Raw genomic sequence first — 57671 nt, forward strand, 5'->3', positions numbered from 1 at the left:
TATCACGGCAGGTGTGATGGCGGTGTTCAAGTTCGGCTTTTTGTTCATCGGTAATGAATATTTTCATGACGGATACCATGAACCTCATTTGGGCGAAAATCAAGCAGTTTCAATGAGCACGGGTATATATAAATAATCGTCGTTTTATTTTATAATGACTATTACTATCCTTAAGTAATAGTCATTATAAATGAAATTTTTGCGATATGGAGAAAATATTACTTTTTATTATTGTTTCTCCTTTCTGGCAGAATCAATGCCAGGATAATTCCAATTAGGCTGATACAGGGAGAATACATTATTATTTTGTCGGGAAAATAGTTTGGTAACACACTGAAAATATAGATGAAAATAGAGATTAACCAGCCATACAGCCCCACATCATTAAATCTGTAAGCTGTTTTCATGATTAAATAGTAAACCGTAGCGAAGGAGCACATTGCCCATAGGCCAATAGAGATCATATACAACCACACTGATAACTCATATTTCATGTGCGCTGCGTAATTGTTTTCTGCCAGATAACTTGAGAGAAAGATCAATATTCCTAAAATAACGGCTATTTTAGTAAAGCTAATAATATAATCTTTTCTACTCAATTTTTGGTTGAAATAGCTTTTTATTGAACTAACTAGAGAATCGTTCATAAATAATGGTCAGGTAAATAACAATGGGACAGATAATAGCTGATCTAACGATAGTATGAACAGAAAAATGTAAATCAGATATTAGATGAGAATATTTTAAAAGTAATTTTATGATTAAATATGTGGAAATAAGGTGATGATTGTTAAATTATATGATAGTTTTTATCCTTTATGATCTTTTTGGTGTTTAAACCGTTGTGTGAGGACTTGACAAATGATTATTCGCTTATCTAAAACTTTGATGATTTTTGCAGTAGCTTTGTTTACGACATTAGCTGCTTTTGGCAATATCACAGACTATGCTACTAATTTCGCATTTGTACAGCATGTATTAATGATGGATACCATTTTTCCAGATACAACTATTACCTATCGTGCAATTCATTCACCGACGCTACACCACATTGGTTATATTGCCATTATTTTTTTAGAAACTTTAACGGCAGTGTTATGTTGGATTGGCGGTATTTATTTACTGGCGAATTTAAAATCTAATGCTGCTGTCTTTAATAAAAAGAAGACTATTGCGATAGCTGGTCTGACCTTGGGATTCTTGACTTGGCAGGTGTTGTTTATGTCAATTGGTGGTGAATGGTTTGGGATGTGGATGTCCACACAGTGGAACGGTGTATCTAGTGCTTTCCGTTTTTTTGTCACTATCATTCTGGTACTGATTTATTTGATTCAGTATGACAGAGAACTAGAATAAGAATAAATATGGGAATAGGTGTGAAAACAAATATCGAACAACACAAAGCAACTCTGTACGGAATATTGGCGATTGTGTTGTGGAGTACAATCGTTGGATTGATAAGAAGTGTAAGTGAAGATTTTGGGCCTGTAGGCGGCGCAGCGCTGATATATACTGTTGGATCAATTTTTCTGATTCTGCTAATCGGCTTCCCAAAAGTCAGCGCTTTCCCCAGAGTCTATTTGTGGCTTGGCAGCCTATTATTTGTCAGTTATGAAATCTGTTTGTCACTTGCATTAGGTTTTGCTAATAATCGTGCTCAAGCAATTGAATTGGGTATGGTTAACTATCTATGGCCAGGTTTTACCGTTTTACTCACAGTGATTATTAATAAGCAGAAAGTGAACTGGTGGTTATATCCGGGTTTATTATTATCTATTCTGGGGATCGGTTGGGTGATGAGTGGTGATAATGGCTGGTCACTCAGACAGATGGTAGGAAATATCCAGAGCAATCCGTTAAGCTATGGGTTGGCTTTTGCGGGAGCAATTATTTGGGCGGTGTATTGTAATATTACAAAAATAATGGCGGCAGGTAAGAATGGCATGTCGTTATTTTTTATCCTGACGGCTTTCGCATTATGGATTCAATATTTCTTTACATCTCCTCCTGAAATGGTGGTAAATCTGCACAGTGTCAGCATATTATTGTTTACTGGAGCGGTTATGGGGGTGGCGAATGCAGCTTGGACCGTTGCGATCATCAGAGGACATGTTGCATTGTTGGCTACACTGTCTTATTTCACGCCGATCATATCTACGGCTTTTTCATCATTGCTTCTTAGTACTGCACTCTCTTTTTCATTTTGGCAAGGAGTGCTAATGGTTACTGTAGGATCGATTGTCTGTTGGTTAGCGACTAAAGCCAGATGATAACCGTTAGATGAAGATATCAGGGATTAAATATCAAAGGTACTGGCATCAGGTTTATCCGTTTTTCAAATTCATGTTAACGGAAACTAAGTGCCGTTAGCAGAGCTCTCTGTCCATCTAACCATGAAACCCAGAGAGCCTTGTTAAGGGAAGTATTGTGTCTGGCATCAAATAAAAAATCAGAACACAAAGGTTGAAGCTCTTTGTCTTTCACCGGAAAGCACGACTGCATTTATTGGATAATTGCCTGTTTCAATGTTCTCTGATTATCGTGTCACGAACAGTTGGTAGCGAAATGCAGAGGTAGCTTAACTTCGAGCTCAATATCTGGATTCTGCCGGAAATCATAGGGCGTTATGCCATACTCTTTGCGGAACATGTAAGTGAAATGAGACTGAGAGCCGAAGCCGAAATCTAAAGCGATATCAAAAATAGGCAAGGTGCTGTTTCTTAAAAGATGAACAGCCCCGGCCAGGCGTCGCTGGCGGATATATTTACCAAGAGAAATTCCGGTGACTTCCTTGAATATTTTTTGCATGTGCCAAAGCGAGTAACCGGAGTAGGTTGCCAGTTCTTCCAGGTGGATTACCCGGCCAAGGTGATTCTCAATCCATTTGCTGAGAGCGCATACAAGTGCTAAGTGATTATCCTGTGGCATTAACAATTTTGTTCTGGTTGAAAATGAAAGGAAGTATACACAACTTTTTCTAAAGATGACAAAGCCTTGACATCACGATTTAGATTGTAACTGAATGTGACAATTGATTTTTTTGTTATAGTGAATAGAATCCACATGGTTAGTATTTGTTTAAACGTGTTCTGATATGTTGTTAGCATACATACTGTTGCCGGTACGATTTTTTCGCAATGAAAGCACAGGATGAATATTTTTCTTGTTTCATTGTTGTAAAATATCATTTTCCAACTTTATTCTTAACGTATTGCGTTCTGACCGAACTTAAAGGAAATAGAATTGGACATAAAAAAAACCATTGCAATCTTAGTATTACTTGGAATATGTCTGTTCTTGTACCTGTTAGCTTTGGATAGCTATTGTGATCAGGGGGGAAAGTTTGATTCAGGTATTTGTTCTGTGACTCGATATCTGCCTTTCTGATTAGTTGCTGATACTCATCAGCCATTTTCCCGTCATATATCTGTGCTAACATATATCTTCAATATCCACTCTTTAAAGCTGGTGTTTTGTCTGCTTTGAATAAAGCAGATAATGGGAAGCGGTTGTTTTCCCACTCATAACAAGATAGAAGTTGCATCAAGAGGACAAGATGGCAGGACAATCGCAGCGATCAACACTTAAACGCGGTTTAAAAAACCGGCATATTCAACTTATTGCTTTGGGGGGGGCTGTCGGGACTGGGTTATTTCTCGGTATTGCACAAACCATAAAAATGGCGGGTCCCTCCGTAATTTTAGGATACGCTATCGCAGGTTTTATTGCATTTCTGATTATGCGTCAGCTAGGAGAGATGGTGGTCGAGGAACCTGTAGCGGGGTCGTTTAGTCATTTTGCGTATAAATATTGGGGGGATTTTCCCGGATTTTTATCAGGTTGGAATTACTGGGCGATGTTTACTCTGGTCGGCATGGCTGAATTAACGGCTGTGGGAATGTATATCCACTACTGGTGGCCTGATATTCCAACCTGGGTTTCTGCAACCGTTTTCTTTGTCTTAATCAATACAGTAAATTTAATTAATGTCCGATTATATGGTGAAACAGAATTTTGGTTTTCCATCATTAAAGTGGCTGCCATTATCTGTATGATTGTGTTTGGCGCTTACTTGTTAGTTAGCGGAAATGGCGGGCCTCAGGCCAGTATTACTAACCTTTGGCAACATGGCGGCTTTATGCCTAATGGCATTACCAGCCTAATCATGGCAATGGCTGTGATCATGTTCTCTTTTGGTGGATTGGAACTGGTGGGTATTACCGCAGCAGAAGCGGAAAATCCGCGTATCAGCATTCCTAAGGCCACCAATCAAGTGGTATACAGAATATTGATTTTCTATATCGGTTCTCTGACTGTGTTGTTGTCGCTTTATCCGTGGGGTAATGTCGTTGAAGGTGAAAGCCCATTTGTTATGATTTTTCATAACCTGGATAGTTTCTGGGTGGCTAACGTTCTGAATATTGTTGTCCTAACTGCCGCATTATCTGTTTATAACAGCGGTGTGTATTGTAACAGTCGGATGCTGTACGGTTTAGCAAAACAAGGCAATGCTCCTGGGATGCTGAAAAAAGTTAATGAGAGTGGCGTCCCTATCAGAGCCATTGTCATGTCTGCTTTGGCAACGTCCATTGGTGTATTGATTAATTATGTGATGCCGGGTAAAGCATTTGAATTATTGATGGCGCTGGTGGTAACAACGTTAGTGATTAATTGGGTTATGATCTGTACGGCGCATTTAAAATTCCGGGCAGAAAAAGTTAAACAGGGAATAGAGCCATCGTTTAAGGCATTCTGGTATCCATTTGGTAATTATCTGTGTCTGGCTTTCCTTGCCTTTATACTTGTCATTATTTTGATGATGGATAGCATCCGTATTTCAGTCATCCTGATGCCATTCTGGGTGGGAGTGTTATGGATCGGGTTTTTAATGTCTCGTTCCCGCCGTGATAAAATGAGAGCACAGGAGCAGGGATAACATATATCTGGGTTATCGCTATAAAAATGCCAGGCTGATATTACACAGCCTGGTATTTTTTTATCCCGTTACCACTGCCAACGTAGCCAGGCGAAGAGGACGTTACCATTATTGTATGTGCCGGGAATATATGTCCCTTGCAGCGATAACCGATCATATTCTATGGAGAATAACGGTAATGGGAGTGGAATAGGGACATAATAATAATCATGACGAGCTGTAACGCTTAAAGTGAAACCAATTCCCATTCGAAAACCATCTAACTCATCGGGTATCCACATTTTCTGGAATCCATAGCCAACGATGGGTTCTAAACGGTTATGAGAATCCATAAAAGCCATTGCATAAACGGAATGCCAATCATTGTCTTCGTCGTAACGATATTTACCATAGCCAAAACCCCAGGGCCGCTCATTATATCTATCGATCTTCTCTTGATCGTAGGTATGTCTGTTATGCCAAGTAATTACCGGCAGATAAAGTTCATTGTCGGGTGCATCCCAAGTGAGGGTGATATTATTGTTGAGTTTTTCCCATAGACTACCTGAATTGTTGCCATAACCGATCGGTGTGTGAGATTCAGTCGTTGCTAATGACTTATTAGTGGTATCTGCCGTTGCTGCAAACGCTGTCCCAGATGAGACTAAAAGAGCGGCTGATAGGGTACAGGCTGCGGTTAAATCAAACTTCATTATTTATTGCTCCAATTTCCCGACGACATAAATTGGGAAGATCCTGTGCATCACGTAAAATATGACAAACATCTAAATTCAGGAATTCTACTCTTGCTATTTTCAATAAAAGTTAAACGAAAAATTAATATTAAGATGTGATAGGTATTAACTGGGTATATTTAATACTGATATTTTAGTCAACTAATATTGGGAATGAGTTGACTTTTTCTTTCACTTAAACAGTAGAGATTGGTCCTGCGAACATACAATAGATATAAAAAATCTAATAATAAGATAGGCAAAATAAATTAGAGTTATTTATGTTATCTGGGGTTTTGTTGAGTGGATAAACTGTAAGCGAATTAGGATAACCTTGGATTTTCAAATTTTTGCAGTTATGTTAAACAATAATTGTTGTTAAGAATTTTAAATATGTGCGTTAGCTCCATAGCTGATAAAAAATGGCTTGCCATCATATTAAGAATATGTGATAAATCGTTCGGGTAAACGAGGTACGGTTCTGTTATATGGTTCTGTTAATAGCAGCAACTCGCTCTAGTTTTTATGTTGCGCCGAAACGGCGAATTAGAATTAAGTGATCCAAAGGAAATTCTTAAAATGGCAAAAATCACTGGTACTGTAAAGTGGTTCAACGAATCAAAAGGTTTTGGTTTTATTACTCCTGCTGATGGCAGCAAAGATGTGTTTGTACATTTTAGCGCTATCCAGAGCGAAGGTTTTAAAACTCTGGCGGAAGGCCAAAAAGTTGAGTTTGAAATTCAGGACGGTCAGAAAGGTCCTTCTGCGGCAAACGTCACCACAGCATAACTTCTTTTTGTCGATCATTTTTGATTGACGAAGTAAATTTGTTGTCTGATTGATTTTTTACTGGCAACAATGACATACCGATATCACCCTGTTGGTTTTCTGATAGGGTGTTTTTGTTTTGACTCGGGGCGCTCTTTGCTGAGCTGAGATGAACCCGTAATACCTGATCTGGATAATGCCAGCGTAGGGAAGTCATGGTGTCTTTTCCTGATACTTGCTCTTCTTTTGCTGGTTGGAAGGGGTACTATGATAAGAATTAATTCACTGACAATTGCCGGTACTGATCCTAGTGGCGGTGCTGGCATTCAGGCCGACCTAAAAACTTTCTCTGCTCTTGGTGCTTATGGCACAACAGTAATGACAGCGCTTGTTGCGCAAAATACCCGCGGTGTGCAATCTATTTATGATATCGATCCTACTTTTGTTGCGGCACAGCTTGAATCTGTATTGTCAGATATCAGAATTGATAGCGCTAAGATAGGCATGTTATCTAATGCAGCCAACGTTGCCGTTGTTGCCGACGCAATAAGTCGTTATTCCGTTCCTTATGTTGTATTGGATACGGTAATGATTGCGAAAAGTGGCGATCCGTTGCTAGTGCCGGAAGCAGTTTCCGAGGTTGTTGAACGATTATTACCGAAGGTCTCGTTGATTACCCCAAATTTGCCGGAAGCCGCAGTGATATTGAAATGCTCTGTAGCAAAAACTGAAACGGACATGCAAAAACAAGGGCGTGAATTATTATCGCTAGGATGCGAAGCCGTTTTACTGAAAGGCGGGCACCTTACAGAACATGAAAGCCCCGATTGGCTATTTACTGTTGAGGGAGAATGGCGCTTTACTGCGCCCAGAATCAATACTCGCCATACACATGGTACAGGGTGTACGCTCTCTGCTGCATTGGCTGCTTTGCGTCCACGTTACCCGAATTGGCAAGCAACCCTGCCTGTTGCCAAATCGTACCTCCAGGCGGCGTTAGAACAAGCGGATTCGTTAGATGTAGGAAAAGGCATTGGGCCTGTGCACCATTTTCATCAGTGGTGGTGAGAATAGCTGATTGGCGTTTTCGGGATTTGGAAAGAAGGTGATAATGAACTAAGAAGAATAAAGTGTTTGCGCTATGAAAGTAGTGGTTCAGACTTTTTTCGCGGACTTTACAATCTATTCATTATCACCGATGACAAGCTTTGTTTAAGATTTAGGCTGTGGTTTGAGATTTAAGCTATAGTCACTTGCTTATCCAGATAGACATCTTGAACCGCATTAATCAGTTCAATACCCTCTTTCATGGATTTTTTGAACGCCTTACGACCAAGGATTAGCCCCATACCGCCTGCGCGTTTATTAATGACGGCGGTGCGAACTGAATCACTCAAATCATTATTACCGGATGCACCACCTGAGTTAATCATACCTGCGCGTCCCATGTAGCAGTTAGCTATCTGATAACGGACTTGATCGATAGGATGATCGCTAGTCAAATTAGTGTAAACACGTTTATCGGTATGACCAAAACCAATTGCAGTATAGCCGCCATTATTTTCGGCCATTTTCTGTTTAACGATATCGGCGCCGATAGTGACGGCCAAATGGTTAGCCTGACCGGTTAGGTCCGCACTGGAGTGATAATCCACTCCCTCTTTTTTGAAAGCAGAATTACGTAGGTAGGCCCACAATACCGTTACCATGCCTAATTCATGCGCCCGTTTAAAAGCGGCTGAAATTTCCTCAATTTGACGACGTGATTCAATAGAGCCAAAGTAAATCGTTGCGCCAACGGCAACGGCGCCCATCTCAAATGCTTGTTCAACACTGGCGTATAAAGTTTGATCATATTGAGCGGGATAGCTCAGGGTTTCATTGTGGTTCAATTTAACCAGAAATGGGATCTTATGGGCATAACGACGAGAAACAGCAGATAACACGCCATAAGTAGAGGCAACACAGTTACAGCCAGCTTCAATAGCCAGTTCAACGATATTTTTGGGATCGAAATAGAGAGGGTTTGCTGCAAAAGAAGCGGCAGCAGAATGCTCTACGCCTTGATCCACCGGCAAAATAGATAAATAACCAGTACCTCTAAGACGACCATGATTTAACAACGTTTGCATGGAGCGCAGAACCGTATTAGGTCGGTTATTGTCGATCATTACGCGGTCAACAAAGTCGGAGCCTGGCAGATAGAGATTTTCACTCGGAATGGTACTACAACGATGTTGCAATAAACTGTCCGCATCTTTGCCCAACAACTTAGCGATATCAGTCATGTTTTACTCCAGTTATGAAAAGATGCTATTGATTGTCATTTATCCTTTTTAGGATAACAAGTTGTATTGGGAGGGAAGTGGTAGTGGATCGCTTCAGGTGGGAGGTTAAAGAGAATTTTATTACCTGAAAAGTGGCTATTTAGCGAAAAAGTGATATTACCATTCCTTTAAGGAGTATAGAGGCGAAAGTGTAAGATCTTTATGTGCTGGATTAAATGTACTCGTAATCCTTATCGTTTGCTAATAAACAATTTTCCAGGATAAGATAAATAGGTGTATGAGATTTAATACTGATAAAGAATAAATTATTCACTGTATTTATAATGTCGATATTAATTTGGTATTGATGAATTGAAATATTAATATAGTTAAACTATTTGTCTTTATTAGACCCTGTTAATATTCTCTTGGTTTTTATTACTAAGTAATTAAATGTTTTTATTATAGATTGGATATATGTTATTGTTTTTATGAAGTTTTGAAAAAAACTTATGTTTTATTTATTTGAGAGTTTTTGTCTCTATAGATTTAATTATTTGTCTTTGTTAATGTCAAAAAATTAAATGAATTTATTATTGTAAATTTTCATCTATATTGGCGTATTCTTATTTATGCAAGAATGAATTTTCTCATTGTTTTTTATTGATTTATAATATTCCAATGTTATTGGATGAAATTAATAAGATTGTTGGGTGGTTTTAGAGCTAAAATTAATATGGATTTATTGTTTTTAATAAATAACTCATTGATTAATATTGGGTTGTTATGTTGTCTTCCTAATTTGATTAACTTAAAGACAAAATGATTATTTATATTTTCCTCTTTTTATATATAATCTGAACATTTTATTATATAAATTTTTCACAAAGATATAATATGTTTTTATATTATTTTTGTGAGTTTTATAAGGTTTTTTTTGTATTTCTTCTCTCTATTGATATAAATTTAATTGATTTTAATTATTCATGTGAATGATTTTTTTATTTTGTCAATTTATTTATAACCAAGTTGCGGTATTATATATGATAAATAACCATTTTTGGCATCAATGTTTTTTAATCTACATAATCCTGTAAGCGACAGTCAATATAGTTATTTATTCTTTCTTAGAAGTGATAATAATATAAAATAATAATTATGCTAAATTTTTAGTTTTGCCTTGTATTCATCAGTTAATTAACTGATTAGAAAACATATCAATATAATTTGATGTTATCACAGATGGAAAATTTCTCATGTTTTTATTGTCAATAGTGACATCTTGGTTTCTTCCATTTACCAAGAATAATTTCTTATTACATTTCTTCTTTAGTAACTTGTGTGCAAGATGATGTTTTATAAAGTTATTGGCTCTATTGATACTGGTTGAGAACTTGATAGATAAAGGCTGAATGTCTATTGCTGTTACTCGCTAAGCTAATTTTTCCTGATGTTATTGTTAGGTGATATTTTTCATGCTGATCTGGTGTAAAAATGCGTTTCTATAGTTTTTTGGTTTACTGAGTAGCTTCTGTTGCGGCATTAAATTTCATCTTTATGGGAGGGCAACATATACTGCGCTGTTGTTTATCAGCTCTGGAGTGATTTGGCTATTTTTTCCTTGCTCATATTGTGGGTATATAAATCATAATCCATTTTGAGTTGTTAAGTTGGTATAGTCAGCTAAATGTTTGAACTAATAGTTTTAACAATAAGTAAATTGTAATTATCTGTTCTCATAATTTTCACCTGATTAATTCTATCAAATTGTATAATATTTGGTCTAAATATGATGAATTTCCTGAATCATTGAACAGTGGAAAATTTTAATTACATTTCTTTAGATAGTGTGATATTTCAATAAGTAGAAATATTCTCTTATTAAGATGCAGGTATAAGAAACACATTAATATAAATATTCATTGCTTTAATAGTTAAATTTCTCTATTTAATTAATCATGTAAATGAATTTTGTAACTTGTTGATTTTATTTCTCGAAGGAAAAAAGAAAAGGCCAGCTCAAGGGAGATTGAGCCGGCCAAGGAGGTGGTTCCTAGTCTTACTGTAAAACTTTTTTAATTTTTTATTTTTCGCCAACAATACTACGGTAAATAAAATAGTATTGATGTGATCTGTTTCTAAAAAAAGAAATATATCCTCATAAAGAGGGGATATTGATGATTATTTGTCTGAGTTTCAGTTCGTTTGAGCAGATTGAGAATTAATACCATTTAGATTACGTATTAATAAGGCATAATTAATATCGATTTGTTTAGGAATTGGCAAGTAGACAATATACCCATCTCCAGGAGCAACTTCCATTGGTTGGCCTTTTTTATCCTGCATTGCTTCCAATGTAAACTGGATATTGCCTGATGGCGTCATTAATTCGAGACGGTCTCCGATCATGAATTTATTTTTGACAGCAACTTCAGCTAATCCGTTGATTCGTTCACCCGTAAATTCACCAACAAATTGTTGTGTATCGGATATCGAGTAGCCATATTCATAAGTCTGATAGGCATCATGGGTATGACGGCGCAAAAATCCTTCGGTATAGCCACGATGAGCGAGCCCTTCTAACGTTGTTAGCAGCGTTGGATCAAAAGGTTTCCCTGCAACGGCATCATCAATGGCTCGACGGTAAACTTGTGCTGTGCGAGCGCAGTAGTAGAAGGATTTTGTCCGCCCTTCGATTTTTAAAGAGTGGACGCCCATTTTGGTTAATCGCTCAACATGCTCAACTGCACGTAAATCTTTAGAATTCATGATGTAAGTACCATGTTCATCTTCGAAAGCTGACATATATTCACCAGGGCGTTTTGCTTCTTCGAACGTAAATACTTTATCTGTTGGTGTGCCTGTTCCCAATGTTGGTTCGATGTTTTTTGTCGGTATAGGTTCATGCATATGCACAATATTACCGATATCATCTTCTTTGCCTTCTTGGACATGATATTCCCAACGGCAGGCATTAGTGCAGGTTCCTTGGTTGGGATCTCGTTTATTAATGTAGCCGGACAACAGGCAACGACCGGAATAGGCCATACACAATGCACCATGTACGAAAACTTCCAGTTCCATATCGGGAACCTGCTGGCGAATCTCGTTAATTTCATCCAGAGAAAGCTCACGGGAAAGAATGACCCGCGTCAGCCCCATTTGTTGCCAGAACTTTACTGTTGCCCAGTTAACTGCGTTAGCTTGAACGGAGAGATGAATTTCTATTTCAGGAAAAGCTTCACGAACCATCATGATTAGTCCGGGATCGGACATAATGAGAGCATCTGGCCCCATATCAATGACAGGTTTTAGATCACGGATAAAAGTTTTCAGTTTGGCGTTGTGAGGCGCAATATTGACCACAACGTAAAAGCGTTTACCAAGCTCATGAGCTTCTTTAATGCCGAGTGCCAGATTTTCGTGATTAAATTCATTATTGCGAACGCGCAGGCTGTAACGTGGTTGACCAGCATATACGGCATCTGCGCCATAGGCAAAAGCATAGCGCATATTTTTCAGCGAACCGGCAGGGGAAAGTAATTCTGGAGTAAACATGGTTAAAAAATTCTCGATTTGAGTTGAGATTAGTTTTCACTATAAAAAGTAAGGATAAGGAGAGGGATTCTAACGCTTAATTTGTTGGGGGTACAAATTTATTAGCATGAAATGTTCGGTTCTATTGATCAACTAAGAACGTGATCGATGAAGCGCACCTTATCAATTGACAGTAACTTTCAACTGATAAGGTACGGTTTACCATGAAAAAATATCATTCTGACTTTGTTAAATCTCGGACATTGATGCTAGGGCCATGCTTAATCGCAGATTGAATGCCTTTTTTGGCCGCGACTTCATTATCGTAAGATTCGCTGATGCCGATAACTTGATAATTTCTCGCTTTTAGCACGAAATAGGACTTGCCAGATTTGTTTTCTCTGATTTCGAAGTTTTTTTCTGCCGGTGAATTTGCCTGGACAGAACGAATTCCTTTATTCGCTGCTGCCTTGGTGGTGTACATTTCACTGGTAAGGATAACTTCACCGTTCGATGCTTTTAAATTGAAGTAATACTGCTTGTTTTTTGTTCTCTTAAGATCATAATGACCTATAGCCATAAGAAATTCCTCCAATTAAAGGTAAGTATTTTTAATATAGCTGAATTTCTGACCGGTGAAAGGTTGAGAGAAATTTAATTCAGTTAAAGTGTGACAGTTATAACAAACGGCATATATCTGCTTCCCATCGGTACCCAAGTCCATAAATAGAACGAATGAATGTTTTACTGTTGTCCAGTTGTTCCAATTTACGGCGTAAATTTTTAATGTGGCTATCAATAGTACGGTCTGTCACGATTCGGTGATCGTCATACAGATTATTCAGTAACTTATCGCGGGAAAATACTTGCCCTGGGCGACTTGCCATCGTTTTTAATAACCGGAATTCAACTGGGGTCAAATCCAATATTTTATCGCGGTAACGCGCTTGGAAGCAGCCCTCGTCAATTTGCAGATCGCTTTGCTTGACAATATCTTGCGGTCGGTAACAGCGACGAAGAATCGTTTTAACTCGCGCGACAATTTCACGTGGACTGTAAGGTTTACAAATATAATCATCTGCCCCAATTTCCAATCCAAGTAAACGGTCAATTTCTTCCGTTTTGGCAGTGACCATAATGATCGGTACGTCAGAAAAGCGGCGAATTTCCCGACAGATAGATATGCCATCGCAGCCTGGAAGCATCAGATCCAGCAAAATAATATCTGGATTGTGTTGCTGTACATGGGAGACAGCTTCATCACCCCGCAATAGCCACTGGGTTTCGTAATCAGCCGCTCGTAGGTAATCAACTAGCAATTGGCCAAGTTTTGGCTCATCTTCAACAATCAAAACAGTATAATGTTCAAATTCTGTACTCATAGCGTTTCGCCGTCGAGGGATTTAGTTAGCGGCAATTCTACGATAATTCTCAGACCACCTAAAGGTGAGGGTTCAGCATGGATTGTGCCGCTATGTGCTTCAACAATGTTATAGCAAATAGCTAACCCAAGCCCTGATCCACCACTGGCGCGGTTTCGTGAGGATTCACTACGGTAGAATCGTTCAAAAACCCGTTGGCATTGTTCTGTTGACAGGCCGGGCTTACTGTCCTCCCAATTCAGAATGAAGTGGTTATCGTTAGAACAACCTTTAATGATTAATTTTCCATTATCAGCGGTATAGCGAAGACTGTTTTCCAGTAAATTATGAAATAACTGAGTCAATCTGCTTGGGTCGGCAAATACCATCATAGTTTCAGGAAGTTTAATATCTATCTGGATTTGCTTATCAAGGAAACGTCCACGATAAGATGCGATAGCAGCCTGAATTAACTCACTGATATTGATAAGTTCTTTCCGGTATGCCAGTGCCCCGCGATCGGATAAAGATAGTTGGTGTAGATCATCAACCAGTTTGGTCAATGTAGTAATTTCAGTTAATAACGAATTGAGCGTTTCTGGGGTGGGTTTGTGAACACCATCCTGTAGCGCTTCCAATTCACCGCGCAATATAGAAAGAGGAGTACGCAGTTCATGGGAAATGTCTGCCATGTAATCGCGACGCATCTGTTCGTTTTTTTCCAGGGTACTGGCGAGCTGGTTAAAATTGTGGGCAAGCTGACCAATTTCGTCTTTACTTGATGGTGTGACTCGGGCACTGAAATCGCCTGCTGCTAGTTTATGGGTTCCTTCAACCAAACGTTTAACGGGTTTTAACATACCACGGGATAATAATAGTGTGGCTATGATTGCCAGCAAGGTAGATAAACCGGCAATGATCCAGCTTGTCAGTTGTTGTTGGCGATCAAAACTGATATCAGCTTGACGGGTAATTTTATCTGATGTGCTGACAATGACCCAGCCAACAACTTGATGATGATAGAGGATCGGTTTGCGATAGGTCTCTGACGGAATTTTACCTTCATGACCAACCAGTAGTTTCATGTCACTGTCCACTACCCAAAATTGGGTTCGCCAACCGCGAGGTGGCGGACCTTGATAGCTTTCACTGGTTTGTTCAATGGAACGAATGATTTGAAAAATTACCCGGTCATTCCTCTTTAAGAATTTCCAGCTACCATATTGTTGATATTGTTCAGCCAGTGCTTCGGCTAACATGGCGGTACGTAACTGGATATTTTGTTTTATATAACCAATAAAACCATGCTGGAAGCTGCTCCTTACCCCCCAGTGCATGGTGACGAGTACCAGCATACAAGTAGCGAAGATGGCCATAAACAGTTTACCACTGATGCCTAGTTTCATAATGGCTCCATAACTTGTCTGGCGGTACGCCGTTGTTGCCACTTTTCCCTTAGTCGATCAAAACAGAGATAGACCACCGGTGTGGTATATAGTGTTAAAAGCTGACTCATGACCAAACCACCTACAATAGTTATTCCTAAAGGTTGGCGTAATTCCGCACCGTCGCCACTACTCAAAACCAGTGGCAGAGCGCCAAATAAGGCGGCTAGTGTGGTCATCAGAATTGGGCGGAAACGTAGCAGGCTGGCTTGGAATATGGCATCACGGGCACGGATATTACCGTTACGTTGAGCTTCAATAGCAAAATCCACCATAATAATGGCGTTCTTTTTCACGATACCAATCAATAACATGATGCCTATTAATGCTATCAGGCTGAATGGTGTGTCAAACAGTTCCAATGCCAGTAGGGCGCCAATGCCGGCAGAAGGCAGGGTAGAGAGAATAGTCAATGGATGGATATAACTTTCGTACAATATCCCTAGCACCAGATAGACGGTAATAATGGCGGCCAGAATCAAGAATAATTGGGACTTCTGGGTTTCCTGGAAAATCTGGGCGGTACCAGCAAAAGTGGCGCGAACCGTGGAGGGTACACTAAGTTCAGTCATGGTTCTTTCAATCGCATTGACAGCATCCGAGAGGGTATAGCCTTCCGATACATTGAAAGCAATGGTTGAAGCCGCAGAAAGCCCCTGATGATTCACACTGAGTGGCGCGTTAGCCGGTTGCCAGTGAGCAAAATAGGAGAGTGGAATGGTTTTTCCTTGATTATTAATCACAAACATTTTTTCCAGCGCACTGACATCTTGCGTATATTCTGGCGCCACTTCCATCACAACCTTGTACTGATTGAGTGGTTGATAAATAGTGGATATTTGTCGCTGACCAAAAGCATTATTCAGCAGGCTATTGGCTTCACTAACATTAATGCCCAGACGAGACATAGTATCGCGGTCATAGATTATTGCCATTTCAGCCCCTTTATCCTCTTTATCCGAATTCACGTCAGTTAGTTGGGGCAATTGCCCTAATGCCTTACGGATAACAGGTTCCCATTTGCGAAGATCATTTAGATCATCTGCCAGCAATGTAAATTGATAGCTAGCATTAGCCTGGCGACCGCCTGCCCTAATATCTTGTACCGGAATGAGAAACAGATTTGCCCCCGGTTCATTGGCAAGTTTAACTCTCAGGCGTGAAATAATCTGTTCAGCGCTTTCTGATCGCTCTTTTAATGGTTTCAGAGAGATAAACATAAAGCCATTATTTACCCGCCCACCACCGGTAAAACCGATAACACTGTCTACCGTAGGATCTGCATTGATCGTCTGCATGAAATTTTTCATTTTTTCACGCATAGATTGGAAGGAGATACTTTGGTCTGCCCGAACAAACCCTAGCAACCGACCGGTATCCTGCTCTGGGAAGAAAGTTTTGGGGATATTAATATAGAGCCAAATATTTAGAGCAATGATGCCAGCCAAAATTAGCAATACCCAACGGCTATGATTAAGAACCCACATCAGAGAGCGTCCGTAAATTTGCTGAATTTTCAGCAGAACTTTACCAAATCCCCGTATTTTCTTTTGTGCTTTGGGAGGTTGAGATTTTAGTAAATGAGCGCACATCATTGGCGTTAGTGTTAAAGAAACCAATAATGAGATGCCGATTGAGGTGGTTAAAGTAATAGCAAATTCACGGAACAGCCGACCAACCAAACCATCCATGAGCAGAAGCGGGATAAAAACTGCTACCAACGAAATACTCATCGAGAGGACTGTAAAGCCTACCTCCCGAACACCTTGTAGTGCCGCTTGTATGGGTTTTATACCTGCTTCAAGGTGGCGGGAAATATTCTCCAGTACCACAATCGCATCATCCACCACAAATCCTGTGGCAACTGTTAGCGCCATCAAGGAAAGATTGTTCAAACTGAAACCGCACAGATACATGGCAGTAAAGGTGCCAATGAGTGAAACCGGTACCGCGATGGCAGGGATTAATGTTGCGCGACCGGAACGCAAAAACAGGAACACCACCAGAATGACTAGCCCGATAGCAATCACCAATGCACGTTCTACTTCTGCTAATGAAGCACGAATAGTTGGTGTGCGATCTTGAGAAACTTTAAGCTGAATACTGGCAGGAATAGATTCACGTAATGCCGGTAATTGTTCACGGATACGATTTACTGTGGCAATAATATTCGCGCCAGCCTCACGGCGAATGATCAACAAAATAGCCGGTTCACCGCCAGACATTCCGGCAGCTCTGACATTCTGAACGGAATCTTTTACATTTGCTACATCCTGCAATCGTACCGGTGAATTGTTGTTGTAGTGAACGATGATCGGACGATAGCTTTCGGCGGTTTTTAACTCATCATTAGTTTGGACTTGCCAGTGTTGCTGATCGGAATCCACATATCCTTGTGGACGACGAACATTGGCATTACTGATAGCTTTGCGTACCGCATCTAGCGAAACTCCCTGATGAAACAGGGCGCCAGGATTCAATTCAACTCTGACTGCGGGTAATGAACTGCCGCCAACAGAGACTTCACTAACGCCTTCAACCTGGGCGATTTTCTGAGCCAGTTGAGTAGAGGCAAAATCATAAAGTTGCCCTTGATTATAGGTATCAGAAGTCAATGTGAGGATCATAATCGGGGCGTCAGTCGGGTTGACTTTGTAATAACGCGGCCTGCCAGGCATACCAGAAGGTAGCAGACTTTGAGCGGCATTCAGTGCTGCCTGTACATCCCGTGCTGCGCTGTTAATATCACGATTGAGGTCAAATTCAAGTGTGATATCGGTATTGCCAAGGGAGCTACTGGAGGTCATTTCGTTGACTCCGGCAATTCGACCTAGGGCGTGCTCCAGTGGCGTAGCGACAGATGAGGCCATTGTCTCCGGTGAAGCGCCCGGTAATGAGGCGTAAACGGAGATCACCGGAAAATCCACTTGCGGTAAAGGAGAAACCGGCAACAAGGTAAATCCTAATACCCCGCATAGGGTTATGGCTAAACTCAATAGCGTGGTGGCAACAGGACGTTGGATAAATAAGGCAAAAAATTTCACCGCGGCTCCTGATGATCAATGGATGAAGTGTCTGGGAGTGAGAACCGACGATTGCGGCGATAATGTGCCAACCGGTCAAACAGTAAATAGATCACCGGCGTAGTAAACAACGTCAGGATCTGGCTCATAATCAATCCACCGACCATACAGATACCCAGAGGCCGACGTAATTCAGCGCCTACACCGGTGCTGAGCATCAAGGGAAGCGCCCCAAGTAATGCGGCCATTGTGGTCATCAGGATCGGGCGGAAACGCAATAAACACGCTTGATAAATGGCTTCGTAAGGCGGTAATCCCTGTTCACGTTCTGCCGCTAACGCGAAATCTATCATCATGATGGCATTTTTCTTCACAATACCTATCAACAGGATAATGCCAATGATCGCAATGACATCGAGTTCGTGTCCTGCCATCATCAGCGCCAGTAGCGCACCCACTCCTGCTGTCGGCAACGTAGAGAGGATTGTCACTGGATGGATGAAGCTTTCATACAGTATGCCTAGCACGATATACATCGCGATAATGGCAGCCGCGATTAGCCACAATGTATTGCCCAATGCGCTTTCAAATGCCAGCGTTGCTCCCTGGAATTGGGTGGAAATGTCTTTGGGCATTTTGATCAATTGTGCCGCATCACTAACAGCATTGACCGCCTGTTCGAGAGAAGCATCCTCGGCAACGTTAAAAGAAAATGTTGCTGAGGGAAATTGAGCGAGATGATTGATTGCCAGTGGGCCAAATCGTTGTTCAATAGTCGCAATAGCCCTGAGAGGTACGACATGGCCGTCAGTTCCGTTAAGGCGGATGTTATCAAATGCCGCCAGCCCTGGAGTCGATGTCACATCATGTTCCAAGATGATCCGATACTGATTAGCCTGGGTATAAATGGTTGAAATTAGCCGTTGGCCGAATGCGTTGTAGAGCGCGTTATCTATAGCGGCCATTGAGATACCTAGTCGGCTGGCAGTGTCTCGATCTACTTTAACGTAAGCGATCAGCCCCTGATCTTGCCAATCACTGCTGATATCGACTAGCTCTGTTTTCTGTTTTAGTTCAGCCAACAATTTTGGCACCCAGATACTCAATTCATCCAGAGAAGTTGCCTGCAAAGTGAATTGGTATTGGGTACGAGTAACCTGAGTATCAATCGTCAAATCCTGAATCGGTTGCAGGTAGAGTTTTACACCGGGTATAGCGGCAATTTTTTCCTGCAAACGCGGAATAATGTCAACGATTCTGTCATCACGCTGATTCAATGGTTTTAGTGTGATTTGCAGTCGCCCGTTATTCAATGTTGGGTTACTGCCATCAACACCGACAAAGGTGGTGATATTTTCTACTGCCGGGTCTTGCAGTAATAAAGATGAAACTTGTTGTTGTTTATCCACCATTGCAGCAAAGGAAATGGATTGCGGCGCTTCTAGTGTTCCTTGGATCAGCCCATTATCTTGCGATGGAAAAAATCCTTTTGGAATCATCAGGTAGAGCAGGGCAGTGAGCGCCAATGTGCTTAGGGCGATGCCAAGGGTGATCCACGGGTGGTTCAGTGCTCTTTTCAGCCATACGGCATAACCGGCAATCATTTGTTCAAAAAAGCCTTCACTGGCTTGTTCAAAACGATTGTGTTTTATCTGTGATTCCGGTTTCAGTATTCGAGCGCACATCATGGGGGTTAATGTCAGCGAGACAATGGCTGAAATCAAAATTGCCACAGCCAGGGTAATCGCAAACTCGCGAAACAGGCGGCCAACGATATCGCCCATAAAAAACAGCGGGATTAGCACAGCAATCAAAGAGAAAGTCAGGGAGATAATGGTAAAACCGATTTCACCCGCACCTTTGAGTGCTGCGGTCATCGGTTTCTCGCCTTGTTCTATATAACGGGAGATATTTTCAATAACCACAATGGCATCATCTACGACAAAACCGGTGGCAATGGTGAGCGCCATTAGCGTCAGGTTATTGACGGAGAAGCCGCAGAAATACATCACTGCGAATGTACCAATCAGTGAAAGAGGAACGGCGATACTGGGGATGAGTGTTGCAATACCGTTACGTAAAAACAGGTAAATCACCATAACAACCAGTGCAATTGCCAGTAACAGCTCAAACTGAACATCTTTCACAGAAGCACGAATGGTTGTCGTGCGGTCAGTCAGGATTTTCATATCGACGAACTTCGGCAAGCTGCTGATGAGTTCCGGCAACATCTGACGAATCTTATCTGTGGTTTCAATGACGTTGGCGCCGGGCTGGCGCTGAACATTAATCACAATGGCTTGCTTGTTATTTGACCATGCGCCTAGTTTGGTATTTTCAGCTCCTTGCTCAATGGTTGCGACATCTTGTAACCGTACCGGTGAGCCATTTTTATAGGCAATGATCAGTTTGCGGTAATCGTTGACTGACTTCATTTGATCGTTGGCCGAAAGCGTGACGGAGCGAGTCGGACCATCAAGGCTGCCTTTGGCGGAATTAACGTTAGCATTGTTGATTGCAGTACGTATCGTTTCGCTATCCAATCCCTGTGCAGCGACCGCTTGAGCGTTTAACTTCACTCTGACGGCTGGTCGTTGGCCGCCGGCGAGCGTCACCAATCCTACACCGTTGACCTGTGAAATTTTTTGTGCGATACGGGTTGCTGCCATATCTTGAATCTGTGTCATTGGCATTGCATCGGAGGTGATTGCCAGCGTTAAAATAGGCGGATCAGCGGGATTAACCTTGCTGTAAATGGGAGGGTAAGGCAGGTCATTTGGCAGTAAATTACTGGCCGCATTAATGGCCGCTTGTACTTCCTGTTCGGCGACATCTAACGGCAAAGTCAGTTGGAATTGCAATGTGATAACGGAAGCCCCGCCGGAACTTTGGGATGCCATCTGTTTAAGACCGGACATCTGTCCGAGTTGGCGTTCCAGTGGCGCAGTGACTGCCGAAGTCATCACATCGGGGCTTGCGCCGGGGTAGAGCGTGACAACCTGAATGGTGGGGTAGTCCACTTCCGGTAGCGCAGACACGGGCAACATGCGATAGCCAATAATGCCCGCCAGCAAGATTGCTGCCATAAACAGCGTGGTGGCGACTGGTCGCAAGATGAACAGGCGTGATGGCCCGCCGCCTGGGATTGGGGAGCCTGCCTGCATCAGGAATTCTCCGTTTTGTCGTGTTTTTGTGGCTGAGGCTTATTTACCATCGGTGTGACAATATCCACCTTAGCGCCATCCGTCAGGCGATCGATGCCATCAGTGACTACTTTATCACCTGCTGCCAAGCCGGTACTGATAACAACACGCTTTGTATCCTGCAATTTGACCGTGACCAGATGTTTGCTGACTTTATTCTCTTTGCCTAACATCCAGACAAAATTCCCTTCATTACCCATTTGCAAAGCCGCATTTGGGATCACCACTGCGTTTTCCAGTGTATCGACTTTAATATGGACATTAACGAACTGATTTGGGAATAAGATGCTATCTTGATTGGAAAAACGGGCTTTCAGCTTAATTGTGCCGGTAGCGGCATCAATTTGATTATCAATGCTCAACAGTTTCCCTTCAGCAAGTTGTTGCTGATTATTGCGATCCCAGGCGCTAACAACGACGTCATGATTTACTTTCTGAGCTTGCAAAACTGCATTGATATCGTTTTCAGGGAGTGAAAATAGTACATCTACTGGATCGGTTTGGGTAATAACCACAATAGGAGAGTTATTGCCGCTGGAGATAAAATTCCCTACATCGATCTGTTTCAAACCCACTTTACCGGAAATGGGGGCGGTAATACGGCTGTAAGTGAGTTGAAGTTTGGCGCTATCAATTGCTGCTTGATCAACTTTCAGACTGGCCTCGTGTTGGCGGACAAGTGCGCGTTGATTATCCATTTCTTGTTGGGAAATCAGGTGAGTGCTTGCCAATTTCTGGTAGCGATTGAGATCCTGACGAGCATTCGCCAATATTGCTTCATCTTTAGCAAGTTGGCCTTTGGCTTGCGCTAGCTGAACCTGAAAAGGACGCGGATCGATTTCTGCCAGTAAATCCCCTTGTTTAATTTGTTGGCCTTCCTGAAAGTGCAAAGCGATAAGCTGACCTTCAACCCGGCTGGTTACTGTAGCGGTATTGGCGGCCTGAATGGTGCCAAGCCCAGTTAGAAAGCGAGGGACTGCCTGCTCTTTTGCTGTGGCAACCTGTACCGGGGGTAACGGGGGATGCTTTAAACCAGAGGGTTGATCCGATGAGCTGGATTGTTGAGGGATTTTAAGTTGGTGCCAGAAAAATATAGCGGCAGCGATGGCAATGGCGACCAGTGCTGCACGGAAAAGGAGGGTACGGCGTTTATTATTTTGATTCATTTCTTCGACATTCTCTCAAACACAAGGCTAGGGTATTGCTTGATTATGTCCGACTGAAATATCGGTTTAATCACATGTTATTAGTTTAGACAGTGAGGATAGGCTAAAAAATGGAGAAAATGTGGAAAATATGTCAAGGAAGCGCTTTTTAAGGTAAATTAAGGTGTTTTTTGTCAATTTTTTCGAGACGGCTCCAGAAATTATGCAAATGATGCTGCCTCTGTTGCCTTCATTTCCTTTACGGTTGTTGGATTGTATCTCCTAATTTTTGAGAGAATTTAGGTTGGTTATAAAATGCGGGATAAATATAATCAATATAAATATATTTCTCTACTCATATTTAAATGTGGCTTGAAAGAGGTAAATCTAATAAATAACTGTGATTGTTTATCTAGGCTGTTTTTTTATGTTTTATATGTAAATACTATTTAGCCTCTGTTTTAGGTGTTTCAGTCAGGCAATTAAATAGAGTTATTAAGAGTTTGAATGAAAAAGGAGTAATTGTATCAAAGAATAAGAGAGTGGAAATTATTGATTATGATTTTTTAAAGAAAGATATTGAGTTTCAATTTGATGACAAGTAATGAAAAAAATCCTATTTTTTATCTCAGAATCGCTGCATTGTTTATTCTACTAACAATGCAGCAATCAACATAATGGTTAAATTATGATATGAAATTAAAATAACCAGATTCTGAGAAATCTTTGCCAGATTCTTTGAAACGTTCCTTTGGCAGTGGGTAGCCTAAAGAGAGATATTTTTCAGCAAAATAGAGAGCGCTTTGGTTGGTTAACCCGATAGCATTAAGTCTGTCAACAACGCTCTTTGGTAGATTGCATTTAATATCTTTAACGTAATCAATAATAGTATTTTTTACCCCGCTGCCATCTGGCATTCTTATTTTTGGTCTGTCAATGATATATTCGGGTATTTTTCCTCTGAATGCTTCACGTAAAATATGTTTTTCTACTCCGTTATTCAGTTTGTAAGAAAAATCCAGACTTAAAACATAAGGAACCAATACTGAATCCATAAAGGGAACTCTTGCTTCAACCGTATTTCTCATGCTTGCCCGATCAACTCTTTGTAAATCAGTTCTGTGAAGATTATTTAATCGATATAGGGAGAGATGATGGGGATCGGGATACGTCTTAAATAAATCGTAGCCAGCAAAAATTTCATCACTACCTTCTCCACATAAAGCAATTTTAAAGCCGAGGCGGTTAGCAATATAATAGCCAAAGTGAGCAATATTCGAATCGATTGCATCGATTTGTTCGAAAAATTCACCATAATAGATGGCATCTTGGATGTTATTAATTAATTCTTCCTGAGTAAATGTATATATAATATGCTTTATGTTGTTTTCAGAACAATATCTTTGGGCAATTTCAATATCTTTTGAACCCGGTAATCCAAATGAAATCGCCGTAATATCGTGGTGATATTTTTTTGCAAGATAAAGTACAATGGTACTGTCGATACCGCCGCTAAACATAATGGATATGGGCAGGTCTGTATCAACCCTCTTTCTGACAGCATTATCTAACAGTGAATAGACTTTTTCTTTTGCCTGTTCGAAATTATCGTGGCTTGTGGAAATATTTGTGTCGTAGCTAATATATTTTTCACTGGTAAATCCGTCGAAAATTGAACCGGGTTCAACGGGTTTAATTTCTGAGTTAAACTCGATCAATGATTTTATTTCTGACGCCACATACCAGTTACCTTCTTTTTGGGTGTAATAGAGAGGCTTTATTCCGATGTGATCTCTGCCTAATAAGAATTTATTATTCTTATTGTCAAATAGAATAAAGCTAAACATTCCATCTAGTTTTCTAACAAATGAGTTGCCATAGCAAATATAGGCAATTAGGGCGACTTCAGCATCACCACCATTGTTAAATTGATAACCTTGTTTAATTAATTCATTTCGAAGAGACTTATAATTATAAATTTGACCATTCAAAACAAGATGAAGGTCATGTTCTTGATTCGATATGGGCTGATAGGCTGAATCGCGTTCGACAATAGCAAGTCTGTTGGTTGCGATTGCAAAATTATTTCTAACAACTTTCTCATTAAACCGAGATGAATCACCTCGGTGCGCTATTTTTGACATTATAGTATGTAGCTTATTGTCAATATCATCAATAAGCCTGTTTTCGGTATTAAAAACACCACCAATTCCACACATAGTGAGTTCCTTTGGTTAAGAGTTATCAATGATATTTAAACGTCTTCTGGTATAGGTCCAGAATATTTTAATTCATTCACATTGGCGCCTAATGTGGATATTTCAGCGAAATATTCTGGATAGGTTTGACCAACATGATATGGCTCACTAATAATGAGTGGTTCATCACAATGTAAACCTATTGTTGTCAGCGCCATGATTAATCCATGATCGTAATGACCATCAACAATAACACCGCCTTTATATCCATATGGATTGCCATAAATAATTAATTGGTCTAGCTTCTCTTCTGATCTAATGCCTATTTTGTCCAATTCCCGTCGAAAATCAGAAATTCTGTCTGATTCTTTATAGCGGATATGTTCAATGTTATAGAAAACGCTTTTACCATCGGCAAACGCAGCTAATGCAGCAAGTGCAGGTACGGCATCTGGCGCCAGTGAACCATCGAAATCCTGCGCTTTCAGGGCGCCGCCAGATCGAATATTGAGACAATCTTCTTTGGTAAAGCTGATTTTCGTTCCGCTGTTAATTAAATAATCCACCACCGCGCCATTACCTAATTCTTCCTCAAAGAAGCCGTTTAGGGTGACGTCAGAATTCAGTGAGGCGCAAAGCGCAAGGATCGCTGCTGTACTGGCTGGATCAGCGCCGACGCTAAATTCTGATGGGATAAATCGACTCTTTCCTGTCGTAAAGAAATTGCGGAATTTATCGTCATATTCAATATTAATTCCGGCTTTGCGTAAATTATTAATTGTCGTGTGAACCATCGATGGTGAGGTAATTGTATCGGTGACTTTTATTTGCAGATCTCGTTCACTAATAGCACCTAAGTAAAGTAGCCCACTCAGGAATTGGGAGCTCTTTCTGCATGAAATTTCAGTGTAACTGCCGATGTTTCTATTTGATTTCATGCTTATTGGTAAAAGTGAATCAGGCCCCACTGCGGTGCACTGAATATTGAGTAATTTTAGTGCATTGACCATTTCTGATTGTGATCGCGTCCCCAGAGAGTGACTGTATTCTGTAATAAATTCAGTATCAGGCAAATAACCAGATACGCCCATTAATAGCCGTAATACAACACCAGAATTACCAGGGTTAAAGATGATTTTTTTATCGATTTTTCTGACATCGATGCCTTCTACGATTGTCCCTGTAATATCACTATTAAATGATGCGCCTAAATGGGAACAGTTTAATTTCATTGCTGTTGTATTGTTCCCTGATGCCATGTTATTTATTTTACTTGTACCTTCCGTTAATGATGCAGTCAGAATGGCACGAGTTGAAGAGCTTTTTGAGGCAGGTAAAGTTATTGAACCATTGAGTAATTTGGTCTTGTTTATTTCGATAAATGGCGGATGATTATTACCATAATACTTCATATTTTTATCTCGTTTATTATACTGTTAATTAACTTATTTTAGCCCCGAGAGAACTTAAGGATTGGATAAATCCAGGAAAACCATCATCTAATTTATGTATATGATTGATGGTTGTTTGTTCTCTTGCCCCTAGTGATGCAATAATATTGGATGCGCAAATTCGATGATCATAGTAGCTGAATATTTCAACGCCTCCTTTTAATGGCCCATTACCGTTAATCCTTATTTTGTTGAAAGCTCCAGTATCATTAAAAATTAAATAACTTTTTCCTCCCATCATGCGTATATTTTCGTTGATAATAAATGCGCGTTGACATTTATGATTGTTTATAGCATTTAGACCGGAAAATGTGATGTCTCCATTACCATTAATCGCTGCTGCGATAATATTAGTGGCAACGGAAGGGAGCTCGTTTAAATAGATTTCATCTGTAATGGTGTTATTTTCCTTCTCCAAGATGATATTAAAATCTTTCTTAATTGGATTATAGATTAAATCCATACCAAATTTTTTATATATGTCAAATAATACTCTTTCGTTAATGGTATTCCCCAGATAATAATTTTTTATGGTGACTTTACTTGGTCTATTAATACTTAACATTGATGAGGCGATATAGCTTAGTGATGTAAAGTCCGAAGGGATGTTAATAGTAATATCTTTTGATTGATATTCAGTTGAAATAAATGTGCTGCCTATTCGGGTGATTTTACTTCCCAGTAATGCCATCATTTTAATTGTTATATCGATATATCCACTCTTAGTTTCGCTGTCATTGTTAATGATAATACTTTTCCCTTTAATAAATGGCGAAACAAGCAGAGAGAATGATAGGAATTGAGTGCTCTTATTGAAGTTTAATGGTGACTGTGACGGATATATTCTCCTGGAAACCATGACGATATTTTCTTTTTGCTTTTCTGCAAATACATTTAGATATGAAAAAAATGATTCATCATACAGGCTTTCTCTGTTAAACAGTGAATCATTGCATTTTATATAAACTTCTTTTTCTGTCAGTGAGGCCAAGGCGACACTGATTCTAAATAACATACCAGAGCCATTAGCGTTAATAATCTCATTACAATGATATATTGGATGTGCTCCTTTCAATATGATGTGATGTTCACCTCTGTCCAGAATTTGCAACCCAAACTGTTGTAAAGCGATAAGGAGATCTTCTGTTTCGGTACACCACGATATATTATTTACGGTTGTTGTTTCCTCATTCAATAGTGCTAATAGCAGCGCTCTCTGGATATGAGGCTTAGATGATGGTATGACTATTTCCCCATTAAGAGTAGAACCGGGGAGCACGCTAATTTTATTCATGCCAAGCCTCCAGGTAGATTAATTACCATTGGTATCATTTTTTAATTTAACTATTTGCTGTCGATGGCAATAGTTGTAATTTCAACGTAATGTTCTGGCTTCACCATTGATTTAACGGCAATGGTGGTATTGACGGGTCGTATATCGCCAAATTTCTCATTAAATGCTCGACAATAATCATCAAAATGTTGGAAATCTGCTAAATGTGTTACTGTGCTGACAACATCAGTCAGTTCTGCACCAAGCTCTTTTAAATATTTCTCAATTTTTTCTATGATAAATAGAGTTTGCTCGTAAGCATTTTCCCCCATAACATTTCCATCACCATCTGAAGCAACGCATCCTGCAATAAAAATTTGATTACCCACTCTTTTCCCTCTTGAGTATCCCATTTTATTTTCCCACGGAGAGGGGCTGAATACTGTTTTTCTAATTTCATGAGATGACATAAGCACTCCTATAAATAAAGATATATAAGAAAAAGATTTTGGAATAATAAATTAATTTAAACAATTTATTCCGTTAACTAAAAAATATTCGTAAATCAATGTAGTATTAATAAAAGTATATAAGTTCTGATATGTCAAATAAAATTAATTATTAAAATAGAATAATTATTTATTTTTTTATTTTAAAAATGAATAAATATTTTCTCTTGACGGTGAAATTATTTTTTTATGGAGAAATTTCTATTATTATTGAATTGGTTATGTATTAAAGAGTTGAGTCTGGTTGTATTTTGACTGTTTTTGTATTTGAAAGTCACCTTAGTTGGAACTATACATGATGATTAGGTCATCTTAATTTTGCCGGAAATTTTATTTATTAATAAAAATAGATGATTTAAAGAGTAAATAAAATAAGTATAGAGTAGTAATTGTTAACTGATGATGGGGGAAATATGGGCGTTTTTATTTTTATTGAAGCAAGGCCGGTTGAGTGCTCAGCAATTGATTATATTAGAAATTTAGGATTTTCTCCGGTATTGTTTACTTCGATGGCATCAATGAATAAAGGATTATATGATGATTTGAGAAAGGAATTATTTGATAATGTTTATTATTTAGATACGAGAAGCAGTACAGATATCATTAATTTAATTAAAGATAATGGCATTCCTATTGCAGCGATTTTGGGCTGCTATGATGATTTTATGATTGTGGCGTCTGAAGTGGCGTTAGAATTTGGTTTACCTCACCCGGATATAAATGGTTTGAGGAACGCATTTAGTAAGAAGAATGTTAGGGATATCCTGGCACAACATGGTTATGAACAACCGGCCTACGAGGTTTTTTCTTATAATAATATTCCAGAAAATCCTAAAGTTCCTTTTCCGTTTGTTATTAAGCCACTTCGTGATGCGGGGGCTTATGGAGTATCACTTTGTAAATCTCTAGATGATTACCGCCATGTAATTTCAGGAATTTCATCTAATGGCACAATGTCAATGCTCGGTAAAGTCAATGAGGAGTTCTTGATAGAGGAATTTCTGCAAGGAAATTTTTATGGGGCGGAATTAATTTATAGTCATGATGAATGGCATGTAATTGGTATCAATAGAATTTTTGTTTCTCCTGATGATGACCTGTGTATGATAGGTTTATCTCATCCTGCTGAACTGTCTGGATTTGAATTTGCAATGGCTTGTAAACTTGTTAAAGAGTGGGTAGCCGTTTTGGAATTACGGGGTGGAGCAATAAATGTAGAATTTATTTATACCTCTCGTGGGCCTGTATTAGTTGAGATCAATTTGCGCATAGCGGGAGCCAGAGCCACTCAACAGATTTTCATGACCTCTGGGATTGATATGGTCAAATACTTGGTGGACTTTGTTTGTGGTATCGAAAGTTCTATATCACTAGAATCGGAAAGAGTTTATCCATTTGTCGCTGATGCATTTGTTTTTTATCGTGGTGATGGGATGGTAAATGATATCAGGATAGATGCTGATATTCCTTATTTCATCTCCGCAGGGTTTAAAAAAACACCTTTTACTATTTCATTTAAAAGTGAAAGTTCATCTAAAAGTAAAAATTCATCAAAAAATAAAAATTTTGGTTCTATTGTCGGTTATGTTCTGGCTTATGGTAATAGTTGTGAGGAAGCGATGGAAAATGCGACACGTATTGCTAACCGCGTACAGTTAATAACAAATTAATAAGAGATTATCACTATGGCGATTCTGATGGGGTTGATTTCAGCATTGTGTTGGGGAAGTACTGATTTTTTGGCAGGGCAAGTGGCAAGAAAAGTTGGTGTGGCTAAATCTTTATTCTACAGTCAGCTATTTGGTTTTTTTGTTTTATCGTTATTGTTGTTCTTTTATTTTAAGATGTCGTTTGTTAATGCAAGCTTCTTTCAACTGACTGTATGTGTTGTTGCTTCGGTTTGCAATTTAATGGCAATGGTGTTTCTGCTTAAAGCGTTATCGATCGGCAAGGCTTCTATTGTCGCGCCGATTGTTTCGCTTTATGGCGCTGTTACCACGATTCTGTCACTGATAAATGGGAAACCAATAACCGCTTTGGTTTTGTTTAGTCTATTTATTTGTGTTGTTGGCGCCTGTCTAACCAGTATACCGAAATCAAAAGATGGACAACGAGAATCATCCGGTTCAATTTTCTTTGCGCTTTTATCTTCACTGATGTTTGGTTTAGGTTTCTGGTTGCAAGGGGAATTTGCTGTTAGAGATCTGGGTGTTATCAATGCGTTATGGGTTTATTATTTAACCGCTGTGGTTCTTTTGTTCCTCACATTGTTAAAAAAAGGGAATTTATCATTACCGCCGATTTCAATTATCGCTCTGGTTTTTTCAATTAGTTTCTTTAGTTTGATAGGGTTTGCTTCATTAGCTTACGGTTCTGCAACGGGACATGTTGCAGTCGTTACCGTTCTGAGTTCATTGGCTAGTGGAGTCACCGCCTTATTAGGCTTTTTTATTCGCGGAGAACGGTTGAGCCGAATTCAGTGGATTGGCATTGTGGTAATAATAGCGGGGGTTATTCTTTTGAAATTATGACATTTATAACAGTTTGTTTCCCCGAATTTTTCGGGGAAACAGTGAAGTAATGACATTGACTTAGGCACTAGGTTGATTATTTCATTTGATGATTTTCACTTTTCTCTATTATGACCTCTTTATTTTGCTGATGATGTTCTAATGCCGCTATGGATGAGTAAATGAAACGGCCAAATAAAATGAGAAAGCTAATAAGTAAAATCAGTTTAGTTATTTGAGATCGCTTCTTTTTTTTCATGGTCTGAAATCGTTATATTGATTCCTCGGCTATTTCTAATTGCCAACCCGTAACGTTGTGCCAGTAACCTTGCTCTTTTTCCAGATCAAGCTGCATCAGGGTGTTTTCTGATAAATAATTGTAAGGCAGGTAGAGCGCCCAATGACTATCATCAGTCACCAGTCTGAGTGATTCAGGGATGGTTGTGGATTGGCGTTGATTATTGAGTAACGTCGCCAGACGTAGGATTTGAATTAGTGGCAGATACTGTTTTTTCTTGAATAAATTGAATCTTGGCAAATCATCCAGTTTTATTGTTTTGCGATGACAGCGAACCAAGGTTGCCAGTAGTAATTGTTGTTCCTGATTAAAGCCGGGTAAATTGGTGTTTTGCAGAATATAGGCAGAGTGTCGTTGTAATCCGCTTAAGTTAATACTTAATCCAACTTCATGTAGCATTGCTGCCCAGTGTAAAATCGCTTCGAGTTGAGGTTGCACCAGTTTGGGATTCTGCATTGCCCATTGTTGGTAAAGTGTTTCAGTCGTATTAAGTACGCGCTTGGCCTGTTCTCTGTCGATATTATAGTGTTCAGCTAAGCTCTTGGCGGTTCTCTGGCGAATATCTTGATGACGGAAGCGGCCTTCCATTTCATACAAAACACCTTCACGTAGCGCACCGTCTGAGAGTTGTAGTGTTTTTATGTGTAAGGCATCGAATATACCGCATAAGATAGCCAAGCCAGGGATAAAAAAATGTTTACGATCGTCTGATAATCCAGGTAGGTCAAAGGCTTTTAACTTTTTGAATTTGAGTATTTCTTTGACTAATATCTCCAATCGTTCAGGGGTAATTAATCCGTCTTTTTCTCCCATTGCGACTAGCACTTCATACACTGCTTTAATTGTTCCTGATGCGCCAAGTGCTGAGTTCCAGCCGGTGATGCGGTACTGCCATGAGAGATTTTCCAGTTTTTGCGCGGCTTGAAGCCGTGCTCTGCGGAATTTTTCTGCGCTAATTTCGTCATCGGGAAAAAATTGGTGGGCGAAACTAATGCATCCCATTCGGCGGCTTTCTACTAATAATGGTTCAAAATTTTCACCAATTACCAGTTCAGTGGAGCCGCCGCCAATATCAATTACCAGTTTACGGTCTTTTTCTGGTTGCGTATGTTCTACCCCCATATAGATTAAACGGGCTTCTTCGTGGCCGGAAATAATTTCAATTGGGTAGGGGATAACGCCTTTGGCACGTTCGATAAATTCTTTTGCATTACTGGCTTCACGCAGGCTGTGAGTGCCCACCAGACAAACATTATCAGCAGAGAAGCCTTGTAATCGTTCAGCAAATAGCGCCAGGCAGGCCAAACCGCGTGCCATTGCTTCTTCGCTTAATTGATTGTTGTGGTCAAGGCCGTCGGCAAGATGGACACGTTGTTTTAAGCGGCCCAGGATCTGAAATGCACCGTTAACAATTCGTGCAATAATCATATGAAAACTGTTTGAACCCAGATCAATAGCCGCAATTTCTATTGGTCTGGGTGTTGGCTTGTCGTGTGTTAGCGGCATAGATTAAGCTCTTGGTTCAGGTTGTTCGAGGGCTTTTATATAGTCATAAATAGCCAGTTGCGCCCGGATTTTCCGCTTGTTACCTCGTGGCACATAACTATTGCTCAGCTCTTTATCAACGTAGCGGGCTTTTACCGTATCATTGAATTGTAATTCGAGAATATCCAGTACCCGTTGTTTTAATTGTGGATCGAGTAGGCAAACCGCAACTTCAATTCGATAGTCGATATTACGGGTCATCCAATCGGCAGATGAAAGAAAAACTTTTTCATCTCCGTCATTAGTGAATACGTAAACCCGATCATGTTCGAGGAAACGGTCAACGATACTGATGATCTGAATATTTTCGCTAAACCCTGGCTGATTGGGCACCAATGAACACATACCGCGTATCAGCAGCCGTATTTTTACCCCCGCTTCTGAAGCGTCGTATAAGCGGTCTACCAGCTCTTTATCAACCAGATTATTAATCTTTAACGTAATGCCTGCGGGTTTATTTGCTTGGGCATTGGCGATTTCCTGTGAAATAAGCTGGTTGAGCATCGCGCGGGAATTTTGTGGCGAAACCATCAGGTTTTCAAATTTAACCGGACGGTAGGGATTTTCAATGAAGTTGAATACCCGGCGCACTTCGTTAGTAATTTGCGGATTGGCTGTTAGCAAAGAATAGTCGGTGTAGAGGCGAGCGGTTTTTTCATTGAAATTACCCGTACCAATATGAGCATAGCGAACAATTTCTTCACCTTCCAGACGGGAAATAAGGAACAGCTTTGCGTGAATTTTTAGTCCCGGTGCTGAGAAAATAACATGTACACCCGCTTCGGTTAACCGTTTGGCCCAATGAATATTGGCTTCTTCATCAAATCGGGCCTGTAGTTCAACCACAACAGTCACTTTTTTACCGTTATGGGCAGCATGGATCATGGAATCAATAATACGGGAGTCTTTTGCTACCCGATAAATATTGATTTTGATGGAAAGTACACTTGGATCGAAAGATGCCTGGCGTAGTAATTCTAGTACATGTTCAAAGGTGTGATAGGGATAATAGAGCAGCACATCTTGTTCACGAATCGCATTAAAACCGTTGCGGAAATTATCAAACCAGGTATGTCGTAATCTCGGCAAAGGTTTATTGAGTAGATTTTTCTTCCCCTCATTGGGGAATTTAATGAAATCTTTAAAATTGTGATAGCGTCCGCCAGCAATCACCGAGTCATCGTTTGACAGACCAAGTTTGCTACGCAGTAATTCCACCATTTCATCTGGCATTTCTCGCTGGTAAACGAATCTTACCGGTTCCGCTGTCAGCCGTTGTTTCAGCGTGGATGACATCAGTTCGAGCAAGCTTGATTCCATCTCTGTTGCTAAATCATATTCAGAATCACGGGTCATTTTCATTGAATAGGCGTTCAGTGAATCATAATCGAAAAAGCCTTTAAAAATTTCATCAAGACAATAACGCATAATATTGTCTAGCAGGATCATTGACTTGCGGCGGTGTGGCATTTCAGGCGGCAAGTTAACAAAACGTGGCACCTTATCTGACGGAATTTCCAATAGTGCATATTGAATATTCTGGCCGTGGACAATTTCAACTGCCAGATAAGTGTAGTCATCTTTCAGAAATTCAACCAGGTTGGTTTCTGGATTGATTAAGATTGGTGTAGTGTGTGGACGCAGATGTTGACGAAAATATTGACGTAACCAAATTTGTTGATTGGGTGAAATTTGTCGTTCATTGATTAGAAAAATTTGATTACGAGCTATTTCTAGTAGCAATTCATTATAGAGCACATCAAATTCTTGATCGGTTTTAGCCACTTTTGCCTGAATTTTTTTCAGTACATTCCGAGCGCTGGCGGCCGATCCTCGTTCTTCATTAATTAATATCCGCCGTTTTACATCAGCAAAACGGACTTTGTAAAATTCGTCCAGATTATTAGAGTAAATACCAAGGAACCGCATCCGTTCTATTAATGGATTGCTCTTATCCGCTGCTTCTTGAAGCACACGTTCGTTGAATGATAACCAACTGAGTTCTTTTTCGGTATAGAGCCTGTCTTGGGACATTGTTACTCCAGGTGTTAAGGTAAAAGTATTAAAACTTTGAATATGACAGGGCGTCGCTTGTCGCTATATTTTTGTCTGTAATGGCTGACGCATTTTTATCTTCCTTGGATGCAAAATATTGATGTTGGAAAACGCACATACGAATAGCGGTGCGGTAACTGCCATTAATAAAGAATTCGTCTATTAATTCGCCCTCAGTGTAGAAACCTAGCTTACTATAGATATGAATGGCTTTGGCGTTCTCTTTATCAACAATCAGGTAGAGTTTATACAGATTAAGTACGGAAAATGCATATTCCATTGCCAGTTTTGCTGCTTTGGTTGCATGACCTTGGCCCTGATATGCGGGATCGATAATAATCTGAAATTCTGACCGGCGGTGGATATAGTCGATTTCGACTAATTCAACTAAACCCGCTTTAGCGTCAGAACCTTCGATAATAAACCGGCGTTCGCTCTGGTCGTGAATATGTTTGTCATAGAGATCGCATAGCTCAACGAAAGCTTCATAAGGTTCTTCAAACCAGTAACGCATGACGCTGGCATTGTTATCTAATTGATGGACAAAAGGGAGATCTTCCCGTTCAAGGGGACGTAACCTAACAGGTGGAGTATGAGGGCCTCCAGGCATTTGACACCTCAGTGTTTTTAGTAAAAAAAGGACATAATTAAATAGTTCGCAGTGCCGGGTATATTACCACAGCACTGTAATTAGTCGTTAATATACCCGCTATCTTTCAAGTTGCCTCTTTGTTGGCTGCGCTCACTCACCCCGGTAACATAGTTCTCTATGCTCCCGGGGATTCGCTTCCTTGCCGTCGCGATCCATCTTGAAATCCATAGGGTATAAATAAATTATTCTGCGGCATAGCCTTCTGGAGGAAGGAGATTTCCATCCAGATACGCTTTGCCACTAACCATATTTAAGCGCCCTTCGATAAACCAGTTGATAACTAATGGATAGATGCTGTGTTCCTGAGTCTGAACCCGTTTGACAACCTCATTTTCCTGATCACCGGCAAAAATAGGAACTTTAGCTTGCAAGATCACCGGGCCGCCATCCAACTCTTCTGTTACAAAATGGACGGAAGTGCCGTGTTCTGTATCCCCATTTTCTATCGCTTTGCGGTGAGTATGCAGGCCAGGATATTTGGGCAACAGAGAAGGATGAATGTTTAACAGGCGGCCAAGATAGTGTTGCACGAAATCTGGCGTCAGAATACGCATATAACCTGCGAGGACCACCAAATCTGGCTGATATTGATCAATGGCGTGCTTCAGCGCTTCATCATAAGCCTGACGATCTGCATAGTTTTTCGGGCTAATGACATGAGCGGGAATATCCGCCTGTTTAGCGCGTAACAGACCGTAAGCATTTGCTGTATTACTAAATACTGCGCAAACTTGCCCATTGATTCGGTTCTGCTGGCAGGCGTCAATCACCGCTTGGAGATTGCTGCCGCTGCCAGAGATGAGTACAACGATATTTTTCATTGAATGACAACCTGTTGTTCACCCTCTTTTAGTGCCGCGATAGTACCGATTTGCCAGGCTTTCTCACCGGCGGCAGTGAGCAATTCAATAGCCTGTTCAACGGCTGTTGGTGGTAATGCTATCACCATTCCGACACCACAGTTGAATGTACGGTACATTTCATGACGGCTAACGTTACCGGTCTGTTGCAACCAATTAAATATGGCCGGCCATTGCCAACTGGATTCGTTAATCTGTGCCTGGGTGTTTTCAGGCAGGACACGCGGAATATTTTCCCAGAAGCCGCCACCGGTTAGATGAGCAATAGCGTGAACATCAACGTGTTCAATCAAGGATAAAAGGGATTTCACATAAATTTTTGTCGGCGCGAGTAGGTGATCTGCCAGCGATTTACCTTCAAGCTCGGTTGTTTCTGGATCTGTGTTGCTGACGGACAGAATTTTGCGTATCAGAGAGTAGCCGTTTGAGTGAGGGCCGCTGGCGGCAAGGGCAATCAAGGCATCACCTGCCTGAACTTTACTGCCATCGATGATTTCTGATTTTTCAACCACGCCGACGCAGAAACCGGCAACATCATAATCTTCGCCGTGGTACATTCCCGGCATTTCTGCGGTTTCTCCGCCAACCAGAGCACAGCCGGATAATTGACAGCCTTCCGCGATACCGGTGATAACGCTGGCGGCAGTATCAACATCCAGTTTCCCAGTGGCATAGTAATCGAGGAAAAACAGGGGTTCTGCGCCTTGAACAACCAGGTCATTAACGCACATTGCAACTAAGTCAATACCGATAGTGTCGTGGCGTTTGAGATCCATTGCCAGACGTAATTTGGTGCCGACGCCATCAGTACCAGAAACCAGAATGGGTTCGCGGTATTTTTGTGGTAATGCACATAAAGCGCCAAACCCGCCTAAACCACCCATAACTTCTGGGCGACGGGTCTGTTTTACAACACCTTTAATACGGTTGACTAAGGCATTACCGGCGTCAATGTCGACACCGGCATCTTTATAACTGAGAGAGGTTTTGTTGGTCACTCGAAGCCCCCAAGGCGGTTGCGTTTGATAAATTAAGACAGAATAGTAACAATTCTAACAGTCTAAGCAAACGTTTGCGAGACTCTTGTTTAGGATCGGAATTCTCGCAAGTAGGGTTATGTTTGATGAAAATCAACGGATTGGTAGTGGTGTTATGGTTAAAAGAGGGTATAATCTCGCGGTTTTTTTGTCTGCTGGCGACATGACATACAGTAGGAGAGGTCCATGAAGATCGTTGAGGTGAATCACCCACTTGTTAAACATAAACTCGGCCTGATGCGAGCGCATGATATCAGCACCAAACGCTTTCGTGAACTGGCCGCAGAAGTTGGAAGCCTTCTGACTTATGAAGCAACTGCTGATTTAGAAACTGAAAAAGTCACTATTGATGGCTGGTGTGGTCCAGTGGCAGTTGAGCAGATTAAAGGTAAAAAAATAACTGTCGTACCCATTCTGCGTGCGGGGTTGGGGATGATGGATGGTGTATTGGAGAATGTTCCCAGTGCCCGGATCAGCGTCGTAGGGGTTTATCGTAATGAAGAAACCTTAGAACCTGTCCCTTATTTCCAGAAATTGGCTTCCAATATTGATGAACGTATGGCGCTGGTGGTTGACCCTATGTTGGCAACCGGCGGCTCCATGATTGCAACTATCGATTTACTGAAAAAAGCAGGTTGCCAGTCAATTAAGGTTCTGGTTTTGGTGGCTGCTCCTGAAGGTATTGCCGCGTTGGAAAAAGCCCATCCTGATGTGGAACTGTATACAGCTTCTATTGATGAGAGACTCAATGAACAGGGATACATTGTGCCTGGCCTGGGGGATGCAGGCGATAAGATATTTGGTACGAAATAAGTAAGTTAGCCGACTTTTGAGTCGGCTTTTTTTTGGTTCTAACGCAAGAATATTAAGAGGATAAATTAAGATGACCCGTCGTACGATTGGAGTAGATGAGCGGCCTCCTTTTTTACAGACCATTCCACTCAGCTTCCAACATCTTTTTGCTATGTTTGGTGCGACGGTATTGGTGCCGATTTTGTTTAAAGTCAATCCTGCGACAATTCTGTTGTTTAACGGTATTGGTACATTGTTGTATCTGGTGATTTGTAAGGGAAAGGTTCCGGCATATTTGGGATCGAGTTTTGCTTTTATTTCACCGGTCTTATTGCTGTTGCCACTGGGATATGAGTTGGCTCTGGGTGGGTTTATTCTGTGCGGTGTGCTGTTTTGTTTGGTTTCACTGATTGTCAAGGTGGCAGGGCGAAGTTGGATTAATGTGTTGTTCCCGCCTGCGGCAATGGGAGCGATTGTGGCGGTTATCGGTCTGGAACTTGCTGGTGTTGCGGCTGATATGGCAGGTTTGCGTCCGGCGGAAGGTGCCGAAATTGATCCAACAACATTGACAATTTCTCTGGTAACGCTGGCGGTAACTGTCCTTGGTTCAGTTATGTTCCGTGGATTCTTGGCTATTATCCCAATTCTAATTGGCGTATTGGTAGGTTATGCGTTGGCGTTTCTAATGGGGGTAGTTGACCTGACACCGGTACGTGAAGCGCCGTGGTTTGCATGGCCAACTTTTTATACGCCACGTTTTGAATGGTTCGCTATTATGACGATCTTGCCCGCGGCGTTGGTTGTTATCGCTGAGCATGTTGGTCATTTAGTGGTAACGGCGAATATTGTGAAGAAAGATTTGTTAAAAGAGCCGGGTTTGCATCGTTCTATGTTCGCCAATGGGTTATCAACTGTGATTTCCGGTTTCTTTGGTTCAACACCGAATACGACTTATGGTGAAAATATTGGCGTCATGGCAATTACCAAGGTTTACAGTACCTGGGTTATTGGCGGCGCTGCGATACTGGCGATTTTGCTCTCCTGCGTCGGTAAACTGGCGGCAGCAATTCAGGCCGTGCCGGTTCCGGTCATGGGCGGTGTCTCGCTGTTGCTTTATGGAGTTATTGGCGCATCAGGTATCCGGGTGTTGATTGATTCCAAGGTGGATTACAACAAAGCACAAAATCTTATCCTGACTTCCGTGATTCTTATCATCGGCGTCAGTGGGGCAAAAATTAATATCGGTGTTGCTGAACTTAAAGGCATGGCGCTGGCAACGATTGTTGGTATCGGTATGAGTTTGATTTTCCGTCTGATTGCTGTCTTTCGTCCCGAAGAACGGTATATTGAATCTTCCGTTGAGTCTGTTAAGCACGGTAAATAACAGAGCAATAAACTTGGGCTGATTTCCCCGCTTTGGGTAGTTTTCATTATTAAGAGGCGGGGATGATGGTCATTATTTTATTCGTAAGGGAGGCAGGAAAGCAAATGTTCGCCACCAATGAGAGGAATGAGTTTTAACAGAACTTCATCGTGGAGTCCAGGTTCTGACGCAGTGATGAATTTTACTTTGCATTGCCGCCAATCTAGAGTTTGGATCAAAGTTGTTGCTACTATGCAAGGTTGTTCCAGATTAGTAACAGGTACTTCTGTAGGTGCTCCTCTGATACTGGTGCTAATAGGACAACAGATAACTAATCCAGTTAGTCGGTTATAGGTTTCATGCGATAATATGAGTGTTGGGCGATATTTGCCAATTTCTTTGCCTTTTGTTGGTTCGAAATCAAGCCAGCAAATATCTCCACGTTTAGGAACAAACATCAGTAATTGAGTTCCTTGTGATTCGGAGCTGCCAGTTCATCAGCATGCGCAGTGTAAGCGGATAAGCCATTTAATAAATCAGACTCGGTTAACCGTTTCTTGACGGCTTTTCGAATAACTAATCCTTCTTCACTGATGTTAATGTTTACGATATCACCCGCTTCAAGATTAGGTATCGTTTTCAGATTTCCCGATAATCGTAGAGCAATACTGTTTCCCCATTTTTGCAAAACTGCTTGAGTGCGCATATCTATGCCTCCATAAATGTTTCTTCATGTCTAGTAAGTATACATTATAACCGTATGAGTATCTACTAAGTAGATACAAAAGAAAGCCATTATCTAGGGTGTTAGATTTGTTTATGTGGAGTAAAAAAGGAGCGAAAAGCTCCCTTTAAATGTTTATCGGACTACGTACCAGTTTCTTTTTCCATTGAGATACTGAACAGTACCTTCTCTTTCGGATTTTTTTAGGGCGCTGTAAGCAGCTCTCATACGTTCAGCTTTTTTAGCTACCGCTTTTTCGAGTTCAAGCTTTTCTTTTTCAGCTTGTTCGTGATGTGTGTATGACATAACCCCTCCCATTTGGATCTAACTTATCTATCATGGTAAAGCCGTTTTGTGTTACAAATCGATTAATATACCGCTTATAGACTCTGTTTAGTCGCTCATCTGCGGCTAGTAAAATGTATCCACTAGAGCTGGCAGCATTATAGTGCTCATTAATCAGCCTTTCAACTGCGTACATAATTTCTATCATCTGATAATGGTTATTTGTAGGATACCTCTCAAATAGCGTGTTATTGTGTAAATTGTGTTTTGCATCAAATGAAACTTCAAAAAAATTGTTTAGATCGAAGCTGTAATTTTCAGGCAAAATGACAGAAGAATCTCCCTTTGAAATAATCTCCATTATAATCAAGGTATATTCCACGCCAGATACCTCAAAATCTGAGATATGCGCTTCGCCATATCCGAGATTCTCTATTTTAAATGGCATAGATTTTCCTAAAATTTCAACGTATTGAAACTTTATATTCCAGTATTCTTCAATCAATTGATTTCAGCGCAGTATAATACAGAATCTCTTGTTCAAACTTAATGTGAAAGATAAATGCGTACGGCGCCGCAAAAAAAGAGGTTATAAAGTCAGTTAGCGATATTTGTTAGTCAGAAGTAACAGATATCGCTTTAATTTTATGATGGTTCTGATTTCAAATTAACTAATCAGGTACTGCTTGTTCATTGAAATTGCGGTAGATAATCACGGTTTATCGTTAATATGTCATTCAACAGCGGTGAAGCAATGTCTACATCGCCAACCAGTGGGTTGGTGATCAGTGCCAACAGCGCGGCGTCGCGGTCGCCATGAACTGCTGCTTTGATCGTTAAGCGTTCATAGGTTTTTATCTGTTGTGTCAGAGCATACATACTGTCAGGCAGGCGGCCGAATGTCAGCGGGTGAGCGCCTTCTGCATTAATAATACAATTGGTTTCGATGACGGCATCGTCCGGTAAACCCCGAATAGCGCCGTGGTTTGTAGTATTGACCACCAATTGGCTATCGAGATTGTTATGAATGGCGCAAATCAGATCCAGTGCAACCTCAGAATAGAATGCACCACCGCGGAAACTGAGCTGTTCTGGCTTGTGATCGAGTTCTGGATCAGCATACAGTTCAAATAGTTCCTGTTCCACTTTCATGACCTGTTCTGCCCGAGTGCCTTGTTCGACTGCGGCTTTGTGCTCTTCCTGTAACATATTGCGGGTTTGGTAGAAATAGCGGTGATAAGGGCAGGGGATTGCGCCTAGAGCCTTGAGTAGTGGCGGAGGCCAGGGGGCTTCTTGAATATTATTCATGGTTAAGATTTCACCATTGCATAGCATATCGAGTACCTGCTGGGTTTTATCCTGACCTGCAACCAGTACTTGATGTATCCAGACCATATGATTCAGCCCGGCAAAGTGTAACTGCACATCCCGATAAGGGCGTTGTAGCATATTAGCTATCATGTGATGCATTGTGACTGGGACGTTACATAAGCCGATAATTTTTGCTTTGCTATAGCGGGAAATTGCTTCGGTGACAATCCCGGCTGGATTGGTGAAGTTAATAATCCATGCGTCTGGGGCAAATTGTTCAACTTTGTGGGCAATATCAAGCAAAACGGGGATAGTGCGTAATGCTTTGGCAAAGCCGCCTGCTCCGGTAGTTTCCTGACCGATCAAGCCATATTTTAGCCCCAGATGTTCATCCGCAGCGCGAGCCGGAAGTTGACCGACACGTAATTGAGTTAAAATAAAACTGGCGCCGCGAATGGCGTTATCTGGTGTGAAATGGACGCTGACAATAACGTGTTCCATGCCATGATGAGCTAACATACGGCGAGTAAGCGAGGCGATAATTTCTACTTTCTGTTTTCCACTGTCAATGTCAACTAATGCTAGTTCAGATAGTGGAATGTTTTTTTGGTGTTGAATAAGCCCTTCGACTAATTCAGGTGTGTAGCTGCTACCGCCACCAATAACGGCTATTTTGATTCGTTTCATACCTTTTCCTCTTGTGACGGTATTCGGCGATAGAGTTCAATCATATCGCTGGCAAGATCTTGAATAACCATTGCGTTCATTAAATGATCTTGCGCATGGACAGTGATGAGATTGACAGGTAATTTACCGCAGCCTTCATCCAATCCGATGAGGGTAGTTTGAATCGTGTGTGCTTCTTTGATTGCCTGTTGGGATTCTGTCATTAGTGTTTGTGTTGTTTGAAAGTCACCGTTTCTGGCATGTTGTAATGCCATTAGTGCATGACTGCGTGCGCTTCCGGCATGAACCAGCAGTTCTACAATAATTTTTTCTAAATCAATAGCTTTTTCTAAATCCATGTGTAAATCCTCCGAAAATTAGGGTTGGGATTGAGTTTCTACACCGGTGGATGTTGTGTTTTCTCGCTGTTTATCTTCTTCGTTGACCAACTGTTTTTCATAAATTTTGAAGAAGGGATACCAGATAAAGAGGTCGATTATCATTAGCATGAGCACTAGCACTGCCGCACGATAATCCCAGGCAGCGGAAATCATTGCGCCGAATGGCGCTGGCGCAGTCCAGGGGGAAAGGGCGACCATTTTATTCACCAGGCCAAGATGCAGAGCGCTGTAGGACAATACTGCATTGACCAATGGCACAACCAGTAGTGGAATGAATAAGGTTGGATTCATCACAATCGGTGAGCCAAACAGTAGTGGTTCGTTAATATTGAATATGGACGGAACCACGCTCAGTTTTCCGATAGTACGCAAATGCATAGAACGGCTGCGCAGATAAAGGAACGCCAGAACCAGTGTGGAACCAGAGCCACCAATACAGATATAAAACGACCAGTAAGGGTCAGTAAGAATTTGTGTTGTAGCAGTACTTTGAGCCATTAATGTTGCATTGGCAGCAATATTTGCCATAAAAATAGGCGCCATCAGGCCAGTGACAATGTTGGCGCCATGAATACCGGCAAACCACAGTAGGTTAGCAATGAGTAGCACCAGTATAATGGCAGGCAGAGTATCGCCGACGGAAATGAGTGGGTGGAACATCTGCATTATGGCTGCGGGAATAAGTAGATTGAATTCACTCTGTAATAGCAAGCTGGCAGGATAAACGGTTAGCAAGATACCTATGACTGGGTATAGAAGTTCAAAAGAACGGGCAATTGCTGGCGGCACTTGTGTTGGCATTCGGATGGTGATGTTATATTTTTTTAGTAAACGTGTTATTTCAACTGACCAGATAGCGCAAATTAATGCGGTAAATACACCGGTGCCACCGAGGAAATCGAGTGCTATTTTGTTTTCTATCTGTGGTGCTGCTGCTAGCAAAAATGCCATGAGTGACAGTAAAGCAGAAGTTAGCCCGTCCAAGCCGTAGGATTTAGCTAAACTGTAGGCGGTGCCGACCGAAACAAAGATACTCATTAAACCCATAGTCATGAAGTAAGGCATAGTAATGGTGTTCCAGTGAGTTTTGGCGAAGGACAACCAAGCTTGGCCGAATGAGGATGCAGTCTGTAAATCGAAGGGTGGGTTTGCCACAATTAACATCATGCTGCCAATGATTAAAAATGGCATGGCTGAGATAAAGCCGTCACGCATTGCAATAATATGCCGCTGATTACCGATTTGCCCGGCAATCGGGATAATATAGCTTTCTAAGACACGTGTAAAAGAGGTATAGAGACTCATGGGGGGACTCCGAGTGGGTGATGAAATTGCTTATTCCAACAGGCTTAATGCTTTATCGAGAACCTTATCACCACGAAGAGTGCCATAATCCGTCCTGTCAATAACGTCTATTGGTTTGCCGTGTGGTTTGGCGATAGCGGAAAGATGTGCCAATTGATACTTCACCTGTGGGCCGAGTAAAACAACGTCAACGTCGGCTATCAGGTGTTCTAATTCAGCTATGGGAGCTGCTTTGATCTCAATGTCCAATGCCCGTTTTATCACTTCTGTTTGCATACGTTGTACCAATATGCTGGTGGACATACCGGCTGCACAACACAATAGGATTTTTTTCATTGCTCAGTCTCCAGTTTGTTATATCGTTTTTTATGGGATAAGTGGTTAATGAGAGTTTTCACTTTTTATTAAGACTAGCAACTTATGCTAAATATGTTGCGATTTTGTTCGCATATTAATCAAGAATAGTTTAAGGAATGGGGATGGAATGTGATCTTCGTTTGTATTGTACCTAGGTAGTGTACATAGCGTGAAAATATCAAATTATATAGGATGTTGCAGCGAGATTTCTCACTTATGGAATAAAAGTGAATGTTTGGATACAGTAAGTATTGGCAACTAGTGATGAAGCAATGCTAAAGTTAATTCCTGAATCAGATTTCGATATCAAACTTAACATGACAGAGAAAAATGTAGAACACACTCAGGCTTTCATTGAACACGGGGTGCAAGACTTTTCTTTGCCTGGATTTGTTACGCCATATGGTTATCGTTTATTGACATCTATTTCTGGCAATCAATATAGATTGGTGACTGATGTAGATATGCCGGAGACGGTTTACGCAGTAAAGCTCGAATTCATGGAGCATATTGTTCCATCGAAGAAAACATGCACACAGATACTTGTGTGGTGTACAGTTCTTCCTCAACATGACGAGGCAGTAAGAGGTTTGCCACAAGAGTTTTTTAGGTTTTTCCTTGAAAGATACTCCATTATTGTGTCTGACAGTGAGCAAACGCTAGATGGACGTAGGTTTTGGGAGCGTATGATTGCTTGGGCTATCAGCATTAATGGCTATCATGTTTATGTTTCTGATGGCGCCAAAGGGGAGCGCCCACTGAACCTGATTACCTCATGGGATGACTTCTATGTAATCTGGGCTAACTATTGCTGGGGCCATGACAAGGATTATCACTATCATTGCCTTTTTGTTATCAGTAAAGAGCTATTACATTGATCTCTGCTAAGAATGAATAAAACTTACTATCTGATGGCTTTTTCTTAAATAATATAGCCTTAAATAACACAGTTCTTGAATAACATAGTTCTTAAATAACATAGAACTAGAACTGAAAACTTAAATTTTTTCTGTTTTCACATGCGGAATTTTTTATAGGCGTTTGCGATCCGTTCTGTGCGATGACGAGATATTATGCGCTTTGAGCCGGAAAAGGATTTAACTTATTGAATCCTAAAAATAGTTTTTTTATTATTTACCTATACAGTTCATTTACAACTATTTTCTGTGATAAACTTGTTGGCGTTTATTACCAGCTCTGTTTGAGGTGCTTCTGAACACACCATCGCAGCTTTCGTTACCTTTGTATCTTCCCGATGATGAAACTTTTGCCAGTTTCTTTCCGGGGGAAAATGCCACCCTGTTAGCTGCAATCAAATTGGCCATTAATCAGCCGCATGGCAGCTATATTTATTTCTGGTCCCGTGATAGTGGAGGCCGAAGTCACTTGCTGCATGCCGCCTGCGCTGAATTGTCCCTAAAAGATGAAGCTGTGGGTTATGTTCCACTGGATAAACGAGCCTATTTTATCCCTGAGGTGCTTGATGGCATGGAACATTTATCACTGGTTTGTATTGATAATATTGAGAGTATTGCTGGTGATGAAGAGTGGGAGATGGCGATTTTCAATCTTTATAATCGCATTCTGGAGATCGGTCGCACTTGTTTGCTTATTAGCGGCGATCGCCCACCTCGCCAGATTAACCTTAAGTTGCCTGATTTGGCTTCTCGTCTGGATTGGGGGCAGATTTATAAATTACAACCGCTTTCCGATGATGAGAAATTACAAGCCTTGCAATTGCGAGCGAAGTTACGCGGCTTTGAATTGCCAGAAGATGTAGGGCGCTTTTTACTGAAAAGATTAGACAGAGAAATGCGGACTTTGTTTATGGCATTGAATCAGCTAGATCACGCTTCGATAGTGGCCCAGCGCAAGCTGACGATTCCATTTGTGAAGGATATTTTGCACCTTTAGAAGATGATGGTGTTGTCACCATCATCGTATCTATTCTTATCAATCAAGAATTTCTTTTACTTTTTCCGGTGGGCGCCCAAGTCTCGCTTTATCACCGCAAACGACGATCGGGCGTTCAATCAGTTTAGGATTGGCAATCATCGCTTTCAGTAAATCATGCTGACTGAGTTTTTCATCAGCCAGATTCAATTCCTTGTATAGTTCTTCTTTCGTTCTCATCAATTGGCGTGCATCATGGAAACCAAGCTGTTCCAGCAGAACGGATAATTGCTCTACAGTGAGAGGAGCCTCCAGATAGAGAATAATCTGTGGTTTAATTCCCCGTTCTTCAATAAGGGCCAAAGTTTCACGGCTTTTGGAGCAGCGGGGATTATGATAAATCGTCACCTGTTGCATGAGAATTCCTTAACGTTTGTATTGACTGTAACGCTGTTGTAGCTGGCGTAATTGATCGATACGCGCATCATAACGTGCTTGATCGTAACTGCCTAATTTTACGAGCGCACTGGCACTACTGAGGTATTTGATGGCATTGTCAAATTGACCACGAAGCGCCATTTCTTCAGCATACGCTGATAATTCTTCATGACGTTTGCCTTGTTTGGCAGCGGCTTCGGCCATTAGGCGCCAACCGTTTGGATCATCTGGGTTATTGAATGTATAGCGATGGAGCAGCTTTAAAGCTTGTTGATATTGTTTTGCGTGAATAAGCGCATTAGCGAGATTAATTTGTAATACCAAATTGTTCTTTTGTTTTTGTAATGCGTTCTGTAACCGGGTGATAGCCTGAGCAATTCGGTTCTGTTCGATGTCGATATCAGTCATTGTGTCAATAAACCAGATATTATCCGGTTGTTTTGCTAACAGTGGTTCCAGAATAGCCTGTGCCTCAGTGTATTTTTTATCTTGAGAAAGCAAGATTGCCCGGCCATAAGCGGCAGCAAGTTGTTCTTTAGCTGTGCCCTTACGGTAATTTTCTAAAATCTGCTCAAGATAGCCGCGTTGCTCGGTGGTATACATGCCCATAACACGGACTCTGGCGAACAGAAAATCTTGAGATTGTGGAATGTTCTGGGCCGGATATTGATTAGCACGGTTACGCGCATCAGCAAGACGGCTGTCAGGTAACGGGTGAGTGAGTAACATTTCTGGCGGCTTAGAACTGTAACGGGTTTGATCTACCATGATCTGCATAAAAGCAGGCATACCTTGAGGATCAAAGCCAGCTTTACGTAATGTCTGCATACCAATGCGATCAGCTTCTTGCTCATTGGATTGAGTAAAACTGATCATGCCTTGTTGTACGCCGGCAATAGTGCCACTGAGGGCTGCCATCCCTGCTTGTGGGTTAGCCATTAGCAAAAGGATAGAACCCAACGTGCCTGCCCAGGCTAACGGTGCTGTACGTTGCTGATCTTCCATCATTCGCGCCAAGTGGCGTTGAGTGACGTGAGAAATTTCGTGAGCTATTACCGAGGCAAGCTCGCTTTCATTACGGCTATAACGAAAAAGTGCGGCATGGAGTACCACATTTCCGCCAAAGAAAGCGTAAGCGTTGATATTCGGATTATCAATCAGATAGAAATGGAAAGGCGTTTTAACTGAATCCGCATGAGCCACTAGCCTTTGTCCAAGGGCATTAATATATTGTGTCAACAATGGGTCATAAATCAGCGGAGCGTTGTCACGCATCTGGCGAGCGTAGAAATCTCCCATTTCCAGTTCCTGATTGATGCTCAGGATTGAACCTGCCGTGGTGCCGATATCCGGCAATGAATCTTCAATAGAGGCGCTGAGAACAGGGGAACTTGTAAGCAATAGTGTACTGATTAATATTGCTGTCAGAGATTGATTAGACATTATTTTCATAAAACAAAAATGCTCTCATTTGGCCATCGTTTTAGATAATGCGTGTATGATAAACAAGGGTACCTTAAAATTAATCAATTAGACAATTTTTAAGAAAAATAGAAATATGAATATTGCTATCAAGGAGCCTGGTTAATGCTGGATATGATTATACAGTGGTATCGCCGTCGGTTTACTGATCCGCAAGTTATTGCGTTATTTGTCATCCTTTTGGCAGGTTTTTGCATTATTTATTTCTTACATGGCATTTTGGCGCCTTTGCTGGTAGCGATTGTTCTTGCCTACTTGCTGGAATGGCCGACAGCTAAACTTGAAAAACTGGGATGTTCACGCACAGTAGCGGTTTGTATTGTGCTGATTATTTTTTCCGGCATCAGTTTGTTAGTCATCCTGATTGTAGCGCCAACTGCATGGCAACAGGGAATTAATCTGTTGTCAGATATACCCAATATGCTTAATCGATTTAATGAATATGCCCATACATTACCGGCTCGTTATCCAGTTTTGGTTGATGCCGGCATCATTGATGTGATGGCTGACAATTTGCGCAGTAAGATTTCAACTGCCGGAGAGTCTGTGGTGAAATATTCAGTGGCTTCATTGATTGGTTTGTTAACGTTGGCTATCTACCTGATTCTTGTGCCACTGATGGCTTTCTTCTTGCTAAAAGATAAGAACCAGATGCTGCAAGCATTGCAACGGGTTCTGCCGCGTAACCGCATTTTAGCCGGGCAGGTATGGCGCGAGGTGAACCAGCAAATCACTAACTATATTCGGGGCAAAGTCACCGAGATGGTGATCGTCGGTATTTGTACCTACGCGGTGTTTGCATTTCTTGGATTGGATTATTCATTACTGCTGTCTGTTTTGGTCGGGCTGTCAGTGTTAATTCCTTATGTAGGTGCGCTAATTGTTACGATTCCTGTTGTATTGGTTGCGCTATTTCAATGGGGAGTCGGGACAGATTTCTGGACCTTGATTATTGCTTATCTGGTCGTTCAGGGGCTGGATGGTAACTTGCTGGTGCCGATTTTATTCTCCGAAGCTGTAAATTTGCACCCTTTGGTAATCATTCTTTCTGTGATTACTTTTGGTGGTTTATGGGGGTTCTGGGGGGTATTCTTTGCTATTCCGCTGGCGACGCTAATTAAAGCGGTAATTCATGCATGGCCGGAAGAAATAGTTATAACAGAAGATGATGAAGTAAAAGAGTGAATCTATTTTTAATGATACTGGTACCCGTCAAGTGTCAAGTAGAAGAAGTACGGGATGGGAATTTCCCTCCCGTACTTGCCTTTAGCATTTTGAGCTGTTAAACGAGCGTGATTAATTTTCTATTTAAGGGTGCTGTTTTAGATAGTTCACCACGATTTGGTGGTGATCGCTGGTCTTAAATTTATCAAAAACGTGCTCAATATTGCCGTTGGTATCGATCAAGAAACTAATACGGTGGATACCATCATAGGTTTTTCCCATAAACTGCTTTTCGCCCCAGACACCAAACTGTTCAGCAACTTGATGATCTTCATCGGACAACAATGTGAAGTTCAGCATTTCTTTCTCCACAAAGCGTGACAATTTACTTGGGATATCTGTGCTAATTCCTAGCACTTCAACACCTGATGCCTTTAATGTATCCATTTCATCGCGCAGACCACAGGCTTGTACAGTGCAACCAGGAGTCATTGCTTTAGGGTAAAAATAGACTAAAACACGCTGGCCTTCGAAATCAGATAAATTGATTGTTTCTCCATCTTGGTCAGGAAGGCTGAACTGAGGGGCCTTATCACCGGCTTTCAATGGGTTCATCCCGTATTCTCCGTTTAATCTTTCAACTAAAGTGGTTCAAGAATACTAATACTGCCTTGTGCGTTTAGATCTGTACATAACTTATTAAACGCCTGCTTAATAATTATGCCGTCATCCTCTAATAGACTATGGGCGGTAATTTGGATCTGCAATCGAGCTGGGATATTGCCTTCTGGCGGCTGTGTTTTTGATACCAGTTCAGCAATATTAAAATCCTGTGTGGTAAACAGATTGGTAAACTGCTCGACAATACCGGGTGAATCATCAACATCAACCTTAACGGAAACCGTGGAAGGAAATGTTGTATGGGTATCGCACTTTGTGCGTTTCATGACGATAAGAAGATCGAGTTCGGCTCCTTTCTGTGGCAATGAGGATTCAATCATGGTGATTGCGTTCCAGCTGCCGGAAAGCAGCATAATGAAGGTGAACTCCTCACCAAACATGGCTAAGCGGCTGTCTTCAATGTTACAACCACACTCACTCACAAGACGAGTAATGGTGTTGACGATACCAGGACGGTCAGCGCCTAGCGCGGTTATAACGAGAAAATGTTGTTCTGATTGTGGCAAAGTCACTTTTCCTTCTCTGCTATGGTTTCGTTAAGGTAAACATAAAAAGGCTATACTGCCAAGGCCAATTGCATCAAAGCTGTTCTATTGTGCTCTCATTCCCAGCGATTGAATTTCAACAAATTACTTTAGTTATCACTTCTTTTTAACAGAGGTTATCTGGTATTAACAAAATTCATTGAAATCCCGTGTTAAATAGTTTCCTTCTGGATGACTAAAAAGTACCATGGAGCTCTTGTTTGTATAGGGGGTTATGTAATGTCTAGCGGGAGATTTGAATTTACAGGTAGCATTGTTGCGCTGGTGACACCAATGGATGCGAATGGTCAGGTTGATAAGGCCAGTTTGAAAAAGTTAATCGATTACCATGTTGCTAGTGGGACATCAGCGATAGTCTCGGTAGGGACAACCGGAGAATCTGCTACATTGAGTCATGATGAGCACGGTGATGTTGTTTTGACAACTGTAGAATTGGCTGATGGGCGTATTCCGGTTATTGCCGGAACAGGTGCAAATGCGACTGCTGAGGCAATATCCCTAACGAAACGTTTTGAAAACAGCGGCGTTGTTGGTTGCCTAACGGTAACGCCTTATTATAATAAGCCGTCGCAAGAAGGTTTATATCAGCATTTTAAAACGATTGCTGAAAATACGGATTTACCACAAATTCTGTATAATGTGCCTTCTCGTACCGGGTGTGATCTGTTGCCGTCAACTGTAGCGCGTTTGGCGAAGATTAAAAATATTGTCGCAATTAAAGAAGCTACAGGGAACTTAAATCGTGTTAGCCAAATCCAAGAATTGGTTAATGATGATAGTTTCATCTTATTGAGCGGTGATGATGCAAGTGGGTTGGATTTTATCCAGCTTGGCGGCAAAGGGGTTATTTCTGTTACTGCAAACATTGCAGCGCCTGATGTTGCTAAGTTTTGTGAATTGGCATTAAACGGCCAGTTTGCAGAGGCACGTAAGGTAAATAATCGCTTGATGGATTTACATCGTCAGCTATTTGTTGAACCTAACCCGATTCCAGTTAAATGGGGATGTTACAAATTGGGTTTGATTGCTGATGACACCGTGCGTCTGCCGATGACGCCATTGACAGATGCAGGCAAAGTCTCAGTTGAAAAAGCCTTGAAAACGGCCGGATTACTGTAAAATTTAGGGAATTTTAATGGCAATATTGTTGCAAAAATCGAAGGTGATAAAGGTTGCTGGCATGTCACTTGTCGTGTTACTGGCAGCCTGTTCTAGCGACCAGAGCTATAAGCGCCAAGTCAATGATGATGACACATATCTTGAAACACCTCCCCTGAAGGCGTTGAAAGTTCCTGCGGGTATGGCATTGCCATTGCAGAATGGTGAATATGATATTCCAGCGATAGCCTCTAAAGGGCAGGTTGGGAAAGCGCTTGATATTCGCCCGCCATCTCAAACATTAGCCCTGTTGAGTGGTTCCCGTACTGAAAGCAGTGCAAAGAGCAGTAAGTTGTTACTTGAAAGCACTCCTGAGAATAGCCATCTGTGGTCACAGATTAACAATGTTCTGTTGAAAAAAAATTACCCAGTTAGTCAACGCGATGATGCTAGCCAGACATTGACAACTGATTGGATCGATTGGCCGCGTGCAGATGAAAATGTTTCATATCAGTCTCGTCATCGTATAAGTGTTGCGCGCCAGAGCTATCAGATTGAATTATCCGTTACTAACGAAGGGCTGAGACAAGGTGATCGACAGGTCACTGATCCTATTGAAATTCAGCGTTATAACTCACTGATGCTCAATGAATTAATGGAAGGTGTAAACCAGCAGCGCGAACGCATTAGCGATGATGCTGTGGCGCGTAGTCAAGGTCCGTTGGATGTACAGAGTGGCGGTGATACTTCTGGATTACCTCAGATAATTGTTCGTGCGCCATATAATATTGTTTGGGATAGATTACCGGCAGCACTAGAAAAAGTAGGCATGAAAGTGGGTAGCCGCAGCCGTTCAACGGGGGCTATCACTGTGACTTATAAAAGCCTCAGTTCATCTAGTTGGAAATCAATGGGTGTTAGTGAACCATCCATTAGTGAAGGCGATTACAAATTACAGGTTGGTGATTTGAATAACCGGAGCAGCTTACAGTTTATTAGTGATAAAGGTAAACCATTGACCCAATCACAAAATGACGAATTAGTTGCCGCGTTGAAGGCCGCTTTCAGCCAGACCACAGGCTTATAAGCTGAATAAAGGGGTGAAAAGTCCCTCAGATTATCTAAAGCGCTGGCTGTTTAGTTAGCGCTTTGATTTTATTGTAAATTTATATAAAAACGAGTTTGAAATGCGATTAAGAAGAGCCTGGTGCAATTCTCACTGATGGTAATGGCAGGATAGGACGTCTCCTCTATGCGCTGACAGAACTGAGAGCGGGTCAATTCACCCCCCTTGCTGTCAAGACAGAAAATGCTTTGCATGGAATCCATTGAAAAAAGGCTTACATATGTATGCAGGCCAGCTTATTGACTTGGCGTTGTGTTAAGAATATTCCCTTCATGTAATTTCTTCCTGGAAGATTAGGAAATTCAAATTAATGTCGCTTACCACCGCTGATTACCATACTGCTAGGGTACTCGCGATATTTTGGCTTTGTAACTGCTTAGAAATGTAGAATCGATTAATTTTTTTATTAACTTTACTTACCGGATGGCCTTTTAGGGTAAGTTTTTCGAAGGTCATCAGCTTGCTTTGGAACTGATTAGGGAAGGGGGAAAGTTTTTTAGCATGATGTTTGGCTGTTTTTTAGGCTAACCAGATAACTATAGAAAAAATCAGCCCTTTGGACAGGATTTTATCGACAATCTGTTTTATTATTTATCTATGGTATTTATACAGTAGTAATATCTCTGGAGTATATAAGATGCAAAAAAAAGCTGAGTTGTATCGTGGAAAGGCAAAAACGGTGTACACCACGGATGATCCTGATTTGTTAGTGCTGGAGTTCCGTAATGATACATCAGCATTGGATGGCGAACGTATTGAACAGTTTGATCGTAAAGGGATGGTGAACAATAAATTTAACCATTTCATTATGAGTAAATTGGCAGAAGCAGGGATTCCGACGCAAATGGAACGCCTGTTATCGGACACTGAGGTATTAGTTAAAAAGCTGGATATGGTGCCGGTTGAATGTGTTATTCGCAATCGGGCTGCGGGTTCATTAGTTAGACGCCTTGGTGTTGAGGAAGGTTTGGTATTGAATCCACCTCTGTTTGATCTGTTTCTGAAAAATGATGCTAAGCACGATCCAATGGTGAATGAATCTTATTGTGAAACTTTTGGTTGGGTTAGCAAAGAACATCTGGCTGAAATGAAAGAGTTGAGCTACAAGGCCAATGAAGTATTGAGCAAATTGTTTGATGACGCTGGTTTGATTTTGGTTGATTTCAAACTGGAATTTGGTTTGTTCAAAGGGCAGATAGTGCTGGGAGATGAATTCTCTCCTGATGGCAGCCGTTTGTGGGACAAAAAGACTTTGAACAAAATGGATAAAGATCGTTTCCGTCAAAGCCTTGGTGGCCTGATTGAAGCGTATGAAGAAGTAGCGCGCCGTATCGGTGTTATTTTGGACTAATTACGCAAACGATTACCTGGGCCGAAAGGCCCTTTTTATTGGCCTCTTATGACCAAATCTCATCCGACTACTAAGTAGTTAATATGAATTAATCCAATTATAGAATAGACTAGCCCTTTGCAAGAGATAATTTGCTTAAACTTAGAACAATTTAAGGCATGTTAATATTGAATAGGAATTCATTTATATAATCGCTATATATTTTAAAATCACTATAATTCATTGTAATTATTGGTATTATTTATTCCATCTACGATTCTTCGTTTGGAGTAAGTTACTTATTATTCATATTGGCGATATATTTTTCAATTAGTGCATTAAATAACCTAACAAAGGTATTGATATTGTAGGATAAGGTATCAATTTTATTTTTCGGCTATTTTCTTGTGATAGCGTTTATAAACATTTCAATCAGATCGTGATAAATGCGGGTATTTTGCGATAATTACATTTTGCTAAATGTGAACCAGATCTTGCTGTTGTGATCGATCTGTTATTAATAACCTTGATGTTGGCTGCATACACTGATGTTGCAAATAGCATCGCTAATTTTGATGAGGTGCCATAACCTAAAGATGAAAAGCGTGATGTCAAAGAATTTAACTGTATGGCGGATATTGCTACAGAGTGCCATACCATTTAAGGGGACAGTTTTATGTGCGTTTTTGGCCTTAGCCGTTACATTATCGTGCGATCTAAGCGGTCCTTATATTATTAGGAATTACGTTGATAAGGCGACATCAGGGACGACTGTTGATCAACTTATCATGTTGGCAATCATTTATGTTTTTATTGCGTCGATTGGTGTTATCGGTAGTCTAGTAACCAGTTACATGAGCACTAAGGCCGGTTGGGGTATTGCTGATACCATTAGATATAAGCTATTCCGCCATGTGATGACAGTTTTACCTGTATTGGAAATAGAACGACGATCACAGGGGGAGTTGCTGGAAAATATCGAAGGTAATGCTGATATTATAGGAAAAACGATTTCTAAAGCAGGCTTCAAAGCCATTGCTAATTTAGCGCTGACATTAGGAACATTGGTAATTATATTCAGCGTCATGCCTCAGGCAGGTATTGCCATATCAATCGTCGTCGTACTGGTGGCGTACGTATTGATTCAGTTAACCAGACTTTCTGTCCGTCGTTGGCTAATTGCGCGAAATGAAAAAGCCCGCATCTTTGGTTTTGTTGGTGATTCATTACATGCAATGGATGATTTACAGCCATTGTCGCAGGCGCATTGGCCAGCCATTGCATTTCGTAAGATGCTGTCAATGTTGCTCAAGTTTGAACGCAGTGCTTATATTGGCGGCAGGGTTTTTTGGCCAATTACCCAGATCTTCTTTGCACTCTGTTTCGGTATAGGTTTTGGTTTTGGGCTCCAGTTACTTGGTGTGGGCAGCTTAAGCATCGGTACATTAACGATGGTTTATCTCTACGTTGATAAACTTCGGGAACCGGTGGAGGATATGTCATCAGAAATAGAGCTGATACAGAAATTATTTGCTGCTTTGTCACTTTCAGCAAAAATGTTAAATGAAGGTACCCCAGATAAATCATCGGATAATTTACTGCCCGATGGTCCTCTTTCTGTCCATTTCGATAATGTTGATTTCAGTTATAACGGAGAAGAAGCGCAGGTTTTGCATGGCGTTAATTTTTACGTCGCTCCGGGGAGTAAAATTGGCATTATTGGTAGAACGGGGGCGGGAAAAAGTACCATTCTTAATTTGATGTGTGGATTTGCGCGGCCCGACTCAGGAAGAGTGACCATTGGTAATGTCGATGTCTCAACGATTAAGCCTGAAGAGTTTGCAAAAAAGATTGCTGTCTTGAGTCAGCGTTCTCATCTGTTTTCCGCAACATTGCGGGAAAATTTAACGCTTTTCAGTAATGAAATATCTGATGATCAAATTTGGGAGGTTCTCCAGGAATTAGATGCGCTTGAATGGGTTAGGGCATTACCTGACGGTCTTGATACACAGGTTGGTACTAATGGTCTGATGCTATCAGCAGGAGAAATTCAAATGATAGCGGGCGCCAGAGTGATGTTGCAGCATTGCTCGTTAGTGATTATTGATGAAGGAACTTCTCAACTTGATCCCCGAACTGAAAAGAGTTGGCTGAAATTACTTGAAAAGTTAAGCCGCAATTGCACCGTAGTAATGGTTGCACATCGTCTTCACACGCTTTCGGTCGTTGATGAAATTATCATTATCGATGATGGGCGGATTCAACAGCGAATCCCTGAAACAGAAATCGCAATGTTAACGAGTAATCATGGGCTCATGGTATGACTATATCCAACGTATCAACTAAACTTAAAATGTTACCGGCTTTGACTGAGCTGATAAAAAAGTTTGCTCCTCTCTATTTCATTACCATGTTTGTGTGGACACTGATGCATGGTTTTCCTCTGTTGATTGGTTATCAAATCAGCAAATTACTCGATAGAGCGATGAATGAGCCAACTAACCCTGTCGTCTGGTGGTTGCTTGCCTCTGCGATTGCGACTATGGTCTTGCGATCGTTATTTCTATTCTTGGGATTAACCTTTGATTTTACGTTGATCTTCAAGGTCAGTGCTTATCTGAAAGAGCGGGTTTTGTGGGGAGTGAGCCATTGTTCCCATAATCAGAGACAGGCTTTTTCTCAAGGCGATATACTGAACCGTATTCGTGATGATAGTGATGAGATTGCGGAATTTCTGAGTTGGACCTCTGATTTTATTTACCGTGCATTACTTTTAATTATCGCATTAGTTGTGCTTATCAACACTGACATAATAACCACACTTGCTCTTATGCCTATGGTTGTGGGCCTCTGGGTCGGGGCGATACTTAAACGCAAGGTAGGGAATTTACAGAAGAGTAAACGTCAATCGCAAGGGGACATTGCCGGCAAGATTACTGATGTTTTAACGGGTATACGCGATCTGCGCCTTGGCAACAAAATGGAGGGGCAGATTGAGCGGTTATCGCAGAAATTTGTCAATCGACGGGCTATTCAAGCCAAACATCAGGTATTTACTGACCTTCTTTCTGGGCTGTTCAAAAATATTGTCATACTTGGGACGTCGGCTGTTTTACTGATAGTAAGTAAACGAATCGTCGATGGCAGTTTTACTGTAGGGAATCTGGCATTATTTTTGACCTATATCGGCTGGATCAGTGAACAGATACTTTTCTTTGGCCGGTCAGTCGCCTATTACAAAAATGCTGATGTGTGTTATGGCCGAATCAGGCAGTTTCTGGCAAATAATAAAGTAGATAAAAAAGAAATCAAAGAACATGGACAAGATGAAATTCTGCATAAGCTAAGTGTTAATCATTTAGCTTACTCAAAAACTCAGCCCCCTGTTTCGTTTGAGGCAACGACTAATCAGGTTATTGGCATTGTTGGTGATATTGGTTCGGGTAAAACCACCTTTTTGCGTTACCTGATTGGCCTGGAGAAATCCAGTTCCGGCAGTGTACTGTGGAATAACCGAGAGGTTCTGGGCAATGAAAACTGGTGGCGGAATCCACGTATCGGATATGCCAGACAGAAAGCGGGTTTTTTTGGTGGAACTGTAAGGCAAAACCTCGCATTGGGTGATAAAGATATCGATGATGATGTCATGATGCGGGCGCTGGAGGCAGTAGGTTTGATGCCCGGCTCATATGAATTGCCGGAAGGACTCGATACCGTTATTAATTCTGGCAATGCCGGACAATTATCTGGCGGCCAGCGTCAACGTTTGGCATTGGCCCGGATGTTATGTCGTCCCGCTGATGTTTATATTGTTGATAACTGCGATTCATCATTAGACACGGATACGGCCCGTCGTTTATGGACTGTTTTACCTGAGCATTGGCCAGGTTTGTGGATTGTTGTCTCGCATAATGCCGATCTTCT

General features: G+C 41.1%; 51 protein-coding genes and 1 riboswitch (1 of these 52 running past the window's edge). Of the genes, 19 read left to right on the forward strand and 32 right to left on the reverse strand.

All coding sequences use genetic code 11. The annotated features are described in order from the left end of the window. Nucleotides 1-218: 218 nt before the first annotated feature. A complete protein-coding gene (locus tag EAE90_RS10030) occupies nt 219-647 on the reverse strand; it encodes a DUF805 domain-containing protein (RefSeq protein ID WP_214053368.1) in 429 nt (142 codons plus the stop codon). A gap of 214 nt (nt 648-861) precedes the next feature. Here EAE90_RS10030 and EAE90_RS10035 point away from each other — a divergent pair, with 214 nt between their 5' ends. Next, nucleotides 862-1356, forward strand: coding sequence for a DUF2165 family protein (locus tag EAE90_RS10035; protein ID WP_214053369.1), 495 nt, complete (start codon nt 862-864; stop codon nt 1354-1356). 8 nt (nt 1357-1364) lie between these two features. Next, nucleotides 1365-2270 (forward strand): aromatic amino acid DMT transporter YddG, encoded by a 906-nt coding sequence (gene yddG, locus EAE90_RS10040; protein WP_246550584.1) that lies wholly within the window; start codon nt 1365-1367, stop codon nt 2268-2270. 274 nt (nt 2271-2544) lie between these two features. Here the strand turns inward: yddG and EAE90_RS10045 are convergent, their stop codons facing one another. Further along, nucleotides 2545-2928 (reverse strand): helix-turn-helix domain-containing protein, encoded by a 384-nt coding sequence (locus EAE90_RS10045; protein ID WP_214053370.1) that lies wholly within the window; start codon nt 2926-2928, stop codon nt 2545-2547. Nucleotides 2929-3243: 315 nt separating this feature from the next. On the opposite strand from EAE90_RS10045, the gene mgrB reads away from it, so the two are divergent. Together mgrB and EAE90_RS10055 are read left to right on the forward strand one after the other, a co-directional pair. Then, nucleotides 3244-3387 carry a PhoP/PhoQ regulatory lipoprotein MgrB gene (gene mgrB / locus EAE90_RS24905; RefSeq protein WP_082300881.1) on the forward strand — a complete coding sequence of 48 codons (144 nt, stop codon included), beginning with the start codon at nt 3244-3246 and terminating at the stop codon, nt 3385-3387. A gap of 169 nt (nt 3388-3556) precedes the next feature. After that, nucleotides 3557-4936, forward strand: coding sequence for an amino acid permease (locus EAE90_RS10055; RefSeq protein ID WP_214053371.1), 1380 nt, complete (start codon nt 3557-3559; stop codon nt 4934-4936). 68 nt (nt 4937-5004) lie between these two features. Here EAE90_RS10055 and pagP read toward each other — a convergent pair whose 3' ends face one another. Then, a complete protein-coding gene (pagP, locus tag EAE90_RS10060) occupies nt 5005-5628 on the reverse strand; it encodes a lipid IV(A) palmitoyltransferase PagP (protein ID WP_214053372.1) in 624 nt (207 codons plus the stop codon). Between the two features lie 600 nt (nt 5629-6228). Here pagP and cspE point away from each other — a divergent pair. Beyond that, the gene (cspE, locus tag EAE90_RS10065) at nt 6229-6438 is read left to right on the forward strand and encodes a transcription antiterminator/RNA stability regulator CspE (RefSeq protein WP_036781809.1); all 210 of its coding nucleotides are present in this window, start codon (nt 6229-6231) and stop codon (nt 6436-6438) included. A gap of 114 nt (nt 6439-6552) precedes the next feature. Beyond that, nucleotides 6553-6645: riboswitch (TPP riboswitch) on the forward strand. 39 nt (nt 6646-6684) lie between these two features. After that, on the forward strand, nt 6685-7485 hold the full coding sequence (gene thiD / locus EAE90_RS10070; RefSeq protein WP_214053373.1) for a bifunctional hydroxymethylpyrimidine kinase/phosphomethylpyrimidine kinase: 801 nt from the start codon (nt 6685-6687) through the stop codon (nt 7483-7485). Nucleotides 7486-7655: 170 nt separating this feature from the next. On the opposite strand, the gene fbaB is transcribed toward thiD, so the two are convergent. The 8 genes from fbaB to EAE90_RS10110 all read right to left on the reverse strand — a co-directional run bounded on the left by fbaB (nt 7656) and on the right by EAE90_RS10110 (nt 22419). Next, nucleotides 7656-8705, reverse strand: a complete 1050-nt coding sequence (fbaB, locus tag EAE90_RS10075; protein ID WP_214053374.1) for a class I fructose-bisphosphate aldolase — start codon at nt 8703-8705, stop codon at nt 7656-7658. A 2175-nt stretch (nt 8706-10880) separates the two neighbouring features. After that, nucleotides 10881-12242 (reverse strand): prephenate-dependent tRNA uridine(34) hydroxylase TrhP, encoded by a 1362-nt coding sequence (gene trhP, locus EAE90_RS10080; RefSeq protein WP_214053375.1) that lies wholly within the window; start codon nt 12240-12242, stop codon nt 10881-10883. A 214-nt stretch (nt 12243-12456) separates the two neighbouring features. Beyond that, nucleotides 12457-12801 carry a YegP family protein gene (locus EAE90_RS10085; protein ID WP_036781821.1) on the reverse strand — a complete coding sequence of 115 codons (345 nt, stop codon included), beginning with the start codon at nt 12799-12801 and terminating at the stop codon, nt 12457-12459. A 97-nt stretch (nt 12802-12898) separates the two neighbouring features. Then, nucleotides 12899-13603 (reverse strand): envelope stress response regulator BaeR, encoded by a 705-nt coding sequence (gene baeR / locus EAE90_RS10090; RefSeq protein WP_036781823.1) that lies wholly within the window; start codon nt 13601-13603, stop codon nt 12899-12901. Beyond that, nucleotides 13600-14988 (reverse strand): envelope stress sensor histidine kinase BaeS, encoded by a 1389-nt coding sequence (gene baeS, locus EAE90_RS10095; protein ID WP_214053376.1) that lies wholly within the window; start codon nt 14986-14988, stop codon nt 13600-13602. Before baeS ends, baeR begins: the two co-directional genes overlap by 4 nt. After that, nucleotides 14985-18071, reverse strand: a complete 3087-nt coding sequence (gene mdtC / locus EAE90_RS10100; RefSeq protein ID WP_214053377.1) for a multidrug efflux RND transporter permease subunit MdtC — start codon at nt 18069-18071, stop codon at nt 14985-14987. Before mdtC ends, baeS begins: the two co-directional genes overlap by 4 nt. Then, nucleotides 18068-21214 carry an MdtB/MuxB family multidrug efflux RND transporter permease subunit gene (locus tag EAE90_RS10105; protein ID WP_214053378.1) on the reverse strand — a complete coding sequence of 1049 codons (3147 nt, stop codon included), beginning with the start codon at nt 21212-21214 and terminating at the stop codon, nt 18068-18070. Before EAE90_RS10105 ends, mdtC begins: the two co-directional genes overlap by 4 nt. Further along, a complete protein-coding gene (locus EAE90_RS10110; RefSeq protein WP_214053379.1) occupies nt 21214-22419 on the reverse strand; it encodes an MdtA/MuxA family multidrug efflux RND transporter periplasmic adaptor subunit in 1206 nt (401 codons plus the stop codon). The genes EAE90_RS10105 and EAE90_RS10110 overlap by 1 nt, the downstream gene beginning before the upstream one ends. Nucleotides 22420-22832: 413 nt before the next feature. Here EAE90_RS10110 and EAE90_RS10115 point away from each other — a divergent pair, with 413 nt between their 5' ends. Continuing rightward, nucleotides 22833-23003, forward strand: a complete 171-nt coding sequence (locus EAE90_RS10115) for a helix-turn-helix domain-containing protein (RefSeq protein ID WP_339921229.1) — start codon at nt 22833-22835, stop codon at nt 23001-23003. Between the two features lie 81 nt (nt 23004-23084). Here EAE90_RS10115 and asnB read toward each other — a convergent pair whose 3' ends face one another. Genes asnB through EAE90_RS10135 form a run of 4 tightly spaced genes read right to left on the reverse strand, consistent with a single transcriptional unit; the run spans nt 23085 to nt 27790 of the window. Further along, nucleotides 23085-24617, reverse strand: coding sequence for an asparagine synthase (glutamine-hydrolyzing) (gene asnB, locus EAE90_RS10120; protein ID WP_214053380.1), 1533 nt, complete (start codon nt 24615-24617; stop codon nt 23085-23087). 35 nt (nt 24618-24652) lie between these two features. Then, a complete protein-coding gene (gene aroA, locus EAE90_RS10125) occupies nt 24653-26008 on the reverse strand; it encodes a 3-phosphoshikimate 1-carboxyvinyltransferase (RefSeq protein ID WP_214053381.1) in 1356 nt (451 codons plus the stop codon). Between the two features lie 28 nt (nt 26009-26036). Further along, entirely contained in the window at nt 26037-27341 is a 1305-nt protein-coding gene (locus EAE90_RS10130) for a 3-phosphoshikimate 1-carboxyvinyltransferase (RefSeq protein ID WP_214053382.1), read from the reverse strand. A gap of 50 nt (nt 27342-27391) precedes the next feature. Next, complete coding sequence (locus tag EAE90_RS10135) at nt 27392-27790, reverse strand: RidA family protein (RefSeq protein WP_214053383.1); 399 nt, start codon at nt 27788-27790, stop codon at nt 27392-27394. A gap of 428 nt (nt 27791-28218) precedes the next feature. Between EAE90_RS10135 and EAE90_RS10140 the strand changes: the two genes are divergently transcribed. Continuing rightward, entirely contained in the window at nt 28219-29499 is a 1281-nt protein-coding gene (locus EAE90_RS10140) for an ATP-grasp domain-containing protein (protein ID WP_246550588.1), read from the forward strand. Between the two features lie 15 nt (nt 29500-29514). Next, a complete protein-coding gene (locus tag EAE90_RS10145) occupies nt 29515-30360 on the forward strand; it encodes a DMT family transporter (RefSeq protein ID WP_214053384.1) in 846 nt (281 codons plus the stop codon). A gap of 250 nt (nt 30361-30610) precedes the next feature. Here the strand turns inward: EAE90_RS10145 and ppx are convergent, their stop codons facing one another. The 5 genes from ppx to purM all read right to left on the reverse strand — a co-directional run bounded on the left by ppx (nt 30611) and on the right by purM (nt 36747). Then, nucleotides 30611-32143: an exopolyphosphatase gene (gene ppx / locus EAE90_RS10150; RefSeq protein WP_214053385.1), complete on the reverse strand. Its 1533-nt coding sequence runs from the start codon at nt 32141-32143 to the stop codon at nt 30611-30613. Nucleotides 32144-32146: 3 nt separating this feature from the next. Beyond that, on the reverse strand, nt 32147-34216 hold the full coding sequence (ppk1, locus tag EAE90_RS10155; protein WP_214053386.1) for a polyphosphate kinase 1: 2070 nt from the start codon (nt 34214-34216) through the stop codon (nt 32147-32149). Nucleotides 34217-34244: 28 nt separating this feature from the next. Further along, a complete protein-coding gene (speG, locus tag EAE90_RS10160) occupies nt 34245-34847 on the reverse strand; it encodes a spermidine N1-acetyltransferase (protein WP_214053387.1) in 603 nt (200 codons plus the stop codon). Between the two features lie 224 nt (nt 34848-35071). After that, entirely contained in the window at nt 35072-35710 is a 639-nt protein-coding gene (purN, locus tag EAE90_RS10165) for a phosphoribosylglycinamide formyltransferase (RefSeq protein WP_214053388.1), read from the reverse strand. After that, a complete protein-coding gene (gene purM / locus EAE90_RS10170; protein WP_214053389.1) occupies nt 35707-36747 on the reverse strand; it encodes a phosphoribosylformylglycinamidine cyclo-ligase in 1041 nt (346 codons plus the stop codon). The genes purN and purM overlap by 4 nt, the downstream gene beginning before the upstream one ends. 225 nt (nt 36748-36972) lie before the next feature. Between purM and upp the strand changes: the two genes are divergently transcribed. Beyond that, the gene (gene upp, locus EAE90_RS10175) at nt 36973-37599 is read left to right on the forward strand and encodes a uracil phosphoribosyltransferase (protein ID WP_214053390.1); all 627 of its coding nucleotides are present in this window, start codon (nt 36973-36975) and stop codon (nt 37597-37599) included. 70 nt (nt 37600-37669) lie between these two features. After that, nucleotides 37670-38962: a uracil permease gene (uraA, locus tag EAE90_RS10180; protein ID WP_214053391.1), complete on the forward strand. Its 1293-nt coding sequence runs from the start codon at nt 37670-37672 to the stop codon at nt 38960-38962. A 77-nt stretch (nt 38963-39039) separates the two neighbouring features. On the opposite strand, the gene EAE90_RS10185 is transcribed toward uraA, so the two are convergent. The 8 genes from EAE90_RS10185 to EAE90_RS10220 all read right to left on the reverse strand — a co-directional run bounded on the left by EAE90_RS10185 (nt 39040) and on the right by EAE90_RS10220 (nt 43969). Beyond that, a complete protein-coding gene (locus EAE90_RS10185; protein WP_214053392.1) occupies nt 39040-39399 on the reverse strand; it encodes a type II toxin-antitoxin system PemK/MazF family toxin in 360 nt (119 codons plus the stop codon). Further along, the gene (locus EAE90_RS10190) at nt 39399-39647 is read right to left on the reverse strand and encodes an AbrB/MazE/SpoVT family DNA-binding domain-containing protein (protein ID WP_214053393.1); all 249 of its coding nucleotides are present in this window, start codon (nt 39645-39647) and stop codon (nt 39399-39401) included. Before EAE90_RS10190 ends, EAE90_RS10185 begins: the two co-directional genes overlap by 1 nt. Nucleotides 39648-39800: 153 nt before the next feature. Next, nucleotides 39801-39971 carry a hypothetical protein gene (locus tag EAE90_RS10195; protein WP_214053394.1) on the reverse strand — a complete coding sequence of 57 codons (171 nt, stop codon included), beginning with the start codon at nt 39969-39971 and terminating at the stop codon, nt 39801-39803. Beyond that, a complete protein-coding gene (locus EAE90_RS10200; protein WP_214053395.1) occupies nt 39943-40398 on the reverse strand; it encodes a hypothetical protein in 456 nt (151 codons plus the stop codon). The genes EAE90_RS10195 and EAE90_RS10200 overlap by 29 nt, the downstream gene beginning before the upstream one ends. 242 nt (nt 40399-40640) lie before the next feature. Next, the gene (locus EAE90_RS10205; protein ID WP_214053396.1) at nt 40641-41948 is read right to left on the reverse strand and encodes a 6-phospho-beta-glucosidase; all 1308 of its coding nucleotides are present in this window, start codon (nt 41946-41948) and stop codon (nt 40641-40643) included. Next, on the reverse strand, nt 41945-42286 hold the full coding sequence (locus EAE90_RS10210) for a PTS lactose/cellobiose transporter subunit IIA (RefSeq protein ID WP_214053397.1): 342 nt from the start codon (nt 42284-42286) through the stop codon (nt 41945-41947). Before EAE90_RS10210 ends, EAE90_RS10205 begins: the two co-directional genes overlap by 4 nt. Before the next feature lie 18 nt (nt 42287-42304). Continuing rightward, nucleotides 42305-43633 carry a PTS sugar transporter subunit IIC gene (locus tag EAE90_RS10215; protein ID WP_214053398.1) on the reverse strand — a complete coding sequence of 443 codons (1329 nt, stop codon included), beginning with the start codon at nt 43631-43633 and terminating at the stop codon, nt 42305-42307. Between the two features lie 30 nt (nt 43634-43663). Next, entirely contained in the window at nt 43664-43969 is a 306-nt protein-coding gene (locus EAE90_RS10220; protein WP_214053399.1) for a PTS sugar transporter subunit IIB, read from the reverse strand. Nucleotides 43970-44262: 293 nt separating this feature from the next. Between EAE90_RS10220 and EAE90_RS10225 the strand changes: the two genes are divergently transcribed. Continuing rightward, entirely contained in the window at nt 44263-44868 is a 606-nt protein-coding gene (locus tag EAE90_RS10225; protein ID WP_214053400.1) for a hypothetical protein, read from the forward strand. A gap of 328 nt (nt 44869-45196) precedes the next feature. Next, entirely contained in the window at nt 45197-45904 is a 708-nt protein-coding gene (gene hda, locus EAE90_RS10230; protein ID WP_011146972.1) for a DnaA inactivator Hda, read from the forward strand. 39 nt (nt 45905-45943) lie between these two features. Here the strand turns inward: hda and arsC are convergent, their stop codons facing one another. Both arsC and bepA read right to left on the reverse strand, forming a co-directional pair. Beyond that, nucleotides 45944-46300, reverse strand: a complete 357-nt coding sequence (gene arsC / locus EAE90_RS10235) for an arsenate reductase (glutaredoxin) (protein ID WP_214053401.1) — start codon at nt 46298-46300, stop codon at nt 45944-45946. A gap of 9 nt (nt 46301-46309) precedes the next feature. Continuing rightward, nucleotides 46310-47773, reverse strand: coding sequence for a beta-barrel assembly-enhancing protease (bepA, locus tag EAE90_RS10240; RefSeq protein WP_214053402.1), 1464 nt, complete (start codon nt 47771-47773; stop codon nt 46310-46312). Between the two features lie 135 nt (nt 47774-47908). On the opposite strand from bepA, the gene EAE90_RS10245 reads away from it, so the two are divergent. Continuing rightward, nucleotides 47909-48988 carry an AI-2E family transporter gene (locus EAE90_RS10245; RefSeq protein WP_214053403.1) on the forward strand — a complete coding sequence of 360 codons (1080 nt, stop codon included), beginning with the start codon at nt 47909-47911 and terminating at the stop codon, nt 48986-48988. Between the two features lie 123 nt (nt 48989-49111). On the opposite strand, the gene bcp is transcribed toward EAE90_RS10245, so the two are convergent. Continuing rightward, on the reverse strand, nt 49112-49582 hold the full coding sequence (bcp, locus tag EAE90_RS10250; protein WP_214053404.1) for a thioredoxin-dependent thiol peroxidase: 471 nt from the start codon (nt 49580-49582) through the stop codon (nt 49112-49114). 26 nt (nt 49583-49608) lie between these two features. Then, nucleotides 49609-50154, reverse strand: coding sequence for a glycine cleavage system transcriptional repressor (locus EAE90_RS10255; protein WP_214053405.1), 546 nt, complete (start codon nt 50152-50154; stop codon nt 49609-49611). A gap of 258 nt (nt 50155-50412) precedes the next feature. On the opposite strand from EAE90_RS10255, the gene dapA reads away from it, so the two are divergent. The 5 genes from dapA to EAE90_RS10280 all read left to right on the forward strand — a co-directional run. Beyond that, nucleotides 50413-51312, forward strand: coding sequence for a 4-hydroxy-tetrahydrodipicolinate synthase (dapA, locus tag EAE90_RS10260; protein WP_214053406.1), 900 nt, complete (start codon nt 50413-50415; stop codon nt 51310-51312). Between the two features lie 16 nt (nt 51313-51328). Then, complete coding sequence (bamC, locus tag EAE90_RS10265) at nt 51329-52378, forward strand: outer membrane protein assembly factor BamC (protein WP_214053407.1); 1050 nt, start codon at nt 51329-51331, stop codon at nt 52376-52378. Between the two features lie 676 nt (nt 52379-53054). Beyond that, nucleotides 53055-53768 (forward strand): phosphoribosylaminoimidazolesuccinocarboxamide synthase, encoded by a 714-nt coding sequence (purC, locus tag EAE90_RS10270; protein ID WP_214053408.1) that lies wholly within the window; start codon nt 53055-53057, stop codon nt 53766-53768. Between the two features lie 587 nt (nt 53769-54355). Further along, a complete protein-coding gene (locus EAE90_RS10275; protein ID WP_246550590.1) occupies nt 54356-56071 on the forward strand; it encodes an ABC transporter ATP-binding protein in 1716 nt (571 codons plus the stop codon). After that, nucleotides 56068-57671: the 5' portion of an ATP-binding cassette domain-containing protein gene (locus EAE90_RS10280; RefSeq protein WP_214053409.1), read on the forward strand. The gene runs 52 nt beyond the window's last position; the window shows 1604 of its 1656 coding nt (coding positions 1-1604); it begins with the start codon at nt 56068-56070; its stop codon lies beyond the right edge, outside the window. Before EAE90_RS10275 ends, EAE90_RS10280 begins: the two co-directional genes overlap by 4 nt.

The organism is Photorhabdus caribbeanensis, assembly GCF_018448885.1.
In the GTDB taxonomy this organism is placed as follows: domain Bacteria; phylum Pseudomonadota; class Gammaproteobacteria; order Enterobacterales; family Enterobacteriaceae; genus Photorhabdus; species Photorhabdus caribbeanensis.

What these genes read in the sequence shown, in the direction of transcription:
- EAE90_RS10220 (WP_214053399.1), bottom strand. Translation starts at nt 43,969, where the DNA reads ATGAAAAAAATCCTATTGTGTTGTGCAGCCGGTATGTCCACCAGCATA.
- baeR (WP_036781823.1), bottom strand. Translation starts at nt 13,603, where the DNA reads ATGAGTACAGAATTTGAACATTATACTGTTTTGATTGTTGAAGATGAG.
- upp (WP_214053390.1), top strand. Translation starts at nt 36,973, where the DNA reads ATGAAGATCGTTGAGGTGAATCACCCACTTGTTAAACATAAACTCGGC.
- bepA (WP_214053402.1), bottom strand. Translation starts at nt 47,773, where the DNA reads ATGAAAATAATGTCTAATCAATCTCTGACAGCAATATTAATCAGTACA.
- EAE90_RS10195 (WP_214053394.1), bottom strand. Translation starts at nt 39,971, where the DNA reads ATGTCATACACACATCACGAACAAGCTGAAAAAGAAAAGCTTGAACTC.
- EAE90_RS10210 (WP_214053397.1), bottom strand. Translation starts at nt 42,286, where the DNA reads ATGGATTTAGAAAAAGCTATTGATTTAGAAAAAATTATTGTAGAACTG.
- aroA (WP_214053381.1), bottom strand. Translation starts at nt 26,008, where the DNA reads ATGAAGTATTATGGTAATAATCATCCGCCATTTATCGAAATAAACAAG.
- EAE90_RS10145 (WP_214053384.1), top strand. Translation starts at nt 29,515, where the DNA reads ATGGCGATTCTGATGGGGTTGATTTCAGCATTGTGTTGGGGAAGTACT.
- purN (WP_214053388.1), bottom strand. Translation starts at nt 35,710, where the DNA reads ATGAAAAATATCGTTGTACTCATCTCTGGCAGCGGCAGCAATCTCCAA.
- fbaB (WP_214053374.1), bottom strand. Translation starts at nt 8,705, where the DNA reads ATGACTGATATCGCTAAGTTGTTGGGCAAAGATGCGGACAGTTTATTG.
- EAE90_RS10215 (WP_214053398.1), bottom strand. Translation starts at nt 43,633, where the DNA reads ATGAGTCTCTATACCTCTTTTACACGTGTCTTAGAAAGCTATATTATC.
- EAE90_RS10190 (WP_214053393.1), bottom strand. Translation starts at nt 39,647, where the DNA reads ATGCGCACTCAAGCAGTTTTGCAAAAATGGGGAAACAGTATTGCTCTA.
- EAE90_RS10185 (WP_214053392.1), bottom strand. Translation starts at nt 39,399, where the DNA reads ATGTTTGTTCCTAAACGTGGAGATATTTGCTGGCTTGATTTCGAACCA.
- uraA (WP_214053391.1), top strand. Translation starts at nt 37,670, where the DNA reads ATGACCCGTCGTACGATTGGAGTAGATGAGCGGCCTCCTTTTTTACAG.
- purC (WP_214053408.1), top strand. Translation starts at nt 53,055, where the DNA reads ATGCAAAAAAAAGCTGAGTTGTATCGTGGAAAGGCAAAAACGGTGTAC.
- EAE90_RS10135 (WP_214053383.1), bottom strand. Translation starts at nt 27,790, where the DNA reads ATGTCATCTCATGAAATTAGAAAAACAGTATTCAGCCCCTCTCCGTGG.
- ppx (WP_214053385.1), bottom strand. Translation starts at nt 32,143, where the DNA reads ATGCCGCTAACACACGACAAGCCAACACCCAGACCAATAGAAATTGCG.
- pagP (WP_214053372.1), bottom strand. Translation starts at nt 5,628, where the DNA reads ATGAAGTTTGATTTAACCGCAGCCTGTACCCTATCAGCCGCTCTTTTA.
- EAE90_RS10205 (WP_214053396.1), bottom strand. Translation starts at nt 41,948, where the DNA reads ATGAAACGAATCAAAATAGCCGTTATTGGTGGCGGTAGCAGCTACACA.
- EAE90_RS10045 (WP_214053370.1), bottom strand. Translation starts at nt 2,928, where the DNA reads ATGCCACAGGATAATCACTTAGCACTTGTATGCGCTCTCAGCAAATGG.
- EAE90_RS10030 (WP_214053368.1), bottom strand. Translation starts at nt 647, where the DNA reads ATGAACGATTCTCTAGTTAGTTCAATAAAAAGCTATTTCAACCAAAAA.
- yddG (WP_246550584.1), top strand. Translation starts at nt 1,365, where the DNA reads ATGGGAATAGGTGTGAAAACAAATATCGAACAACACAAAGCAACTCTG.
- dapA (WP_214053406.1), top strand. Translation starts at nt 50,413, where the DNA reads ATGTCTAGCGGGAGATTTGAATTTACAGGTAGCATTGTTGCGCTGGTG.
- EAE90_RS10130 (WP_214053382.1), bottom strand. Translation starts at nt 27,341, where the DNA reads ATGAATAAAATTAGCGTGCTCCCCGGTTCTACTCTTAATGGGGAAATA.
- EAE90_RS10200 (WP_214053395.1), bottom strand. Translation starts at nt 40,398, where the DNA reads ATGCCATTTAAAATAGAGAATCTCGGATATGGCGAAGCGCATATCTCA.
- EAE90_RS10035 (WP_214053369.1), top strand. Translation starts at nt 862, where the DNA reads ATGATTATTCGCTTATCTAAAACTTTGATGATTTTTGCAGTAGCTTTG.
- bamC (WP_214053407.1), top strand. Translation starts at nt 51,329, where the DNA reads ATGGCAATATTGTTGCAAAAATCGAAGGTGATAAAGGTTGCTGGCATG.
- baeS (WP_214053376.1), bottom strand. Translation starts at nt 14,988, where the DNA reads ATGAAACTAGGCATCAGTGGTAAACTGTTTATGGCCATCTTCGCTACT.
- EAE90_RS10110 (WP_214053379.1), bottom strand. Translation starts at nt 22,419, where the DNA reads ATGAATCAAAATAATAAACGCCGTACCCTCCTTTTCCGTGCAGCACTG.
- EAE90_RS10225 (WP_214053400.1), top strand. Translation starts at nt 44,263, where the DNA reads ATGCTAAAGTTAATTCCTGAATCAGATTTCGATATCAAACTTAACATG.
- ppk1 (WP_214053386.1), bottom strand. Translation starts at nt 34,216, where the DNA reads ATGTCCCAAGACAGGCTCTATACCGAAAAAGAACTCAGTTGGTTATCA.
- EAE90_RS10085 (WP_036781821.1), bottom strand. Translation starts at nt 12,801, where the DNA reads ATGGCTATAGGTCATTATGATCTTAAGAGAACAAAAAACAAGCAGTAT.
- thiD (WP_214053373.1), top strand. Translation starts at nt 6,685, where the DNA reads ATGATAAGAATTAATTCACTGACAATTGCCGGTACTGATCCTAGTGGC.
- arsC (WP_214053401.1), bottom strand. Translation starts at nt 46,300, where the DNA reads ATGCAACAGGTGACGATTTATCATAATCCCCGCTGCTCCAAAAGCCGT.
- bcp (WP_214053404.1), bottom strand. Translation starts at nt 49,582, where the DNA reads ATGAACCCATTGAAAGCCGGTGATAAGGCCCCTCAGTTCAGCCTTCCT.
- speG (WP_214053387.1), bottom strand. Translation starts at nt 34,847, where the DNA reads ATGCCTGGAGGCCCTCATACTCCACCTGTTAGGTTACGTCCCCTTGAA.
- EAE90_RS10245 (WP_214053403.1), top strand. Translation starts at nt 47,909, where the DNA reads ATGCTGGATATGATTATACAGTGGTATCGCCGTCGGTTTACTGATCCG.
- asnB (WP_214053380.1), bottom strand. Translation starts at nt 24,617, where the DNA reads ATGTGTGGAATTGGTGGTGTTTTTAATACCGAAAACAGGCTTATTGAT.
- trhP (WP_214053375.1), bottom strand. Translation starts at nt 12,242, where the DNA reads ATGTTTACTCCAGAATTACTTTCCCCTGCCGGTTCGCTGAAAAATATG.
- EAE90_RS10055 (WP_214053371.1), top strand. Translation starts at nt 3,557, where the DNA reads ATGGCAGGACAATCGCAGCGATCAACACTTAAACGCGGTTTAAAAAAC.
- cspE (WP_036781809.1), top strand. Translation starts at nt 6,229, where the DNA reads ATGGCAAAAATCACTGGTACTGTAAAGTGGTTCAACGAATCAAAAGGT.
- EAE90_RS10275 (WP_246550590.1), top strand. Translation starts at nt 54,356, where the DNA reads ATGTCAAAGAATTTAACTGTATGGCGGATATTGCTACAGAGTGCCATA.
- EAE90_RS10105 (WP_214053378.1), bottom strand. Translation starts at nt 21,214, where the DNA reads ATGCAGGCAGGCTCCCCAATCCCAGGCGGCGGGCCATCACGCCTGTTC.